Here is a 52,788-nt window from a genome sequence, read left to right as displayed (position 1 = left end):
TCCGCACGCCCCGCCCCACCCCGCGCAGAACCCCCCCGCCCCCCCCCCCGCGCCGCCCCCCCGGGCCGGGGGGGCGGGCCCCCCCGGGGGGGCGCCGGCCCTCCGGCACGGGTACGTCGGAGCGGTCAGCGGTGGTGCTGCGAGTCCGCGACCGTGACCTCGACCCGCTGGAACTCCTTGAGCTCGCTGTAGCCGGTGGTGGCCATCGAGCGGCGCAGCGCGCCGAAGATGTTCATCGAGCCGTCCGGGGAGTGCGACGGGCCGGTGAGGATCTCCTCGGTGGTGCCGACCGTGCCCAGGTCGACCTTCTTGCCGCGCGGCACGTCCTCGTGGACGGCCTCCATGCCCCAGTGGTTGCCCTTGCCGGGCGCGTCGGTGGCACGGGCCAGCGGGGAGCCCATCATCACGGCGTCCGCGCCACAGGCGACGGCCTTCGGGATGTCGCCGGACCAGCCCACGCCGCCGTCGGCGATGACGTGCACGTAGCGGCCGCCGGACTCGTCCATGTAGTCGCGGCGGGCCGCGGCCACGTCCGCGACGGCGGTCGCCATCGGGACCTGGATGCCGAGCACGTTGCGCGTGGTGTGCGCGGCGCCGCCGCCGAAGCCGACCAGGACACCGGCGGCGCCGGTGCGCATCAGGTGCAGGGCCGCGGTGTACGTGGCGCAGCCGCCCACGATGACCGGGACGTCGAGCTCGTAGATGAACTGCTTGAGGTTGAGCGGCTCGGCGGCGCCGGATACGTGCTCGGCCGACACCGTGGTGCCGCGGATCACGAAGATGTCCACACCCGCGTCGACGACGGCCTTGGAGAACTCGGCCGTGCGCTGCGGGGAGAGCGCGGCGGCGGTGACGACGCCGGAGTCGCGCACCTCCTTGATCCGCTGGCGGATGAGGTCCGCCTGGATCGGGGCCGCGTAGATCTCCTGGAGCCGGCGGGTCGCGGCGTCCTCGTCGAGCTCGGTGATCTCGTCGAGCAGCGGCTGCGGGTCCTCGTACCGGGTCCACAGGCCTTCGAGGTTCAGCACGCCGAGGCCGCCGAGCTCACCGATGCGGATGGCGGTCTGCGGGGAGACGACCGAGTCCATGGGAGCGGCCAGGAACGGGAGCTCGAAGCGGTAGGCGTCGATCTGCCAGGCGATCGAGACCTCCTTCGGGTCCCGGGTGCGACGGCTGGGGACGATGGCGATGTCGTCGAACGCGTACGCCCTGCGGCCGCGCTTGCCGCGCCCGATCTCGATCTCAGTCACGTGTGGTGGCCTTTCCTCTGGGTCTGCCCGTCCAGTATCCCCGAAGGGCGGGGAGCTGCGTCCCGGTGACCGCTGTACGGACGCGCGCGCCGGACCGGACGACCGCCCGGCGGACACGGCGAAGGGGCGGACCCGGATGGGTCCGCCCCTCGGTGCACCGCGCTGATCAGCCCTTGCGGGAGTAGTTCGGCGCCTCGACCGTCATCTGGATGTCGTGCGGGTGGCTCTCCTTGAGCCCCGCCGACGTGATGCGGACGAAGCGGCCGCGGTCCTGGAGCTCGGGAACGGTGCGGCCGCCGACGTAGAACATCGACTGCCGCAGACCGCCGACGAGCTGGTGCACGACCGCGGAGAGCGGGCCGCGGTACGGGACCTGGCCCTCGATGCCCTCGGGGATGAGCTTGTCGTCGCCGCCCACGCCCTCCTGGAAGTAGCGGTCCTTGGAGAAGGACTTGCGGTCGCCGCGGGACTGCATCGCGCCGAGCGAGCCCATGCCGCGGTACGACTTGAACTGCTTGCCGTTGATGAAGAGCAGCTCGCCCGGGGACTCCTCGCAGCCCGCGAGCAGCGAGCCGAGCATCACCGTGTCGGCGCCCGCGACCAGGGCCTTCGCGATGTCGCCGGAGTACTGCAGGCCGCCGTCGCCGATGACCGGGACGCCCGCCGCCTTGGCCGCGAGCGAGGCCTCGTAGATGGCGGTGACCTGCGGGACGCCGATGCCGGCGACGACGCGGGTGGTACAGATGGAGCCGGGGCCGACGCCGACCTTGATGCCGTCGCAGCCGGCGTCGATGAGCGCCTGGGCGCCGTCACGCGTCGCGATGTTGCCGCCGATGACGTCGACCGTCGAGTTCGACTTGATCTTGGAGACCATGTCGCCGACGAGGCGGGAGTGACCGTGGGCCGTGTCGACGACGATGAAGTCGGCGCCGGCCTCGATCAGGGCCTGGGCGCGGTCGTACGCGTCGCCCGCGACGCCGACGGCCGCGCCGACGAGCAGCCGGCCGTCCTTGTCCTTGGCGGCGTTCGGGTACTTCTCGGCCTTGACGAAGTCCTTGACCGTGATGAGGCCCTTGAGGATGCCGGACTCGTCGACGAGCGGCAGCTTCTCGATCTTGTGGCGGCGCAGCAGCTCCATGGCGTCCACGCCGGTGATGCCGACCTTGCCCGTGACCAGCGGCATCGGGGTCATGACCTCGCGCACCTGGCGGCTGCGGTCCGACTCGAAGGCCATGTCGCGGTTGGTGACGATGCCGAGCAGCTTGCCGGCGGGGTCGGTGACCGGGACGCCGGAGATGCGGAACTTCGCGCAGAGCTCGTCGGCCTCGCGCAGGGTCGCGTCCGGGTGCACCGTGATCGGGTCGGTGACCATGCCGGACTCGGAGCGCTTGACCAGGTCCACCTGGTTGGCCTGGTCGACGATGGAGAGGTTGCGGTGCAGGACGCCGACGCCGCCCTGGCGGGCCATCGCGATGGCCATGCGGGCCTCGGTGACCTTGTCCATGGCGGCGGAGAGCAGCGGGACGTTCACGCGCACGTTGCGGGAGATCAGGGAGGAGGTGTCGATCGCGTCCGGGGACATGTCCGACACGCCGGGCAGCAGTAGCACGTCGTCGTACGTGAGGCCGAGTGTGGCGAATTTGTCGGGCACTCCAGTCTCACTACTGCCGTTCACAGTCATGACACCTTCCCAAATGGTCTTGCTCAGCGCGGATGTCCATGCTAACGGGATCCCGACGCGTCTCATTCCACGACCAAGGTCAAGCCCAAGATTTGTCGCTTCCTACGACGGCCGGCCCGGCGAACCGGGACGGACCGCCGCGAAGGTCCTCCGGCTCGCCGCCGGGTCTACTGCTCGGCGAGTGCGCGGAGCCGGCTGAGCGCCCGGTGCTGTGCCACGCGCACCGCCCCGGGGGACATGCCGAGCATCTGCCCGGTCTCCTCGGCGGTCAGCCCGACGGCGACGCGCAGGACGAGGAGCTCGCGCTGGTTCTCCGGCAGGTTGGCCAGCAGCTTCTTGGCCCAGGCCGCGTCGCTGCTGAGGAGCGCGCGCTCCTCCGGCCCCAGGGAGTCGTCGGGCCGCTCCGGCATCTCGTCGGAGGGCACGGCCGTGCTGCCCGGGTGGCGCATGGCGGCCCGCTGCAGGTCGGCGACCTTGTGCGCGGCGATGGCGAAGACGAAGGCCTCGAAGGGGCGCCCGGTGTCGCGGTAGCGCGGCAGGGCCATGAGGACGGCGACGCAGACCTCCTGCGCCAGGTCCTCCACGAAGTGGCGGGCATCACCGGGGAGCCGCGAGAGCCGGGTGCGGCAGTAGCGGATCGCGAGGGGGTGCACGAAGGCCAGCAGATCGTGCGTGGCCTGCTCGTCGCCCTCGACCGCGCGGCGTACGAGCGCGCCGACGGTCCCGTCACCGCCGCCGCTCCTGGCGGCGGCCGCCCGGCCGGTGGGTCCTGTGGCCCCGGGGGGCCCCTGGGCCTCGTCGTCGCGCATCAATCCATGGTGCCTTGGCGCCGGAGTATTCGCGGCACTGCGGTCCGTGTTGTGCGTCGAAGCGTTATGAGCCGAGGCGTTACGAGGGGTGGGTGCACCGGAACTCATGCTCTGGCCCTCCCCTCCCGCTCGGCCGAATCGTTGCCGCGGCGACATCTCCAAGGATGCGCCACACCCTCAAGCATGCGGCATCGCGCACGAAGCGACACGTCCCCCGGATTGTGCCCCGCCAATCCCCGGCTTCGCACCGAGGTTCGACGAAGCGGCCGACGCGATGTCGGCGGCCCGGCCGCGGCGCCGCCGGCCGGTGAGGGCCGGCGGTCGTGCGGTCAGCGGACCAGGCCCCAGCGGAAGCCGAGCGCAACGGCGTGCGCCCGGTCCGAGGCTCCCAGCTTCTTGAACAGACGGCGGGCGTGCGTCTTGACCGTGTCCTCGGAGAGGAAGAGCTCGCGCCCGATCTCCGCGTTGGACCGGCCGTGGCTCATGCCCTCCAGCACCTGGATCTCGCGCGCGGTGAGCGTGGGCGCGGCGCCCATCTCGGCCGAGCGGAGGCGGCGCGGGGCCAGCCTCCAGGTCGGGTCGGCGAGGGCCTGGGTCACCGTGGCCCGCAGTTCGGCGCGCGAGGCGTCCTTGTGCAGATAGCCCCGGGCCCCGGCGGCGACCGCGAGGGCCACCCCGTCCAGGTCCTCGGCGACCGTCAGCATGATGATGCGGGCGCCGGGATCGGCCGAGAGCAGCCGGCGAACCGTCTCCACACCGCCGAGGCCGGGCATCCGCACGTCCATCAGAATCAGATCGGAACGGTCGGCACCCCAGCGGCGGAGGACTTCCTCGCCGTTGGCAGCCGTCGTCACACGCTCGACGCCGGGCACGGTGGCAACCGCGCGACGGAGCGCCTCTCGGGCAAGCGGGGAGTCGTCGCAGACGAGGACGGATGTCATGACCGCCCTCCGCAGCTGCTGATGCGCGTCACCTTGAGCCTCCAGGCTGGTACGTATCGTCACCTGTGCGGTCGATGTCCCCAGACACCTGTCCGAGAACTTATTGGTTCAACCGCCTTCGCACTCTCAACGATGGTCACTCGAAAGAGTTACGGGTCGGACGGACACCTTCGGCACTCTACGTGAGGAAGCGAACACGAGGCGGGCACCACTCCCGGCGTGTCCTCCAATTGGCGTTATGCCCTATTTGGCGGCTTTCCTTCCGTTTGGCGCATGTCTGAGGCTAGATTCCCAATGAGTCATATTTACATCTACTAGGACAGTAGGTGTGGAGACATGGACCGTATCCGCCTCAGTACCGGCACCAAGAGGGACTACCCATGGCAGATTTCTCCCGCCTCCCCGGACCGAACGCCGACCTCTGGGACTGGCAGCTGCTGGCTGCCTGCCGCGGGGTCGACAGCTCCCTCTTCTTCCACCCGGAAGGCGAGCGGGGCGCGGCCAGGAGCGCGCGTGAGGCCTCGGCTAAAGAGGTCTGCATGCGCTGCCCGGTGCGCTCGGAATGCGCCGCGCACGCCCTCGCCGTCCGCGAGCCCTACGGGGTGTGGGGCGGCCTCACCGAAGACGAACGCGAGGAACTGATGGGCCGCGCCCGGCACCGCCTGATCCCCGCGGCGACCTCGATCGGACCGATCGCCCCGCACTGAGCCAGGGCCGGGGGAAACGTCCGAAGGAACGTTTCTCTCCGCCACCGCCGCACGCACGGGCGGCCCGTCACCGGACGGGCCGCCACCCGGTCGGCCGTACCGCCGTACGGTCTTTCACCCGGCGGCCCGCTCCGGCCGCCCGGCTCAACGCCGCGCCGCCCGCTCCAGCTCCCCCAGGGTCGCGGCCACCGCGGGCACCCGGGCCAGGTCGGGCAGGGTCAGCGCCACGACCTCGCGCTCGACGGCCGGTTCCACGACGAGGGTGCTCACGCCCTTGGCCCGTACGGACTCCACCGCCAGCTCCGGCAGGACCGCCACGCCGAGACCGGCCCCGACCAGCCCGACCACGGCCGGGTAGTCGTCGGTGGCGAAGTCGATGCGCGGGGTGAAGCCGACGCCCTCGCACACCTCCACCAGATGGCGGCGGCAGCGCGGGCAGCCCGCGATCCAGGGCTCCTCGGCCAGCTCCGCCATGCCCACCCGCCCCGCGCCCGCCAGCCGGTGGCCGTCGGGGACCAGGCCCACGAGCCGGTCGGTCAGCAGCGGCCGGACCACGAGGTCCTCCCACTCGGCCGCCGACCCCGGGGCTCCGCCGTAGCGGAAGGCCAGCGCGACGTCGCAGTCGCCCTCGCGCAGCATCTCCACCGAACGCGGCGGCTCGGCCTCGACCAGCGAGATGCGGGTTCCCGGGTGCGCGGCGCGCATCGCCGCCAGCGCGGTGGGCACCAGGGTGGAGCTGCCGCTCGGGAAGGAGACGAGCCGGACCCGGCCCGCGCGCAGCCCGGCGATGGCCGCGACCTCCTCCTCGGCGGCGGTCAGCCCCGCGAGGATCCCGGCGGCGTGCCGGACCAGCGCCCCGCCCGCCTGGGTGAGCCGCATCTCGCGGCCGGCGCGGATCAGCAGCGGGGTGCCGGCGGACTGCTCCAGCGCCTTCATCTGCTGGGAGACGGCCGGCTGGGTGCAGCCGAGTTCGCGGGCGGCCGCGGAGAAGGAGCCGGTTCCGGCGACAGCGCGCAGAACGCGGAGATGACGTGCCTCGATCACCCCTCGAGTATAAGGGCCGCTTTGATGACCGCGCGAATAGTCCCGTGCCGCCTTTGGGGCCATTCGGCTAGCGTGTCCCCATGCATCTGATCTCCGTGAACCTCGGTCGTGCCACGGCCGTCGATTACACCGACGCGGAGGGCGGGCTGACCGGTCACGGCAAACGCCCCGTCCCCGGCCCCGTACGGATCTTCGCGCCGGACCCCGACGGGGCCGCGGCCAGCGGGGTCGAGGGTGACGACGTCTGCGACCGGCGCCATCACGGCGGCCCGCACAAGGCCGTGTACGCGTACGCCCGCGAGGACCTGGACTGGTGGGGCCGCGAGCTGGACCGCGCCCTGCCCGGCGGGATCTTCGGCGAGAACCTCACCACCTCCGGCCTCGACGTGAACGGCGCGCTGCTCGGCGAACGCTGGCGGGTCGGCGCCGGCCTGGTCCTGGAGGTGGCCTCGGCCCGCATTCCGTGCCGGACCTTCCAGGGCGCGCTCGGCGAGAGGTCCTGGGTCAAGCGGTTCACCCGGGAGGCCCGGACGGGTGCGTACCTGCGGGTGGTCCAGGAGGGGACGGTCTCCCCCGGCGACCCCATCGAGGTGGTGCACCGCCCGGACCACGAGGTGACCGTGGGGTTCTGGTTCCGCGCCGTCACCACCGAGCGGGAGCTGCTGCCGCGCATCCTGGCGGCGGGCGCCGCGCTGGAGCCGAGCGCGCGGAACAAGGCGCTGGCCCATGTGGAGCAGCAGCGGACGCGCGGGGAACGGGAACGGGCACGGGTCCCGGCCCCGGGCCACGGGCAGGGCCGGGAGCGGGAACTGGAGCAGCCGGCGAAGTAGCGCCGCCCGCAAGGGCACTGACGGGGAGGCCGGTCCGGGGGCCTATCCGGAACCTGGTAGGGGCGGCGGGCGCCGGGGCGGCTAGGTTGCGCGTATGACGACTGCGTTGATTACGGGATCCACGGCGGGCATCGGCGCCGCCTTCGCCCGGCGGCTCGCCGCCCAGGGGCACAACCTCGTCCTGGTGGCCCGGGACACCAAGCGGCTCGGTGAGCAGGCCACCGAACTGCACGACCGGCACGGCATCGAGGCCGAGGTGCTGGCCGCCGACCTCTCCACCGAGGAGGGCATCTCGGCGGTCGAGAAGCGCCTCGGCGACCGCAAGCACCCGGTGGACCTGCTGGTCAACAACGCCGGCTTCGGCAACAAGGGCCGCTACCTCGAGGTCTCCATGGCCGACGAGCTGACCATGATCAAGGTCCACGTGGAGGCCGTGCTGCGGCTGACCTCGGCGGCGACCGGGTCGATGCGCTCGCGCGGGCGGGGCGGCGTGATCAACGTGGCCTCGGTGGCCGCCTTCCTGCCCCGCGGCACCTACGGGGCGAGCAAGGCCTGGGTCGTGCAGTTCACCCAGGGCGCGGCGAAGGACCTGGCCGGTTCGGGCGTACGGCTGATGGCGCTGTGCCCCGGTTTCGTGCGCACCGAGTTCCACGAGCGCGCCGGCATGGGCACGGACAACATCCCCGGCTGGATGTGGCTCGACGCCGACAAGCTGGTGGCCGCGGCCCTCGCCGACCTGGCCCGGGGCAAGACGGTGTCGATCCCGGACCCCCGGTACAAGGCGCTGATGGGCATCGTGAAGCTGACCCCGCGCGGACTGCTGGGCGGGGTTTCCTCGCGTACGGGCCGCAAGTACGGACCGCAGTGACCGATGAGTAAACACGGCAAAAAGGTGAAATCTCCCTAGACTGGACGTGTCCCATCCAGCGCGGGAGGCGACGCGATGACATTCGTACAAGTAATCGATTACGAGACCACGCGGTTCGACGAGATGAACGCGCTCATCGACCGCTGGGCCGAGCAGGCGAGCGGCAGGCGCACGGTCACCCACACCCTGATCGGCAGGGACCGGGACTCCGAGACCCACTACCTCGACCTCGTCGAATTCCCCTCGTACGAGGAGGCGATGAGGAACTCTCAGCTCCCGGAAACCGACCGGATGTTCCAGGAGATGGTGGCTCTCTGCGAGGGCATGCCGAAGTTCATGAACCTCGACGTGGTCCGCGACGAGTACCTCAACAAGCTGGTCGCGACACGGATGATCGAAGAGATCGCGGGCAAGGGGAACTTCGACGTCATCGAAGAGTGCGTCGCGGCCGACTACGTCACCCACGACATCATGCAGAGCGGGGACCGGGGCAACGGCCGGGAGGGCCTGGCCACGACCATCGGCATGTGGCGGGACGCCTTCGACTTCACCTTCGACATGACGCGCCAGATCGCCGAAGGGGACTGCGTCACCACGCTCTGGGACTGGAAGGGCACCCACAAGGGCGAGTTCATGGGGGTCGCACCGACCGGCAAGGAAGTCTCCATGTCGGGCTCGACGACCTGCCGCCTCGAGAACGGCCAGATCGCGGAAGACTGGTGGTACTACGACGCGCCGGGGCTGATGCGGCAGATGGGCATGATGCCCGGATAGCCGTCGGCCGGAAGGCCGTCGAGAAGGCCGTCGGGAAGGCCGCGGAGAAGGCCGCCGAGAACGACAGAGCCCCGGTCACCACCGCTTGGCAGCGGTGACCGGGGCTCTGCCACGACTACTGACGAGGTCAGTGGCTGTGGCCGTGGCCGCCGTGACCGGCGTCGGCCTCTTCCTCGGCCGGCTTCTCGACGACCAGGGTCTCGGTCGTGAGCAGCAGGGACGCGATCGAAGCGGCGTTCTCCAGCGCGGAGCGGGTGACCTTGACCGGGTCGATGACGCCGGCCTTGACCAGGTCGCCGTACTCGCCGGTGGCGGCGTTGAAGCCCTGGCCCTTGTCGAGCTCGGCGACCTTCGCGGTGATGACGTAGCCCTCGAGGCCGGCGTTCTCCGCGATCCAGCGCAGCGGCTCGACGGCGGCGCGGCGCACGACCGCGACACCGGTGGCCTCGTCGCCGGTCAGGCCGAGGTTGCCCTCGAGGACCTTGACGGCGTGGACGAGCGCGGAGCCACCGCCGGAGACGATGCCCTCCTCGACCGCGGCGCGGGTCGCCGAGATGGCGTCCTCGAGACGGTGCTTGCGCTCCTTGAGCTCCACCTCGGTGGCGGCGCCGACCTTGATGACGCAGACGCCGCCGGCGAGCTTCGCCAGGCGCTCCTGCAGCTTCTCGCGGTCCCAGTCCGAGTCGGTGGACTCGATCTCGGCCTTGATCTGGTTGACGCGGCCGAGGACGTCATCGGACTTGCCGCCACCGTCGACGATGGTGGTGCCGTCCTTGGTGATGGTCACGCGGCGCGCGGAACCGAGCACGTCCAGACCGGCCTGGTCGAGCTTGAGGCCGACCTCCTCGGCGATGACGGTGGCACCGGTGAGGGTGGCCATGTCCTGGAGCATCGCCTTGCGGCGGTCACCGAAGCCGGGCGCCTTGACGGCGACGGCGTTGAAGGTGCCACGGATCTTGTTGACGACGAGGGTGGAGAGCGCCTCGCCCTCGACGTCCTCGGCGATGATCAGGAGCGGCTTGGTGCCACCGGCCTGGATGACCTTCTCCAGCAGCGGCAGGAGGTCCTGGATCGAGGAGATCTTGCCCTGGTTGATCAGGATGTACGGGTCGTCGAGGACGGCCTCCATACGCTCCTGGTCGGAGACCATGTACGGCGAGAGGTAGCCCTTGTCGAAGGCCATGCCCTCGGTGAACTCCAGCTCGACGCCGAAGGCGTTGGACTCCTCGACGGTGATGACACCGTCCTTGCCGACCTTGTCCATCGCCTCGGCGATGAGCTCGCCGATCTGGGCGTCCTGCGCGGAGAGCGAGGCCACGGCGGCGATGTCGGACTTGTCCTCGATCGGGCGGGCGGTCGCGAGGAGCTCCTCGGACACGGCCTTGACCGCGAGGTCGATGCCCTTCTTGAGGGCGGCCGGGGAGGCACCCGCGGCGACGTTGCGCAGACCCTCGCGGACCAGCGCCTGGGCCAGCACGGTGGCGGTGGTGGTGCCGTCACCCGCAACATCGTTGGTCTTGGTCGCCACCTCCTTCACGAGCTGCGCGCCCAGGTTCTCGTACGGGTCGTCCAGCTCGACCTCGCGAGCGATGGTGACACCGTCGTTCGTGATGGTGGGAGCACCGAACTTCTTGTCGATGACGACGTTGCGGCCCTTGGGGCCGATCGTCACCTTGACCGTGTCGGCAAGCTTGTTGACGCCGCGCTCGAGGGCGCGACGAGCGTCCTCGTCAAACTTAAGAATCTTCGGCATGGGAGCGGTTCAGCCCTCTCGTTGCGATCCCCGGCCGCTCACCGCGACCGCCTAGAACGAACTACGCCCCTCGCCGCCCGGCATCAGCAGGGGTGACCAGGGGCGTAGCTCAAAACAAAACTGGAGAAGTGACTTACTTCTCGACGATCGCGAGCACGTCGCGGGCCGAGAGGACGAGGTATTCCTCGCCGTTGTACTTCACTTCGGTGCCGCCGTACTTGCTGTACAGCACGACGTCGCCGACGGTGACGTCCAGCGGAAGTCGCTGGCCGTCCTCGAAGCGGCCCGGGCCCACCGCGAGGACGACGCCCTCCTGGGGCTTCTCCTTCGCGGTGTCCGGGATGACCAGGCCAGAGGCCGTGGTCTGCTCGGCGTCGAGCGGCTGGACCACAATGCGGTCCTCGAGCGGCTTGATGGCAACCTTGGAGCTGGTGGTCGTCACGATCCGACCTCCCCCTTCGGAGATCCGGGGTTAACTGTCTGAGGTGGCGACCAGGTCGATCCGTCGTCGCGGGTGCCGGATCTGCCTGTCGCTGTGTTGGCACTCACCAGGGGCGAGTGCCAGACGCGAGACTATTCCGGCGATTAGCACTCGGTCAAGCGGAGTGCCAATACGCGCCGCTGTTTCTGCCCGTCCGGGTCGCCCCGGGCCGCCCCGGAACCCCGTCAGGGGCCCCGCCCGGACCCGCCCGGAACCCCTGCGGGGACCCGCCCCGGCCGGTACCTGGACCCGGCCCGGCGTCCCCCTGAGGCATCGCGGACGCGCCCCGCGCCCACCGGGCACACTGACCGGTTTCGGCCCGTGCCCACCCGGCCCCGCACCGGATCCGGCCCGGAACCACCCCGGGCGGGGACCAGGATCCCGCCCCGTGGCCGGCCCCGCCCCCGCACCGGAACCACCCCCGGCGCCGGCCCCGGATCCGGTCCGGCGGGCGCTCGGGGCGGCCCCGGCGGGCGTCGCCCCCGGGTCCGGCGGGGGCCCGGCCCGGCGCCCCCTGACCGGCTCGCGCGGATCCACCGGCGCTCGAGGTGCGGGGCGGCGCGCGGGGGCGGCGCCCGGGGCCGGGGCCCGGGGAAAGGCGTCCGGTATGTGAGGCTTGGGGCATGCGCCTCCTGGTCGTCGAAGACGAAACGGGCCTCGCCGAATCGCTTCGGCGGGGCCTCTCCGCCGACGGCCACTGGGTCGACCTCGCCCACGAGGGCCACCGCGGCCTGGACCTGGCCCTCACGGGCGGCCCGTACGACGCCGTCGTCCTCGACCTGATGCTCCCGGGCCTCTCGGGCTTCGAGATCTGCCGGCGGATGCGCGCCCACGGCGACCCGACCCCCGTCATCATCCTGACGGCCAAGGACGGCGAGTACGACGAGGCCGAGGGCCTCGACGCCGGCGCCGACGACTACCTCACCAAGCCGTTCTCCTTCGTCGTCCTCGCCGCCCGCCTGCGCGCGGTCACCCGGCGCGCCGCGGGCCCCGCGCAGCCCAGCATCCTCCAGGCCGGCGACCTGACCCTCGACCCGCGCGGCCGGCGCTGCCGGCGCGGCCCGCACGAGATCGAGCTGACGGCCCGCGAGCTCGGCGTGCTCGCCTGCCTGATGGGGCAGCCCGGCCGGGCCGTCGCCAAGCAGGACATCCTGGACGAGGTCTGGGACACCCCGCACGGCATCGACCCGAACATCGTCGAGGTCTACGTCTCCTCGCTCCGCCGGAAGATCGACGTCCCCTTCGGTCGCCGCTCGATCCTCACCGTCCACGGCACCGGCTACCGGATGGCCCCGGACGGTGGCTAGGCCCCGTCCCCCGTCCGGCACCGGGCCCCCGTCCGGCACCGGCCCCCCGTCCGGCACCCCTCACCCGTCCGGCTCCCCTCACCCGTCCGGATCCCGGTCCGGCTCCCGGTCCCCGTCCCGCGCCCGGCGTCTCGGCAGCCTGCGGGCGCGCGCCGCCGCGGCCGCCGCCCTCGCGATGGCCGCCGTGCTCGCCGCCGGCGGCCTGTGGCTGTACACCGTGCTGCGCGCCAACCTCATCGAGAACACCACCGCCCGCACCGAGCTCGCCGCCCGCAAGGTCGCCTCCCAGACCGACACCGGGACCCTCCCGGCCGCCGGCCGGCTGCCCGCGCCGGAGGGCGGGGTCGACCTGGTCCTCGTACGGGACGCGAACGGCCGGACCGTGGCCACCAGCGGGGACCCGGAGGACGCCCCGGAGCTCACCGGGCTGCGCCCCCCGCCGCCCGGCGACGACTCCCGCTCGGCCGTCCTGCCGGCCGCGCACCCCGGCACGGAACGGCGCGTGGTGGTCGCCGTGGCGGCGCCCGGCCCGCCGGGGGCGCGCCACCCGCACACCGTCTACGCCATGACCGTCCTCGGCGACGTCGACGACGCGAACCGGGCGGTCGCCCTCGGCCTGCTGGCCGGGGCTCCCCCGCTGATCGCCTTCGCGGCGGCCCTGGCCTGGTGGGTGACGGGGCAGGCGCTGCGCCCCGTCGGTGCGATCCGCGCCGAGCTCGCGGCGGTCACCGCGAGCGAGCTGGACCGGCGGGTCCCCGATCCGGGCGGGGCCGACGAGATCGCCCAGCTGGCCCGGACCGTCAACGACACCCTCGACCGGCTGGAGCGCGGCGACGCCCGGCAGCGGCAGTTCACGGCCGACGCCTCCCACGAGCTGCGCAACCCCCTCGCGGCCGTCCGCTCGCGGCTGGAGGTGGCTCTGCGGGACCCCGACCGGGAATCGGTGGCGGCCGCGCTGGCCGACACCGAACGGCTCCAGGGCATCGCGGCCGACCTGCTCCTGCTGGCCCGCCTCGACGGCGGGCCCGCGCCGCGCTCCGAGCCGGTGGACCTCGCGCTGCTGGCCGCCGAGGACCTGGCGCGGCGCCCCGGCCCCCGGGTCCGGCTCCGGCTGGACGCGCGGGCCCCCGTACCGGCCTCCGGGGATCCGGAGCGGCTGGAGCGGGCGCTGGCCAACCTCGTGGACAACGCCCTCCGGTACGCCCGCACCGAAGTCACCGTCAGGGCGTCCGCGGACGGCGACGGCTGGGCGCTGCTGGAGGTCACCGACGACGGGCCGGGCATCCCGGAGGCGGACCGGGACCGGGTCTTCGAGCGGTTCGTACGGCTGGACGCGGACCGGGGCCGGGCCAGCGGCGGCACCGGCCTGGGCCTGGCCATCGCCCGGGAGATCGCCCGGGCGCACGGCGGCGACCTCCGCGCGCTCCCCCCGTCCGGCGGCACGGGTGCCCGGCTGGTGCTCCGGATCCGTGCTCCCCGGCCCTGAGGGCCGTTCGGCACGCCGTCCGCCGTGCCGTCCGCCGTGCCGTTCGCCCTGAAAGGCGCTTCAGGATCCTCAGGTTTCCTTCAGCACTCCTGCCTCAGCATCGACAAGCATGAGTGCGCACCGCAGGAAGCCCCAGGAACCGCAGGCTCAGGGCCGTGGCCGGAGCCGGGGCCCGGCCCAGGCCCCCGCGTCCCGGCGCCGCAAGCCCTCGCGCCGGGCCCGCCTCACCCGCACGCTGCTGGCGACCGGCTGCGCGCTGGTGGTCGGCGCGGGTGCCACCGCCTGGTACCTGTACGAGGACCTGGCCTCCAGCATCGGCAGCTCGAAGGCCCTCGACGGGGCCGAGAAGTCGAAGTACGGCGATACGAACATCCTGCTGATGGGGCTGGACAGCCGCCGCGACCAGAACGGCGAGCCGCTGCCGGAGGAAGTCCTCGACAAGCTGCACGCGGGCAGTTCGAACATCGGCGGCTACAACACCAACACCCTGATCCTGCTCCACGTGCCCGGCGACGGGAGCAGGGCGAAGGCCTTCTCGGTGCCGCGCGACGACTTCGTCGAGCTGCACGGCGTGCCCGGATTCACCGGCAAGGCCAAGGTCAAGGAGGCGTACGGCCGGGCGAAGGCCGCCGTCGAGGACCGGCTCTCGGCCCAGGGGGTCAAGGACCGGCGGCAGCTGGAGCTGGAGGGGCGCGAGGCGGGGCGCAAGGCGGAGATCGAGACGGTCCGCACCTTCCTCGGCGTGCCGATCGACCACTTCGCCGAGCTGAACCTGGCCGGCTTCTACCACCTGGCGGACGCGCTGGGCGGCGTACCGGTGTGTCTGAAGAACCCCACGAAGGACGGTTTCTCGGGCGCCGACTTCCCCGCGGGTCCGCAGACCCTCGACGGGCAGCAGTCGCTGGCCTTCGTCCGGCAGCGGCACGGGCTGGCCATGGGCGACCTGGACCGGACGAAGCGGCAGCAGGCCTTCCTGGCGGGTGCGACGCACAAGCTGAACCAGGCGGGCACCTTCACGGACCCGATGAAACTGATCAAGCTGATCGACGCCGCGAAGCAGGACGTCGTGACCGACCGCGGATGGGACCTGCTGTCGTTCGTGAAGCAGGCGAAGAACCTGTCGGGGGGCAACGTCGAGTTTGTGACCCTTCCCATCGAGGGCTTCGGCCGGAACCATGGCACGGAGATAAACGTCGTAGACGATATGAAGATAAAGCGCCTCATTGCCGAGCAGATCGGGCCCAAGGCCTCTGCGAGCCCGAGCGCACCGGGCGCCGCTCCCTCCTCACCGGGTGACTCCGGACCGGCCGCGTCCGCCCCGGGCTCGGCTCCCGCTCCGGGCAGCACCCCCGCACCGTCACAGAAGAGCAGCGGAACCCCCGCCATCGACGGCGGCGGCGTCCCGTGCGTGGACTGAGGCCCCTGACGACGGCGGGAGCGCGTCGCCGCACGGAAGCGCTGCTGCTCGTCCTCGTCGTCGGCATCACCGTGGCCGGGCACGTCAGCGCGAGCCTGGCCATGAACGACGTGCTGCCGCCCAACCTCGCCGGCTTCGTGATCAGCATGTCGCTGCTCGCCCTGGTGGGGCACCTGGCCGTGCGCCGGTTCGCGGCGTACGCGGATCCGCTGGTCTTCCCGCTCGCCCTGCTGCTGACCGGGCTGGGGCTGGTGCTCCTGCACCGCCTCGACCAGGGGTACATCGAGCGGTTCAAGGGCGCGGAGGCGAACGCGCCCGGCCAGCTGATGTGGTCGGTGGTCGGCGTCGCGGCCTGCATCGCGGTGCTGGGCATCCTGCGCGACCACCGGCTGCTGCAGCGCTTCATCTACATCACGATGGTCGTCGCGCTGGTGGCGCTGATCGCCCCCGCCTTCTTCGGCGCGGACACCTACGGGGCGAAGCGCTGGATCATCATCGGCGGCCTCTCGGTGCAGCCCGGCGAGTTCGTGAAGATCATGATCGCGGTCTTCTTCGCGGGCTACCTGGTCATCCACCGGGACGCGCTGGCCCTGTCGGGGCGCAAGTTCATGGGCATGCGGCTGCCGCCGATGAGGCAGCTCGGACCGCTCGTCACGGTGTGGATCATCTCGCTGCTCGTGCTGGTCCTCGAGCGCGACCTCGGCACCTCACTGATCTTCTTCGGCGTCTTCGTGGTGATGCTCTACGTGGCCACGGAGCGCACCAGCTGGATCGTCTGCGGCCTGGTCATGGCCGCGGCGGGCGCGGCCGTCGTGGGCGCGACCGAGCCCCACGTCAAGGGGCGCGTGGCCGCCTGGCTGAACCCGCTGTCGTACTACTGGAAGGACCGGCCGCCCGGCGTCATCTCGGACCAGTCGGCGCAGGCGCTGTTCAGCTTCGGCACGGGCGGCATCTCGGGCACGGGGCTCGGCCTGGGTCACCCGGAACTGATCGGGTTCGCGGGCCGCAGCGACTTCATCCTGACGACGGTGGGCGAGGAGCTCGGCCTGGCCGGCGTCATGGCCGTCCTGATCCTGTACGCGCTCCTCGTGCAGCGGGGGCTGCGGATGTCCCTGGGCGCGCGCGACCCGTTCGGCAAGCTGCTCGCGGTGGGCCTGTCCTCGGCGCTGGCCCTCCAGGTCTTCGTGGTGGCCGGCGGCGTCACCGGCCTCATCCCCCTGACGGGCAAGGCCCTGCCCTTCCTCGCGGCGGGCGGCTCCTCCCTGCTGGCCAACTGGATCATGGTCGCCCTGCTCCTGCGCATCTCCGACAGCGCGGAACGCCAGCGCGAGGCGGACAGTCTGGGCCCGGTGGAGACGACGATCACTCCGGCGGTGGCCGCCCGCCTATAGGTAGTCCTCGAGCCGTCCGATCCGGTAGCCCTGCTCCTGTATCCGCTGGAGCATCCGCGTGGTCATCTCGATCTCCGTCGAGCCCTTGAGCTCGGCGGGGCCGCGGAAGTGGGCCAGGACGATGTCGCCGGGCTTGAGGGCGGAGCCCTCGGCGTACTGGAAGTTGTTGATCTGCATCGACACGCGCCACAGGAGGAGCTGGGTTATCCCGCACTCGTTCGCGGCCCTGAGGGTGTCGTCGTTGTAGTTGCCGAACGGCGGGCGGAAGCGCGTCGGCTTCGCGCCGAATCGTTTCTCCAGGCGTTCCTGCTGCCCGCATATCTCCTTCTTCTGCTCCGCGAAGGGCAGGGTCCGCAGGTTCGGGTGCGTCAGCGTGTGGTTGTTTATCGTGCTCTGGGAGCCGTTGTCGCGGAGCTTCTCGAAGTGCCCGTAGTCCGCCGAGGCGATGTTGTCCGTCAGGAACATGCTGATCGGCAGCTTCAGGTCGGCCGCCATCTTCAGGAACTCGGGGTTCTTCTCCGCGCCGTCGTCGAACGTCAGGAAGACGACCTTGTCGTCCGCCGGGACGGGTATGCGGTCGATGACCTGGACCCTCCCCGGCTTCGCCGGCGGGATCTGGGGTTTGACCGAGGGCTTGGGCGCGTACTGCAGCGGGGCGGTCAGCCCCCACTTGCGGTACGCCTCGTCCCCCGCCGCCCCCGGCCCGGCCCCGGAGGAGCCGGATGCCGGGGAGGAGGCGGAGGCCGGGGCCGACGGGGACGGAGCGGTCTCCGTCGCCTTGCGGCCGAGCCGTTCGGTGGGATCCGCGCCGTCCCCGCACCCCGTCAGGGACAGCGCGAGCGCGCCGGCCGCCAGCGTTCCGGCTACCAACCGGCGCGTGTGCTTCACAGATAGTCCTCCAGGCGGGCCACGGCGTACCCCTTGGCCGTGACGGTCTTCATGACATGACGGATCATGTCAGTCATGTTCCCCTTCCAGTCCTCCTTGCCCCGGAAGTGGGTGAGGATGATGTCGCCGGGGTGGAGGTCCTTGTCCCATTCCCGCCAGTCCATCCGGTTCGGGAAGGCCTCCTCGTTCCACAGCGGAACGGCCTTGATCCCGCAGGACTTGGCCGCGCGCAGCGTGTCCTCGTTGTAGTTCCCGTACGGCGGGCGGAAGAGCGTCGGCCGCTTGCCGAACTGCTTCTCGATCGTGTCCTGCTGACCGCAGATCTCCTGCCGCTGCGTCTCGTACGAGAGCGCCGGCATGTAACGGTGGTTGAGCGTGTGGTTGTTCAGGGTGACGCCCGCGGCCTGCATCTGCTTGAAATACGGGTAGTTGTCCCGCACCAGGTAGTCGCTGAGGAACGCCGTGTACGGGATCTTGAGCTCCTGCATCATCTTCAGGAACTCGGGGTCCTTCTCGGCGCCGTCGTCGATCGTCAGGAAGACGACCTTCTCCTCCGTGGGGACGGTGGTGAAGACCGGCGGGAGGTTCTCCTGGTCCTCGACCTCGAAGCCGTCGCGCGTGGTGATCGTCGGCTTCGTCCCGGGCGCGTCCGGGGCCATGAGCGGCGGTTTGGCCAGGCCCCACTTCTTCGAGGCGACCGCCCGCGCCTGCTGGGCGGCCTTCAGCTTCTCGGCGCGGTTGCCGAGCGCGCCGGCCCCCGCGGCCTCGGCTCCCGCGGCGGCCTTCGCCTTCGAGGCCTTGTCCGGCTTCGCGGGCTCCGCCGATCCGCACCCGGTCGCCAGTCCGGCGACCAGCAGTGCGGCCGTCGCGGCCATCCCCAACCGGCCTCGCGTTGCTGCCGCGATCCGGTGACCCTGTTGCGTCTTATGTTCCTTTTGTCGGACTAGCTGCATAGTTGGGGATCTTTACACCCGTTCCGCACGCGCCCCGGCCGACACCGCGAGGGGAACGCGACCTTCCTCCGAGTGGCCCACCGTGGCCGACAATGGACCGGTGACCCCCGAAGACTTCGCCGCGCTCCTCACCCCCGAGGGCAGCGCCCTCCTCGACTCGCTCCGGGACTACGACCCCGCCCAGGAGCTCGCCGTCGCCACCCGGCTGCGCCGCGAGCACCCCGCCCCGCTGGTGTCCGCCACCCTCGGGCAGGCCCGGCTGCGGCAGCGCGCGGTGGCGAAGTTCGGGGCCGGGGACGCCCGCCGGATGTACTTCACCCCCGGCGGCGGAGAGATGGCCACGCGTGCGTCGGTGGCCTCCTACCGCGCCGAGCGGCTCGCCGCCCTGGGCGTCCGCAGCGTCGCCGACCTGTGCTGCGGCATCGGCGGGGACGCCCTGGCCCTGGCCCGGATCGGCATCCGCGTGCTGGCGGTGGACCACGACCCGCTGACCGTCGCCGTCGCGCGCGCCAACGCCGCGGCACTGGGGCTCGCGGATCTGATCGAGGTCCGGGAGGCGGACGTCACGGAGGTCGACACCGCGGGCTACGACGCCGTCTTCATCGACCCGGCGCGCCGGGGCGGGCGCGGCCGGATCTTCGACCCGGAGTCCTACTCCCCGCCGCTGTCGTGGGCCGTGGCCACCGCCCGCGCCGCACGGTTCGCCGCCATCAAGATCGCGCCCGGGATCCCGCACGAGGCGGTCCCCGCCGAGGCCGAGGCCGAGTGGATCTCGGACCAGGGGGACGTGAAGGAGGCCGTCCTGTGGTTCGGGACCGCCCCGGGCGAGATCCGCGCGACCCTGCTGCCCGGGCCGCGCGCGCTGGCGACCGCCGACCCGCTGCCCGACCCTCAGGCCGGTCCCGTCGGCCGCTACCTCTACGAGCCCGACGGCGCCGTGATCCGGGCCCATCTCGTCGCCGAGGTCGCGGAGCAGCTGGACGGCCGGCTGATCGACCCGACCATCGCGTACATCACCGCCGACGAGCTGCGCGAGACCCCGTACGCGACCTCGTACGAGATCACCGACGTGCTGCCCTTCGGCCTGAAGAAGCTCAAGGCGCTGCTGCGCGAGCGCGGGGTGGGGATCCTGACGGTGAAGAAGCGCGGCTCCGCGATCGAGCCCGAGGAGCTGCGCAGGAAGGTGAAGCCGCAGGGCCCGAACTCCGCGACCGTGTTCCTGACCCGGGTCGCGGGCGCTCCCTCGATGCTGATCGGCTCGCCGACGACCGGGTCCTGACGCCCGGCCCTCGCGACGCGGACTCGTGACACGGGTTCGTGACACGGACTCAGGACCGGCGCTCGGGCCCGGCGCCCGGGCCCGCGCTCAGGAGGACGTGCGCCCGCCGCGGAAGGCGCGTACCGCCCACCGGTAGTGCGCGCCCGCCTTGCCGGCCCCCAGCAGCCCGGTGATCCACAGGATCATGCCGAGGCCCATCGTGTACGTGACCTCGCCGTAGGTGTCGGCTCCGGGCCGGGCCGACACCGCCGTCCCGAAGGTCACCCAGAGCCCGGTCCCGGCCAGGACGAAGGAGGACAGCAGCCAGGTCAGGCTGAGGCCCGGCGCGCGCGCCGAGGAGTCGGTGTCCGGGTCCCCGTCCAGCTCGGCCCACGCGCACAGCAGCCGGCGCATCTGCCGGTCCCGCTTGGCGCCCCAGGCGAACCAGAACCCGGCCGGGATCAGCACGCCCACGCCGAGCACCGAGAAGATGAGGCCGAAGAGGTACGAAAGCGGGTCGTGCGCCTCGAAGGCCATCAGGGCCATGCCGACGAACGACCAGCCGAGGGCGAAGACCGCCGCGACGGCCCAGAGGAGCAGCAGCCGTCCGACGCCCAGGCTGCGCCGCCCGAGCTCGTTCAGGAAGCGGGCGCGGTCGGCCCGTACGGTGCTCTCGTCGAGCCAGGCGCGCAGGTGCGCGGGAGGGGGCGGCGGGGGCAGGTCACGACGGGGCATGGGCATGACCATATCCGCCCCGCCGTGCCTGTTCCGCAGGTCCCGCCCGCGCCCCCGGCGCGGAGGATCAGCTTCCGTCGGCTCCGGACGTCTCCACCGATTCGAACCGCCAGCGGTGGACCGCCCGCGTGATCAAATCGTCGGCGGGTTCGGGCAGTTCGGGCAGCTCGGCCGCGATCCCCTCGGGGGTCTCCCACCAGGTGATCACGAGGACCCGGTCCTGCGGGGCCCGGAACACCTCGCGCCGCACCGGGTCTTGGGCGAGCACCTGCGAACGGGCCCACTCCAGGAGCTCGTTGCCCCGCCCCGGGACGGAGCGGGCCTCCCACATCAGCGCGACGGTGCTCACGAGTACAGGTTGTCCTTGCTCAGCTCGTGCACGTGGTCGTGGTCGTGGCCGTGACCATGACTGTGGCCATGACCGTGACCGTGACCGTGGTCGTGGCCGTCGTCCCCGGCGGGGCCCTCGTCCCCGGGCCGGCCCGGAACGTGCGGGTCCGTCACCGGCAGCGAGGAGTCCGCCGACAGGTCCCAGTCCGAGGGCGCCCTGTTGCGCTTGACCATCTCCGCGCCCAGCGCCGCCACCATCGCGCCGTTGTCCGTGCACAGCCCCGGCCGCGGCACCCGCAGGACGATCCCCGCGGCGTCGCAGCGCTCCTGCGCGAGCGAGCGCAGCCGGGAGTTGGCCGCGACACCGCCGCCGATCATCAGGTGGTCGACGCCCTCGTCCTTGCACGCCCGGATCGCCTTGCGCGTCAGCACGTCCACCACGGCCTCCTGGAAGGACGCGGCCACATCGCGCACCGGCACCTCCTCGCCGGCCTTGCGCTTCGCCTCGATCCAGCGGGCGACGGACGTCTTGAGCCCGGAGAAGGAGAAGTCGTACGCCGCGTCGCGCGGCCCCGTCAGCCCGCGCGGGAAGCTGATCGCCTTCGGGTCGCCCTCGCGCGCGAGGCGGTCGATGACCGGGCCGCCGGGGAAGCCCAGCTGCAGCACGCGCGCGATCTTGTCGAAGGCCTCGCCGGCCGCGTCGTCGATGGTCGCGCCGAGCGGCCGCACGTCGGAGGTGATGTCGGGGGCCAGCAGCAGCGAGGAGTGCCCGCCGGAGACCAGCAGCGCCATCGTCGGTTCGGGCAGCGGCCCGTGCTCCAGCTGGTCGACGCAGATGTGCGAGGCCAGGTGGTTCACCCCGTACAGCGGCTTGCCCAGCGCGTACGCGTACGCCTTCGCCGCCGAGACGCCCACCAGCAGCGCCCCCGCGAGGCCGGGGCCGGCGGTGACGGCGATCCCGTCGAGGTCGCGGGCGCTGACCCCGGCCTCCTTCAGGGCGCGCTCGATGGTGGGGACCATCGCCTCCAGGTGCGCCCGGGAGGCCACCTCGGGCACGACGCCGCCGAAGCGGGCGTGCTCGTCGACGCTGGAGGCGATGGCGTCGGCGAGGAGGGTGGTGCCCCGGACGACGCCGACGCCGGTCTCGTCGCAGGAGGTCTCGATGCCGAGGACGAGCGGTTCGTCAGCCATGGGTCGTCTCACCTTGCACGGGTTCGTCTACGGGTACGGAGGTTGCGGGGTCGCTGAGGCGCATCACGAGCGCGTCGACGTTGCCCGGCTGGTAGTAGCCGCGGCGGAAGCCGATCGGCTCGAAGCCGAAGCGCGCGTAGAGCTTCTGGGCCCGGGTGTTGTCGACCCGGACCTCCAGCAGCACCTCGGCGCACTCGAAGTCGGTGGCGGCGCGCAGCAGGTCGCTCAGCAGCCGGGCGCCGAGTCCGGTGCCCCACTGGTCGCGGGCGGCGGCGATGGTCTGTACGTCGCCCAGGTCGCCGGCGGCGGCCAGCCCGGCGTAGCCGACCAGGCGGCCCTCCTGGCCGGCGGAGCCGCTGTCCGGCACCGTCTGCGCCACGACGTAGTGGCGGGTGGCGCGGGGGCCGCGGGCGTGCGCGAGCTCGGACCAGAACATCCCGGCGGACCAGGCGTCCTCGGGGAACAGCTCGTGTTCCAGCTCCAGCACGGGTTCGATGTCCCACCAGCGCATCTCGCGCAGGACGACGTCCGGAGCCGACGGTCGGGCGGTCACTGCGGGGTGACCACCTTGTAGTTCTTGGGCACCTGCGCGTCGGGCCGGCGCAGGTAGAGCGGGCTCGGGGGGACGCCCGGGGCGTTCTCGAAGGCGGCCCCGGCCGCGAGCCGCTCCGCCGCCAGGGCGGCCAGCGCGCCGGCGCTCTGGTGCTCGGGGTCCCGCGCGTCGGTGAAGACCTCCGGGTAGAGCCGCGCGCCCTGGCCGACGGCCGGGAGGCCGGCGACCCGCTCGGCGATGTCGGCCGGCCGGTCCACCGCGGGCTCGCCGACCCGGGTGCGCGGGTCCGCGTACCGGGCCCAGTAGACCTCCTTGCGCCGCGCGTCGGTGGCGACGGTGAAGGGGCCCTCGATCCCGGCGGCGCCGGCCGCGTGGGCCAGGCCGTCGAGGGTGCACAGCCCGTACACGGGCACACCGAGGACGGAGGCGAAGGTGGAGGCGGTGACGAGACCGACCCGCAGCCCCGTGTAGGGGCCGGGGCCCACACCGACGACGATGCCGGTGACGGCTTCGAGCGTGACCCCCGCCTCGGCGAGGACCTTGTCCACGGAGGGCAGCAGGAGCTCCCCGTGGCGGCGGGCGTCGACCTGGTTCGACTCGGCGAGGACGGACTCGCCGTCGTGCAGGGCGACGGTGACGGCGGGCGTGGCGGTATCTACAGCGAGCAAGAGCACGCGAACAGCCTACGACTCCGGGGGCCCGGGCCCTTGCGGCCGGTCTGCGGGCACCCCGGCTGCTACCTTCGACCCAGGTGTCGGTGATCACGGCACCCCCGCGTCGGCAACCCGGCGCCGGAACGGCGTCGAGACGGCGCCGAGGCCCCCGAAGACCATGCGGAGAGGTGGAGCAAGGTGGCACGCAGCAGCTCGGGAATCGTGGCCGGGCTCACCGCCGCGGCCCTGGCGGTCATCGGCTTCCTCGGCTACCAGGCCTCCGCCAGCGCCCCCGCGCACCCGCCGAAGGCCGCCGCCCAGGTCCCGCAGGCGCCCGCCCCGGCCGACCCCGGCACCGCCAAGACGGACCCGGCCAAGCCGGTGGCCGTACCGGCCGGTTCCGGCACCGGGGTGCGCGTCGTGTACTCGGTCGGCGCGAAGCGCGTGTGGCTGGTGGGCCCGGCCGGCCAGGAGCCGAAGTCGTTCGCGGTGATGCCGAGCACGGTCCACCCGGCGCCCGGCAGCTACGCGGTCGGCTCCCGTTCGGGAACGGTGACCGGTTCGGACGGGGTGCCGATCGAGCACGTGGTCCGGTTCGCCACCACGGAGGGGATCGCGATCGGATTCAGCGCCCGCGTGGACAACACGGTGCCGGCGCCCGACGCGGCCAAGAAGACCGGCGGCATCCGCATGACGCGCGCCGACGGCGACGCGATGTGGGCCTTCGCCACCATCAGCTCGAAGGTCGTCGTCGTTCCCTGACGCTCCGGGGACCGTCCGGGACCGGCCCGCTCCGCGTCCGTTCCGGCTCGGCGTCCGCTCCGGCCCGGCGTCCGTTCCGGTCCAGGATCCGACACGCCGAATTCACCCGTACGAGGGACCGGGGACGGCCGTCGTCCCGGTCTCCGCGCTCGGGGTGAGCTCCCTCGGGGCTCGGGTGAGCTCCCTCAGGGCTCGGGGTGATCTCCCTCAGGCCGCCGCGCACTCCGGAGCGGCCCCTTCGCCCTCCTCGGGCGCTCCCCCGGCTGCCGCGGCTCCTTCAGGAGCCTGCGCCACGGCATCCGTCACCGGGTCCGGACCCTCCGCGCGGGCGCGCGAGGGCGGCGTGGACACCGCGCTGGCCGCCGCGCCCGCGGCGAGCAGCGCCCGCATGGACACGGCGGACGGACCGGGGGCCCGCGCTCCCGGTGCCACTGCTCCTGCTGCCGACATGGCTGCCTCCTGGCCGGGGCCAGCCCGTACTTAGGTACGCCTAACCAGCCCTCGGTACCATGTGACCACGCGCCCTGCCGCTCGCGCAATATCTTGCCGACGAGTTGTCGGCACGTTCACTCCGCGAGGACTCCCGCGAGGGCCCGCAGACCCGCGCCGCCGCCGTCCCGGTCGGACCAGCGCGCGCCGACCCCGAGGACCACGACCTCCCGTACGTCGTCCAGGACCTCCTCGTGCCCGACCGCCCGCCGGATCACCACGTGGAGCCGGTCGTCGGACAGCTCCTCGACCTTGCCGTCGCCCCACTCCACGACGACCACGGACTCGGGGAGCGAGACGTCGAGGTCCAGGTCCTCCATCTCGTCCAGCCCGCCGCCCAGGCGGTACGCGTCCACGTGCACGAGCGCCGGACCGCCCGTCAGCGACGGGTGGACCCGGGCGATCACGAAGGTCGGCGAGGTCACGGCCCCGCGGACGCCGAGGCCCTCGCCGAGGCCGCGGGTCAGGGTGGTCTTGCCCGCGCCGAGCTCGCCGGTCAGCAGGACGAGGTCGCCGGGGCGCAGCAGTGCGGCGATCCTGCGGCCGAGGTCCTGCATGGCATCGGGCGAGCCGATGGTGACGTGTGCCTCGGTCCCCGCTTCAGGAGCCGGTGCCTGATCCTGTGCCTGATCCTGTGCCTGGCTGCGCGATGCTTCCCGCGCTACTTCTTCCATGCTCGCCAACGTTAGCCGGTACGGACACCACGCCCGTGCGCGCCAGCAGTTCCGTGAGCAGCCGGGTCACGGTGTCCGGGTGCTCCAGCATCATCAGGTGCCCGGCGGACTCCAGGACGACCAGCTCGGCGGAGGGCAGCGCGTCCTTGATGGCCTGGCTGTGACCGGGCGGGGTGACCATGTCGTGGTCCCCGGCGATGACGGTGACGGGAATGTCCGCGAACCGCTGGAGCGCGGCCGTCTTGTCGTGCGTCTGGAAGGCCGGGTAGAACTCGGCGACCACGTCGATGGGGGTGCCCTCGATGAGCCGTTCGGCGAAGCGGGCCACGCCCGGGTCCACGTCGGGCGAGGCGAAGGAGTACATCTTGACCATGCCCGCGAACAGGTCCGCGGTGGCCCGGCGGCCCTTCTCCACCAGTTCCACCTGGGAGCCGAGCGCCTTGAGCACGCCGGGCAGCAGCCGGCGCACCGCCCCGAAGCCGACGGAGGGCAGTCCGTACGTCACGTCGCGCAGTCCGCCGCTGGAGGTGCCGACCAGGACCACCCCGGCCACGCGCTCCCGGACGAGCTCGGGGAACTGGTCCGCCAGTCCCATGACGGTCATGCCGCCCATCGAGTGACCGACCAGGATCAGCGGCCCCTCGGGGGCCGCCGCGTCGATGACGGCCCGCAGATCGCGGCCGAGCTGTTCGAAGGTCACCGGTTCGCCCTCGGCCTGGGCGAGGCCGCGCCCGCTGCGGCCGTGGCTGCGCTGGTCCCAGTACACGGCGCGGACCAGGCCCCGCAGGGCGGCGCGCTGGAAGTGCCAGGAGTCCTGCGCGAGGCAGTAGCCGTGGCAGAACACCACGGTCGCCGGGGCGGGGGCCTTGCGGCGCAGGCGGCGCCGCTTGCCCTCCTCGGGCAGCTCGTCGACCTCGTAGTAGAGCGAGGTGCCGTCATCGGCCCGCGCGGTGCCCGAAGTGCCGCGCAGGGAGCCGTAGTCCCCGGTCGCGTCGAGGGCGAGGCGCGCCCGCATGCGCATGCCGCGTCCGACGGTGATCCGTTCGACCGCGACACCGGCCGCGGCGCCCGCGGCTATCACGCCGATGGCCGCTCCGGCCCAGCCGGCCTTGCTGCGCCAGTTCTCGCTCACGCCGCCGTCCTCACTCAGCCGTTGCCGCTGCGCGCGTTGCGGTACACCCGGGGGACCCGGGCCCCGATACGGGTGACGATCTCATACGCGATGGTCTGCGCCGCTCGAGCCCAGTCCTCGGCGGAGGGCTCGCCGCGTTCGGCGTCCCCGAAGATGACGGCCTCGTCGCCGGGGAGGACCCGGTCCTCGGGGCCGATGTCCAGGACGAACTGGTCCATGGCGACGCGTCCGGCGACGTACCGGGTCCGGCCGGCGAGGAGCACCGGGCCGCTGCCGGAGGCGTGCCGCGGGACCCCGTCGGCGTAGCCGGCCGGGATCAGCGCGAGTCGGGTCTCCCGCTCGGTCACGTAGTGGTGCCCGTAGCTGACGCCGTGCCCGGCGGGTACGTCCTTGACCAGGGCCACGGAGGCCTTCAGGGCCATGGCGGGGCGCAGCCCGAGCTGGGCGGGGGTGCCGAGCTCGGGGGCGGGTGACACGCCGTAGACCGCGAGTCCGCAGCGGACGAGGTCGAAGTGGCTCTCCGGGAGGGTGAGGGTCGCGGGCGAGTTGGCGATGTGCCGTACCTCGGGCTCGAGGCCCTCCTTCTCGGCGTACGCGAGCATGTCGCGGAAGGAGGCCAGTTGCGGCTCGATCGAGGGGTGGCCGGGTTCGTCGGCGCAGGCGAAGTGCGACCAGAGCCCGGTGACGTGGACGGTCCCCTCGGCCTGGGCGGCGACGGCCGCGCCGACGAGCTCCGCCCAGTCGGCGGGCTGGCAGCCGCCCCGGCCCAGCCCGGTGTCGGCCTTGAGCTGGATGCGGGCGGTCCGCCCGGCGGCGCGCGCCGCCTCGCGTACCTCGTCCAGGGCCCACAGCGCGCTGACGGACACGTCCACGTCGGCCTCGACGGCCTCCCGCCACGGCCCGCCGGGGGTCCACAGCCAGCACAGGATCCGGCCGCCGATCCCGGCGGCGCGCAGCGCGAGCGCCTCGTCGGGCGTGGCGGTCCCGAGCCAGGTGGCACCGGCTTCCCGGGCGGCTTCGGCGCAGGCCACGGCTCCGTGCCCGTAGGCATTCGCCTTGACGACGGCCATCAGCTCCGACCGGGGCGCCCGCTCGCGCAGTGCGCGCACGTTCTCCCGTACGGCGTCAAGATCGATCTCGGCGTACACGCGCGTGGCTGTCTCGTTCATCCCCCCCAGTCTCGCAGAACCCCCACCCGCCGCTGGTGAGACCACTCCCGGACCCGCGCCACCGCTTCGGGGCTCCGCCCGTCGCCGCCGGGCCGCCGGGCCACACCGGGCCGCCACCGCCGGGCCGCCGAGCCGCCACGCCGCCGCGCCGCGAGCCGCCCCGGCGCCGCGCCCCCGGCGCCGCGCGCCTCAGCCGCGCGGCGAGCCGCCGACGTCCCGCCAGACCGCGGGCAGCGCCTGCGCCACCCCGTGCGCCAAGGCCGGCGCCCCCGCGGACGCCCGCCGCCCCGCCAGGCCGTGCAGGTACGCGGCCACCGCCGCCGCGTCCCACGCGGACAGCCCCGACGCCAGCAGCGAGCCGCCCAGCCCCGACAGCACGTCCCCGCTCCCGGCGGTCGCCAGCCACGCCGTGCCCGTCGGGTTGACCCGCACCGTCCCGCCCGACGGCGGGGACACCACCGTCGTCGAACCCTTCAGCAGCACCGTCGCCCCGTACCGCGCCGCCAGCCGCCGCGCCGCCTGGAGCCGTCCCGCCTCCACGGCCTCGCGCGCGACCCCCAGCAGCGCCGCCGCCTCCCCCGCGTGCGGGGTCAGCAGGGTCTGCGCCGTCCGCGCGCGCAGGACCTCGGGGTCCAGCCCGCGCAGCCCGTCCGCGTCCACCAGCACCGGTACCGGCTGGGAGAGCGGCTTCGACAGGACCTCCGGACCGCCCTCGTCCCCCAGCCCCGGACCGAGCACCCACGCCTGGACCCGGCCGGGCCCGATCAGCGTCTCCGGGTAGCGGGCCAGCACCGCTTCCGCGACGGCCTCCGGTCCCACGTACCGCACCGCTCCCGCGCCGCCCCGCAGGGCGCCCGCCACCGCGAGCACCGCCGCACCCGGGTAGCGCGCCGACCCGGCGACGATCCCGACCACGCCCCGCCGGTACTTGTCGCTGGCCTCCGTCGGCTCCGGCAGCAGCCGCGCCACGTCCGCGTGCTGCAAGGCCTCCGCGTCCGGCGGCCCGGGGAACTCCAGCCCGATGTCCACCAGGTGCACCACGCCGGCCCGCGAGGCCCCCGGGGCGATGAGCAGTCCCGGCTTGTACGCCCCGAAGGTGACGGTGACGTCGGCCCGTACGGCCGCTCCCGCCACCTCCCCGGTGTCCGCGTCCACCCCGCTCGGCAGGTCCACCGCGACCACCGCCGCGCCCGCCGGGATCCCCTGCGCGAGCGCCGCCGCGGCCGGCCGCAGCCCGCCCCGGCCGCCGATCCCGACGAGCCCGTCCACGACGAGGTCCGCCCGCGGGGGCACCTGCGGGTCGAGGCGTCCGCCGGCGGCCAGCAGCGCGGCCAGCCCGCCCGGGTGCACCCGGGCGGGATCCACGGCCACCGCCGTCACACCGGCCCCGCGCCGGGCCAGGCGCGCGCCCGCGTACAGCGCGTCGCCGCCGTTGTCCCCGGAGCCGACCAGCAGCACGACCCGCGCCCCGTAGACCCGGGGCAGCAACCGGGCGCAGACGGCGGCCAGTCCGGCCGCCGCCCGCTGCATCAGGGCGCCTTCGGGCAGCCTCGCCATCAGCTCCCGCTCGGCGGCCCGTACGGTCTCCACGCTGTAAGCAGTTCGCATGGAACCACCCTGCCCGCTATCCCTCGGCGATCACCACCGCGGAGGCGACACCGGCGTCGTGGCTGAGCGAGAGGTGCCAGGAGCGGACGCCGAGTTCCGCCGCCCGCGCCTGGACCGTCCCGGACACCCGCAGCCGCGGCTGCCCGCTCTCCTCCACGTACACCTCGGCGTCGGTCCACAGCAGTCCGCCGGGCGCACCGAGCGCCTTGGCGAGTGCCTCCTTGGCGGCGAAGCGGGCCGCGAGCGAGGCGGTACCGCGCCGCTCGCCGCTCGGCAGGGTCAGCTCGGCCTCGACGAAGAGCCGCTTCGCCAGTCCGGGCGTACGCTCCAGCGCGCCGCCGAACCGCTCGATCTCGGCGACGTCGATCCCCACACCAACAATCACAACGACCGGTCCTCTTCGCTCACTCCACGGTCACCGACTTGGCGAGATTACGCGGCTGGTCCACCTCGTTGCCCCGGGCCGTCGCCAGCTCGCACGCGAAGACCTGCAGCGGCACGGTCGCCACCAGCGGCTGGAGCAGCGTCGGGGTGGCCGGGATGCGGATCAGGTGGTCGGCGTAGGGGACCACCGCCTCGTCCCCCTCCTCGGCGATCACGATGGTCCGGGCCCCGCGCGCCCTGATCTCCTGGATGTTCGAAACGATCTTGTCGTGCAGCACCGAGCGCCCGCGCGGCGACGGGACGACGACGACCACCGGCAGGTCCTTCTCGATCAGCGCGATCGGCCCGTGCTTGAGCTCGCCCGCCGCGAAGCCCTCGGCGTGCATGTACGCCAGCTCCTTGAGCTTGAGCGCGCCCTCCAGCGCCACCGGGTAGCCGACGTGCCGCCCCAGGAACAGCACGGTGTCCTTGTCGGCCAGGGAGCGCGCGAGCGCCCGTACCGGCTCCATCGTGCCCAGTACGGTGTCCACCGCCGCGGCGATGTCCGACAGCTCCCGGATGACCGCGCGGATCTCGTCGCCCCACTTCGTGCCCCGGACCTGGCCGAGGTACAGGGCGACCAGGTAGCAGGCCACCAGCTGCGTCAGGAACGCCTTGGTCGAGGCGACGGCCACTTCCGGGCCGGCATGGGTGTAGAGCACGGCGTCCGATTCGCGCGGGATCGTCGACCCGTTCGTGTTGCAGACGGCCAGCACCTTGGCCCCCTGCTCGCGCGCGTGCCGCAGCGCCATGAGGGTGTCCATGGTCTCGCCGGACTGCGAGATCGCGATCACCAGCGTCCGCTGGTCCAGGATCGGGTCGCGGTAGCGGAACTCGCTGGCCAGCTCCGTCTCGCACGGGATGCGGGTCCAGTGCTCGATGGCCAGCTTCGCGATCATGCCCGCGTGGTACGCCGTGCCGCAGGCCACGATCACGACCTTGTCGACCTCGCGCAGCACCGAGTCGGGAATGCGCACCTCGTCGAGGGTCAGCCGGCCGCTCGCGTCGATCCGGCCCAGGAGGGTGTCGGCGACGGCCTTCGGCTGCTCGGCGATCTCCTTGAGCATGAAGTAGTCGTAGCCCCCCTTCTCGGCCGCCGAGGCGTCCCAGTCCACGTGGTAGGCCCGCACGGTCGCGGCCGAACCGTCGAAGTTGGTCACCGAGACGCCGTCGCGGCGGAGCTCGACCACCTGGTCCTGCCCCAGTTCGATCGCGGCCCGCGTGTGGGCGATGAACGCGGCCACGTCGGAGGCGAGGAAGTTCTCGCCTTCTCCGACGCCCACCACCAGCGGCGAGTTGCGGCGCGCGCCGACCACCACGTCCGGGTCGTCGGCGTGGATCGCGACCAGCGTGAAGGCGCCCTCCAGCAGCCGGCACACCTGCCGCATCGCCTCCGCGAGGTCACCGGTGGAGGAGAACCGCTCCGCCAGCAGGTGCGCCACGACCTCGGTGTCCGTCTCGGACTCCAGCCGGTGCCCGCGCTCGGTGAGCTCGGCGCGCAGCGCGGCGAAGTTCTCGATGATCCCGTTGTGGACGACGGCCACGCGCCCCGTGTTGTCGAGGTGCGGGTGGGCGTTGACGTCGGTGGGCCCGCCATGGGTGGCCCACCGGGTGTGTCCGAGTCCCGTGGACCCGGCCGGCATCGGGTGCCCGACCAGTTCCTTCTCCAGGTTGACCAGCTTGCCGGCCTTCTTGACGGCGGCGAGTTCTCCGTCGGCGAGCACGGCGACACCCGCCGAGTCGTAGCCGCGGTACTCCAGCCGCTTGAGTCCGGCAATGACCACATCGAGCGCCGACTGCGCTCCCACGTAACCCACGATTCCGCACATAAGCCGCAGGGTACGCCGTAGTTGGCTCCCTGCCCGGTACCTGAACAAGACGAAAACCCCGCCCCGGCGAAATCGCCGGGGCGGGGTCGACGCGTGTGCGAAGGGCCGTCGGGCAGCCCGTCGGGCACGCCGTCAGACAAGCCGTCAGCCGAGCTTCTTCACCTGCGCCGTGACGACGGCCGTCGGCTGTTCGGCGGTACCGGTCAGGCTCAGGGCCGAGAAGGTGGCGAGGGTGTTGCCCTTGCGCACGACCACGAGCTGCGTCGTGAAGGACTCGCCGTCCGCGTCGCCCTCGACGGTGTAGGCCAGCGCCTCGTCACCGGCGGTGACGGCGGCGGCCGGACCGACCTTGGTGACCTTGCCGGCCTCGCCCGCCTGGGTGACCGCGTAGCCCGTGGCACACGCCGTACCGGCGGCCTTGAGCGAGGCGAAGGCGTCCTCCGCGCCCTTGGCCTCGTACGACTCCAGGGTGACGGCGGTGGCGGTCGCTCCGAGGGCGTCCAGACCGGCCTTCAGCTTCTCCTCCGGGCTGGCGTCCGCGGCCGGCTCCTTGCCCTTCGCGACGGCCTTGACGCGCGCGGTGCCGGTGGCGGTGCCCTGCGCGGTCATGGACTGCGCCTTGACCAGCGGAAGGCACGCGGGCTTGTCGCTGGTGGCCCCGGCGGCGGCCTTCACCTCGTCCGCGGTGGCGGTCTTCAGGACGTGGTCGGGCAGGTCCGCCTGGACCAGGAGCACGCCGCCGAGCTCGGCGTCCGTCCGGCCCTTCGCGGCGGGGGCGGCCGGAGCCGAGGAAGAGGTGTCGGGCTTCGCGTCGTCCTTCTTCGCGTCGGCCTTGTCCGAGCTGCCGCACGCGGTGGCGAGCAGCGCCAGGGACAGGGCGGAAGCGGTCAGGACGGTACGACGGACAAGTGCGCTGCGCACGATGGTTCCCCCCACGGGACAGGTCGGAAAGCACGAGACGGTGGCGTGCGGGGGCGCCCCGGACAGCGCGTGAGCGCGCGGGAACGGCCTCGACGGCCACGTGATCACCACGGTACGCGGTGGTACCGACACCCGCGGCGATTTGATTGCAGCTCCCACGCATCGTGACGGCGCCGAGACCACAGAGCTCTCCGATCGAGACCGGCCCCGGCACAACCCGCCCTTCCCCGGCCATAAGGCCCCCCGCCACGTGACCGACCACACCACCCACAACGGCCCGCTAGCCCCGACAATGGCCCTGTGATCACTTCGCCGCCACGAAGGACGCCGCCGGACAGCGCGACGGAGCGCCCCGACGGACCGGAGCGCCCCGCGCACCCCGGACACGCCGCGCACCCCACGCGCCGCCGGGGCCACGAGGCCTCCCCCTACCTGGACCTCACCCGCGCCGAGTGGAGCGCCCTGCGCGAGCGGACCCCCCTCCCGCTCACCGCCGACGAGGTCGAGCGGCTGCGCGGGCTCGGCGACGTCATCGACCTCGACGAGGTCCGGGACGTCTACCTGCCGCTCTCCCGGCTGCTGAACCTGTACGTCGGGGCCACCAGCAACCTCCGCGGCACCCTGAACACCTTCCTCGGCGACGCCGGCAACGGCCACGGCGCCCAGCAGGGCACCCCCTTCGTCATAGGGGTCGCCGGCTCGGTGGCCGTCGGGAAGTCCACCGTGGCCCGCCTCCTCCAGGCCCTCCTCGCCCGCTGGCCCGAGCACCCGCGCGTGGAGCTGGTCACCACCGACGGCTTCCTCTACCCGATGAAGGAGCTCCAGCGGCGCGGGCTGACCGCCCGCAAGGGCTTCCCGGAGTCGTACGACCGCCGCGCGCTGACCCGCTTCGTCGCCGACATCAAGGCGGGCAAGGACGAGGTCACGGCCCCGGTCTACTCCCACCTGATCTACGACATCGTCCCCGGCGAGCAGCTCGTCGTGCGCCGCCCGGACATCCTGATCGTCGAGGGGCTCAACGTCCTCCAGCCGGCCATGCCCGGCAAGGACGGCCGCACCCGGGTGGGCCTCGCCGACTACTTCGACTTCAGCGTGTACGTGGACGCGCGCCCCGAGGACATCGAGCGCTGGTACCTCAACCGGTTCCGCAAACTGCGCGAGACGGCGTTCCAGAACCCCTTCTCCTACTTCCGCAAGTACACCCAGGTCTCCGAGGAGGAGGCGCTGGAGTACGCGCAGACGATGTGGCGGACGATCAACAAGCCCAACCTGCTGGAGAACGTGGCCCCCACCCGCGGCCGCGCCACCCTGGTCGTCCGCAAGGGCCCCGACCACAAGGTGCAGAAGCTGAGTCTGCGCAAGCTCTAGGGGAAGCTAGTGTGCGGCCATGCTGCACCTACGGATGATCACCCCGGCGGACCGGACGGATGCCGTGGTCCGCATCGTCGAGTCGACGGTCGGCACCACCCATCTGGTGGTACTGCCCGGAGCCGCCCGCATACCCCCGGGCGACATCGTCCTGTGCGACGTGGCGCGCGAGGCGGGCGACGAGCTCCTGCACGAGCTCCGGGAGCTCGGCATCGACCGGGACGGCTCGATCGCGCTCGAGAACATCGACCTCTCGTTGTCAGCGCGCGCCGAGCGGGCCGAGGAGGAGGCCCCGGGCGAGGGCGCCGACGCCGTCCTGTGGGAGCAGCTGAGCGGGGCCACCCACGAGGAGTCCACGCTCACCATCACCTACTGCGCCTTCATGATCATCGCGACGATGATCGCGGCCTGCGGCGTGGTCCTCGACAACGCCGTCCTGATCGTGGGCGCGATGGCCGTCGGCCCGGAGTTCGGCCCGCTCGCGGGCGTGTGCACCGGCCTGGTGCAGCGGGCCCCCCGGCTGGCCGCGCGCTCCCTGCTCGCCCTGCTGGTCGGCTTCGCGGCCGCGATGGCCGCCACCACCGTCTTCAGCCTGGCGATGGACGCCCTCGACCTGTTCGACCGGCACATGGTGGTCGACCCGCGCCCCAACACGGGCTTCATCTGGCAGCCGGACCTGTTCTCCTTCGTCGTGGCGCTGCTCGCCGGCGCGGCCGGGGTGCTCTCCCTGACCTCCGCGAAATCCGGCGCGCTGGTCGGCGTCGCGATCTCGGTGACCACCGTCCCGGCCGCCGCCAACGCCGCCGTGGCCCTGAGCTACGGAGACCTGGCCCAGACGTGGGGTTCGGCGGAGCAACTGCTCCTGAACCTGTTCGGGATCATCCTGGCCGGCGTACTGACCCTGCTGGGCCAGAAACTGCTGTGGCGCACGCAGCGCGGCCGCTGGACCCGCCGGCCGGTGCCGCAGGGGACGGTCCCGCCCGGAGCGGTCCCGCCCGGGGCGTGAGCCGGGGCGGGTCCGGCGTACGCGAACGGCCCCGCCGTACGAGGCTTCGTACGACGGGGCCGGTGCGAGAGGTCCGCGGGCTCTAGCCGAGCGCGGCCTTCACCACGTCCGCCAGCCGCCCCGCGACGGCGCGGGCCTGCTCGATGTCGGCGGCTTCCACCATCACCCGGACGAGCGGCTCCGTGCCCGAGGAGCGCAGCAGCACCCGCCCGGTCGTGCCCAGTTCCCGCTCCGCGTCGGCGACGGCGGCGGCCAGCTCGGCCGAGGTCGTGACCCGGGACTTGTCCACGTCGGGGACGTTGACCAGCACCTGCGGCAGCCGGTCCATGACGCCGGCCAGCTCCGCCAGCGGCTTGCCGGTGGCGACGAGGCGCGCGCCCAGCATCAGGCCGGTCAGCGTGCCGTCGCCGGTGGTGGCGTGGTCGAGGATGATCACGTGGCCGGACTGCTCGCCGCCCAGCGCGTACCCGTGCTCCTTCATCGACTCCAGGACGTACCGGTCGCCGACCCCGGTCTGCACGACGTGGATGCCCTCGGACTCCATGGCCAGCTTGAAGCCCAGGTTGGACATCACGGTGGCGACCACGGTGTTCTCGCGCAGGTGCCCGGACTCGCGCATGGCCAGGGCCAGCACCGCGAGGATCTGGTCGCCGTCGATCTCCGCGCCGTTCGCGTCCACCGCGAGGCAGCGGTCGGCGTCCCCGTCGTGCGCGATGCCGAGGTCGGCCCCGTGTTCGACGACGGCCTGCTTCAGCAGGCCGAGGTGGGTGGATCCGCAGCCGTCGTTGATGTTCAGGCCGTCGGGCTCGGCGCCGATGGTGACGATCTCCGCGCCGGCCCGGGCGAAGGCCTCGGGCGAGACGAAGGCCGCCGCGCCGTGCGCCTCGTCCAGGACGACCTTCAGGCCGTCGAGGCGGTTGGGCAGGACGCCCATGAGGTGGGCGACGTACTTGTCGAAGCCCTGGTCGTAGTCGGAGACGCGGCCGACGCCGGAACCCGTCGGCCGCTCCCAGGGAGCGCCCGTGCGGTGGTCCTCGTAGACGGACTCGATCCGGTCCTCCAGCTCGTCGGCGAGCTTGTGGCCGCCGCGCGCGAAGAACTTGATGCCGTTGTCCGGCATGGCGTTGTGACTGGCCGAGAGCATGACGCCGAGGTCGGCGCCCAGCGCACCGGTGAGATACGCCACCGCCGGGGTGGGCAGCACACCGACGCGCAGGACGTCCACGCCCGCGCTCGCGAGTCCCGCGACGACTGCGGCTTCCAGGAACTCACCGGAGGCGCGGGGGTCCCGGCCCACGACGGCGGTGGCCCGGTGGCCTTCGAAGGTTCCGGCCTCGGCCAGTACGTGTGCGGCCGCCACGGACAGGCCGAGCGCGAGCTCGGCCGTCAGATCCGCGTTGGCGACGCCCCGTACACCGTCCGTCCCGAAGAGTCGTCCCACTGTTGTCCTCCCGAGTTCGCACTTCGCTGTGAGCAGTTGTGCCAATTATTTGCCGCTTTTGGCGGTAAACGAACCGCCCCGGCAGCACACAGAGTGCTGCCGGGGCGGTTTCGGTGCAGAACAGCAGGCGCTGATTAACGCTTGCTGTACTGCGGAGCCTTACGGGCCTTCTTGAGACCGGCCTTCTTGCGCTCGACCGCACGGTCGTCGCGGGAAAGGAAGCCGGCCTTCTTGAGCGCGGCGCGATTGTTGTCCACGTCCGCCTCGTTCAGCGCACGGGCCACGCCGAGGCGCAGGGCGCCGGCCTGACCGGAAACGCCGCCACCCGAGATGCGGGCGATGACGTCGTAGCGGTTGTCCAGCTCGAGGAGCTTGAACGGCTCGTTGACTTCCTGCTGGTGCACCTTGTTGGGGAAGTAGTCCTCAAGGGTGCGACCGTTGATCTTCCACTTGCCGGTGCCCGGAACGATCCGGACGCGGGCGATGGCGTTCTTGCGACGGCCCAGGCCGGCGGCCGGCTGGGGGTCGCCGAAGCGGCCGGCAAGGGACTCCGAGGTGTAGTCGCCCTCGACTACGTCCGCGGACTCGGTGGTGTATTCCTCGACGTTGCCCTCGAACTCTTCTTCGACGACAGGGGTCTCGGCGGTGGTCTCGGCCACGATGCTCCTCAGAATTTTCTACGTCTTAGGGGGTGGCCGGAACTACTGCGCGACCTGGGTGATCTCGAACGGCACCGGCTGCTGGGCAGCGTGGGGGTGCACATCGCCCGAGTAGACCTTCAGCTTCGAGAGCATCTGACGGCCCAGGGTGTTCTTGGGGAGCATGCCCTTGATGGCCTTCTCGACGGCCTTCTCCGGGTTGTTCGCCAGGAGGTCGTCGTAGCGCACCGAGCGGAGACCACCCGGGAAACCGGAGTGGCGGTACGCCATCTTCTGGGTCGCCTTGTTGCCGGACAGGTGAACCTTGTCGGCGTTGACGATGATGACGAAGTCGCCCATGTCCATGTGGGGGGCGTAAGTCGGCTTGTGCTTGCCCCGAAGGAGGGCAGCGGCCTGGGTCGCCAGACGGCCGAGGACAACGTCCTGGGCGTCGATGACGAGCCACTGGCGCGAGATGTCGCCGGGCTTGGGGCTGAACGTACGCACGCGTATGCCTTCGCTTCTTCAGTGGTGGGTCATCCCCGGGGGGTGAGCCCGAAGGGACGGGTCCTGACATGGGTCACCACGGACGATCACGACAGCCCTGGTACACATCGGGGACGCAACCCGTGGGTACCGCTGGTCATCGGCCCGGTGGACCGGCGTAAGGCCAATTCACGTGAGAATGAGCAAGCCAATACGCATAACGAACCAGCAGGATACCCGTGAAGACCTGGAAGGGTCAAAACGCGGTCCGCGACCCCGCATCAACGGGGGCCGCGGTGCACTCCGGATCGGTCCTGGGTGGGGACCCCGCAGTTCGTACGACTTCCAGGATAACCCGGCCCGGCCGCACCGAACGCCACACGAGCAGTCCGGCGAGGGAGCACAGGGTCACCATGTCCCGAAATGCCCGCCTCTTGTGCTCGAGCTCCGAAGGCCACGGAATGCCCGCCGTCTGCGGCACCAGGGCCACCCAGAACCAGGGCGAGCGCGGCATCGAACCCGACCGCACCCCCGACGCCAGCAGCAGCGGGAGCACCACGAGCATGTAGTGGTCGAAGGACGGGCGCGACACCAGGAACGCGGAGAGCATCACCATGCAGGCCGTCTCCACCAGCCGCAGCTCTCCCCCGTCGCCGTCCAGGGCCACCGGACGGTGCCAGCGCCGCCAGACCGCCCAGAGTCCGCACCCGGCGCCGGCGAAGGAGAGCAGCACCGCCAGCGGCTCCGGCACGCCCAGCCTCGGCAGCGCCGCGATCGGCGAGGCGTCCCACGGCAGCGCGTAGGAGTCCTGGCCCTGCAGCAGGAACGGCAGCGTCTTGGTGAAGAACAGCATCGGGTGGGGCATCATCAGCGCCCCCGCCAGCGACAGCCCGACCGGCACGCCCACCGCCACGGCGAGGCCGCGCCACTGCCGGGCCAGGACGAAGAGCAGCGCGATCGGCACCAGCATCGGCTTGCACGCGATGGCCAGACCCACCACCAGCCCGGCGGCCCCCCAGGACCGCCGGTGCGCCAGCAGCAGCGCCACCGGCAGCGCCGCGACCGAGATCGCCGTCCAGTTCCCGATCAGCACGAGATTGGCGTACGGCTTGTAGGCCAGCGCGAACAGCCCGAAGCCGCCCACCGCGAGCCGCGAGCGCACCGGCACCGAGAACAGCCGCAGCGCCGCCCACCAGCCCAGCCCCACCAGCCCGGTCATCCCCAGCGGCAGCACGCAGCGCAGCAGGGGCGTCGGCAGCAGCGCCTCGGGGATCGCCATGATCACGGCGCTGGGCAGGTAGAGGAACCGCTTGTCCTCGTACGGGGACACCCCCGCGAGCAGGGCGTCCGCCGCCTTCACGACGAAGGCGTTGTCGGAGCCCCAGTTCACCCGCAGGCTCGCCGAGACCGCCACCGACAGCAGGATCACCAGGCCCACGGCCCGCCAGGACCGGGGCGCGGGCCGGAGCAGCCACTCCACCCGCCGGTCCCAGGAGGACGGGCTGTCCCACTTCATGACCCAGACACTAGGCCGCAGCCCCACAACCAGTCCCCTCGACCAAGCCGGGGGGAGGTCTCCCCCTAGCGCTTCCGCTCGACCCTACGTTCGTCCCAGACAGGCTCCGTAGTCTCCCTCACAACACCGTCCGAACCGAAGACCAGATAACGGTCAAAAGTGCGGGCGAACCACCGGTCGTGGGTGACGCACAACACAGTGCCGTCGTACGCCTCCAGCCCGTCCTGCAGTGCTTCCGCCGACTCCAGGTCCAGGTTGTCCGTCGGCTCGTCGAGCAGCAGCGCCGTCGTTCCCGCCAGCTCGAGCAGCAGGATCTGGAAGCGCGCCTGCTGGCCGCCCGAGAGCTTCTCGAAGGGCTGGTCACCCTGCCGCTCCAGCTCGTAGCGGCGCAGGGCGCCCATCGCCCCGCCGAGCGGCAGCGCCGCCTCCGTCCACAGGATGTCGACGAGCGTGCGGCCGAACAGCTCCGGGTGGGCATGGGTCTGCGCGAAGTGGCCGGGGACCACCCGGGCGCCGAGCTTCCACGTACCCGTGTGCTTGACGTCCTCGCCCGCCATCAGGCGCAGGAAGTGAGATTTCCCGGAGCCGTTCGAGCCGAGGACCGCGACCCGCTCCCCGTAGAAGACCTCCAGGGAGAACGGCTTCATCAGCCCGGTCAGCTCGAGGTTCTCCACGGTGAGGGCGCGCACGCCCGTACGTCCGCCCTTGAGGCGCATCCGGATGTCCTGCTCGCGCGGCGGCTCCGGCGGCGGGCCGGCCTCCTCGAACTTCTGGAAGCGGGTCTGCATCGCCCGGTAGCGGGAGGCCATGTCCGGGCTGCTCGCGGCCTGGTTGCGCAGCCGCAGCACCAGGGCCCGCAGCCGGGCGTGCTCCTCGTCCCAGCGCCGCTTGAGCTCCTCGAAGCGCGCGAAGCGCTCCTTGCGGGCGTCGTGGAACGTGGCGAAGCCCGAGCCGTGCACCCACACGTCCGAGCCGTTCGGGCTCGCCTCCAGGCTGATGATCTTCTCGGCGGCCTGGGTGAGCAGTTCGCGGTCGTGCGAGACGAAGAGCACCGTCTTGCGGGTGGCCTCCAGCTGCTCCTCCAGCCACCGCTTGCCGGGGACGTCGAGGTAGTTGTCCGGCTCGTCGAGCAGCAGCACCTCGTCCGGCCCGCGCAGCAGCGCCTCCAGGACGAGCCGCTTCTGCTCACCGCCCGACAGCGTGCGCACCTCGCGGAACTGCGCGGTGTCGTACGGGATCGCCAGCGCGGCCATCGTGCAGACGTCCCACAGCGTCTCCGCCTCGTACCCCTGCACGTCGGCCCAGTCGCTGAGCGCCTGCGCGTACGCCATCTGCGCGGCCTCGTCGTCCACCGTCAGGATCAGCTGCTCGGCGCGGTCCACGGCCTTCGCCGCCTCCCGGATCCGCGGCTGGGCCACCGAGACCAGCAGGTCCCGGACGGTCGTCTCGTCGCGGACCGAGCCCACGAACTGCGACATCACGCCCAGCCCACCGCTCACGGTGACCGCGCCGCCGTGCGGCTGGAGCTCGCCGGAGATCATCTTCAGGAGCGTGGTCTTGCCGGCCCCGTTCGCCCCCACCAGGGCGACGACCGACCCCTCCCCCACGCGGAAGGAGACGTCGGGGAGCAGGACCCGCCCGTCGGGAAGGTAGTACTCCAGGTGGCTGGCTTCGAGATGTCCCATGCCCGGCATTGTCCAGGTCCGGCGCCGATCCGCCCAAACGGATTAGCCGCCGCTCAGCAGCAGCCGGCCCCGGGCAGGGTGCGCAGGTTGCGCGCCTCCTTGCTGCGCGCGGCGAGCAGCTCGTCGGCCGGGTAGCCGACCTCCTCGAGCGTCAGCCCGTGCGGCTTGACCACGTGCACCGAGGAATCCCGCACGGCGGCCCCGAGCACCTTCCCCGGCCAGTCGGTCGGCCGGTGGCCGTCGCCGACGTGCAGCAGGGCGCCCACGAGCGAGCGGACCATGTTGTGGCAGAAGGCGTCGGCCCGGACGGTGGCGGTGACGATCCCGTCCTCGCCCCGCTCCCAGGAGAGCTGCTGGAGGGTACGGATCGTCGTGGCCCCCTCGCGCTTCTTGCAGTACGCGGCGAAGTCGTGCTCCCCCAGCAGCGCGGCGGCGGCCTCGTTCATGGCGTCCACGTCCAGGGGCCACTGGTGCCACAGCACGTGGCCGCGGCGCAGCGGGTCCACGCCGGCCTGGTGGTCGCCGACGCGGTAGGCGTAGCGGCGCCAGATCGCGGAGAACCGCGCGTTGAAGCCGGCCGGGGCCTGTGCGGCCTTCCACACCCGTACGTCGTGCGGCAGCCGGCCCGCGAGGCGGCGCAGCAGCTTGTCCTGGTGCTCGGCCCACACCTCGTCGCGCACGTCGAACTGCGCGACCTGCCCCCGGGCGTGCACGCCCGCGTCCGTACGCCCGGCCACGGTCAGCTCGACCGGGTCCGGCAGCCGCATCACGGTCTGCAGGGCCGACTCCAGCTCGCCCTGGACGGTCCGCAGCACCCGCTGCTTCGCCCAGCCGGAGAAGTCCTTGCCGTCATAGCTCAGGTCCAGCCTGACCCGGACGTGTCCGGGCTCCACCTCGTCACTCACGTGACCGATCCTCTCAGAAGCTCAAAGAAGCGCCGGAGCGCCTGGAACGCCGGGGAAACGCAGAACGGGCCCGCCCCCGGAAGGGGGCGGGCCCGTTCAGAGCCGATCAAGAAAGCTCGATCCCGGAGGATCAGGCCTCCTTGGTCTCCTCGGCGGCGGGAGCCTCGGCCACGGCCTCGGCGTCCTTCGCGGCGCGCTTGGTGGCGGCCTCGGCCTCACCAGTGGCCTGCTGGGCGACCGTAAGGGCCTCGACCAGCTCGATCACGGCCATCGGGGCGTTGTCGCCACGACGGTTGCCGATCTTGGTGATGCGCGTGTAACCACCGGGGCGGTTCTCGTAGCGCGGGGCGATCTCGGTGAAGAGCGTGTGCACGATGCTCTTGTCCGTGATCGTCTGCAGCACCAGGCGACGGTTGTGGATGTCGCCCTTCTTGGCCTTGGTCACCAGACGCTCGGCGTAGGGACGCAGGCGACGGGCCTTGGCCTCGGTGGTGGTGATGCGGCCGTGCTCGAAGAGCGCCTTCGCGAGGTTCGCGAGGAGGTGCTTCTCGTGCGCGGCGCTGCCGCCCAGACGGGCACCCTTTGCGGGACGCGGCATGGTCATACTCCTTCATATCTGCACCGGCCGTGTCAGGTACCGGTGTCAGTTCCCCCGAAGCGGACGCCCCGGGAAAGTTTCAGTCGCGCTGGTGGCGCTTAGTACTGCTCGGTCTCGACGAAACCGGCGTCCGCGTCATCGTCGGCGCCGAAGGCGTCGGCGGCGGCGGTCGGGTCGAATCCGGGCGGGCTGTCCTTGAGGGCCAGGCCCATGCCGGCCAGCTTCGCCTTGACCTCGTCGATCGACTTCGCACCGAAGTTGCGGATGTCGAGCAGGTCCGCCTCGGAGCGGGCGACGAGCTCACCCACGGAGTGGATGCCCTCGCGCTTGAGGCAGTTGTACGAACGGACCGTGAGCTCGAGCTCCTCGATCGGCAGCGCCAGATCGGCGGCCAGGGCCGCGTCGGTCGGGGACGGGCCCATGTCGATGCCCTCGGCGTCGATGTTGAGCTCACGCGCCAGGCCGAACAGCTCGACCAGGGTCTTGCCGGCGGACGCCATGGCGTCGCGCGGGCGCATGGCCTGCTTGGTCTCGACGTCGACGATCAGCTTGTCGAAGTCGGTGCGCTGCTCGACTCGGGTCGCCTCGACCTTGTAGGTGACCTTGAGGACGGGGCTGTAGATGGAGTCGATCGGGATGCGACCGATCTCCTGGCCGACCTGCTTGTTCTGGACGGCGGAGACGTAGCCGCGACCGCGCTCGACGGTCAGCTCCATCTCCAGCTTGCCCTTGCCGTTGAGCGTGGCGAGGACCAGGTCCGGGTTGTGCACCTCGACACCGGCCGGGGGCGCGATGTCGGCAGCGGTGACCAGGCCGGGACCCTGCTTGCGCAGGTACATCACGACCGGCTCGTCGTGCTCCGAGGAGACGACCAGCTGCTTGATGTTGAGGATGATGTCGGTGACGTCTTCCTTGACGCCCGGCACGGTGGTGAACTCGTGCAGGACGCCGTCCACGCGGATGCTGGTGACAGCGGCACCCGGGATCGAGGACAGGAGCGTGCGGCGGAGCGAGTTGCCGAGGGTGTAGCCGAAGCCCGGCTCCAGCGGCTCGATCACGAAGCGCGAGCGGTATTCGTCGACGACCTCTTCGGTCAGCGACGGACGCTGAGCGATAAGCATGTGTGTTCCTTCATTCGTGGACGCCCACTATTTGACGCCCGACGGACGCGGCACGGGGCCGCGGACTACAAGGGTACGGGCGGTACGTCCCCAGCGAGGGGTTCGTACCGCCCGGACACTCAAAAACGCACAGGTGCGGAACCTGAGCGCGCTGCGTCAGACGCGGCGGCGCTTCGGCGGACGGCAGCCGTTGTGCGGGGTGGGGGTGACGTCCTGGATCGAGCCGACCTCGAGGCCGGTGGCCTGGAGGGAGCGGATCGCGGTCTCACGGCCGGAGCCGGGACCCTTGACGAAGACGTCGACCTTGCGCATGCCGTGCTCCTGCGCGCGACGGGCGGCCGACTCGGCGGCCATCTGCGCGGCGAAGGGGGTGGACTTGCGCGAGCCCTTGAAGCCGACGTGGCCGGCGGAGGCCCAGGAGATCACGTTGCCCGCGGGGTCCGTGATCGAGACGATGGTGTTGTTGAACGTGCTCTTGATGTGGGCGTGCCCATGAGCGACGTTCTTCTTTTCCTTGCGGCGCACCTTCTTGGCAGCGCCCTGACGACCCTTGGGGGGCATCTAAATCTCCTACGGGAGGTGGTCGGTCCTACAGCGCAAGACCGCTGAACAGGACTACTTCTTGCCCGGCTTCTTCTTACCGGCGATCGCGCGACGCGGGCCCTTACGGGTACGCGCGTTCGTGCTGGTGCGCTGGCCGTGCACCGGGAGGCCGCGACGGTGGCGGATACCCTGGTAGCACTGGATCTCGACCTTGCGGCGGATGTCGGCCTGGATCTCGCGGCGGAGGTCACCCTCGGTGCGGAGGTTGGCGTCCACGTACTCGCGGATCTTGACCAGGTCCTCTTCGGCCAGGTCACGAACGCGGGTGTCGGGGTTCACACCGGTGGCCGCAAGGATTTCCTTGGACCGGGTGCGACCGACACCGAAGACGTAGGTAAGTGCGATCTCCACACGCTTTTCGCGCGGGATGTCAACACCGGAAACGCGTGCCATTCAATGGCTCCTGTGTGTTCGGGGGTCTTCCGCAGAACCAACCCCGACCGCCGACCACACCTGCTGGGTGGTGGTACGTCCGGGTCCCCGGCCCCCGCCGGAGGTGCCGCCGGTCCTGGTCAGGACTGGGCGGGTTCTGCGTATGTACGTTTTCTTACGTCGCGCGAAGAACTGCGGAGTGCAGGTCGGTCGGCGTGCGTCAGCCCTGGCGCTGCTTGTGGCGCAGGTTGTCGCAGATGACCATGACCCGACCGTGACGGCGGATCACCTTGCACTTGTCGCAGATCTTCTTGACGCTCGGCTTGACCTTCATGTGGGTGAGGTTCTCCGGGTCAGTGCCACCACCCGCGCCAGGACAAGCCGTCCGGACGGGAGTGAAGACAAGATCTACTTGTATCGGTAGACGATCCGGCCACGCGTCAGGTCGTACGGAGAGAGCTCCACGACGACCCGGTCATCAGGGAGGATGCGGATGTAGTGCATGCGCATCTTGCCGCTGATGTGCGCGAGGACCTTGTGACCGTTCTGGAGTTCCACCTTGAACATCGCGTTCGGGAGGGACTCGATCACGGTGCCCTCGATTTCGATGGCACCTTGCTTCTTGGCCACGCTTCGCCTTTCGAATCGGCTACCTTGATCAGCTCCCCGCCTTCGCATGCGGACATGCGGGTGCAAAGGAGCCGACGAGTCAGTCTACGTCAGGGCCCTCCGGAAAACTAATCCGGAAAGTGTGCCCTACAGGGTAGATCACCAACCCTTGCCCCGCGCGCGCCGCCGCGGGCGCCCCGGGCGGGCAGGGCCGCGCTCAGCCCAGCGGGTCCGGCGCGGTCGTGATGCCGTACTCCGCCAGCTTCGCCTTGCCGCAGTCCGGGGAGGTCAGCACGATCGGGCCCGCCTCGGTCAGGGCGATGGAGTGCTCCCAGTGCGAGGACCAGGTGCCGTCCGTGGTGATGACCGTCCAGTCGTCGGCCAGGACCTCCGTCTGGGCCGTGCCCAGGGAGACCATCGGCTCGATCGCCAGGCAGAGGCCCGGGACCAGCTTGATCCCCTTGCCCCGCTTGCGGGAGACGTAGTTCAGCAGGTGGGGGTCCATGTGCATCTCGGAGCCGATGCCGTGGCCGCCGTAGTCCTCGATGATCCCGAACTTGCCGAGGCTGTGCTCACCCGTGGTCGGACGCGGCTGGCGCTTGATGTACGTCTCGATCGCCTTGGAGATGTCCACGAGGCGGTTGCCGAGCTTCATGGCGGCGATGCCGGCCCACATGGACTCCTCGGTCACCCGGGAGAGCTCCAGGAGCTCAGGGGCGTGCCCGGTGCCCACGAAGGCGGTGTACGCGGCGTCGCCGTGCCAGCCGTCGATGATGGCGCCGGCGTCGATCGACATGATGTCGCCGTCCTTGAGGACCGTCTTGTCGTCCGGGATGCCGTGGACGACGACCTCGTTGACCGAGGTGCAGATGGTCGCGGGGAAGCCCCCGTAGCCGAGGAAGTTCGACTTGGCGCCGGCGTCGGCGATGACCTTGCGGGCCACCATGTCCAGATCCCGCGTCGTGGCGCCGGGCACGGCCGCCTCACGGGTCGCCGCGTGGATCGCGGCGACGACCAGTCCCGCCTCGCGCATCTTCACGATCTGCTCGGGGGTCTTGATCTGGACCATGGGAATTGCCTTCCACCTTCGGTTCGGGGTCGCGTCAACAGTACGGCCGCGGCGTCCTGGGGACACCGCGGCCGTGGCTGCACTGCAGGGAAACTACTTCTTGAGGGCGTCCATCGCGCGCTGCGTGACGTCCTTGACCTCACCCAGGGCCGGGATCGTCGACACGAGGCCCTGGGCCTTGTAGTAGTCGATGATCGGCTCGGTCTGGGTGTGGTAGACCTCCAGCCGGTTGCGGACCGCGTCCTCGGACTGGTCCTCGCGCACGTACAGCTCGCCGCCGCAGATGTCACAGACACCCTCGATCTTCGGCGGGGCGTACGCGACGTGGAAGACGTGCCCGCCGTCGTTGCGGCACGTGCGCCGGCCGGCGAGACGCTTCACGACCTCGTCCTCCTCGACCTCCAGGTCGAGGACGGCGTCGAGGTTCATGCCCTCGGTCTTCAGCATCACGTCGAGGGCCTCGGCCTGGGAGACGTTGCGCGGGAAGCCGTCGAGCAGGAAGCCGCCCGCGGCGTCCGCCTGCTCCATGCGGTCCTTGGCCATGCTGATGGTGACCTCGTCCGGGACGAGGTCGCCGGCGTCCATGAACGCCTTCGCGCGCCGGCCGAGCTCGGTGCCCTGGCTGATGTTGGCCCGGAACAGGTCGCCCGTGGAGATGTGCGGGATGGACAGGGTCTTGGCGAGCACGGCCGCCTGCGTTCCCTTGCCCGCACCGGGCGGTCCGACGAGGACGATTCGCATCAGCGGAGGAACCCTTCGTAATTACGCTGCTGGAGCTGGCTCTCGATCTGCTTCACGGTCTCCAGACCCACACCCACGATGATCAGGATGCTCGTCCCGCCGAACGGGAAGTTCTGGTTCGCGCCGAAGCCCGCCAACGCCATCGTCGGCACAAGAGCGATGAGACCCAGGTACAGCGACCCCGGCCAGGTGATCCGGTTGAGTACGTAGCTGAGGTACTCGGCGGTGGGCCGACCGGCGCGGATGCCCGGGATGAACCCACCATACTTCTTCATGTTGTCCGCAACTTCCTCGGGGTTGAACGAGATCGCCACGTAGAAGAACGCGAAGAAAACGATCAGGAGGAAGTAGGCGGCGATGTAGTACGGGTGATCGCCCTTGACGAAGTGCTTCTGGATCCACGTCGCCCAGCCGGCGGTCGAACCGCTGAACTGGACGATCAGTGCCGGGATGTACAGCAGCGACGAGGCGAAGATGACCGGGATGACACCGGCCTGGTTCACCTTGAGCGGGATGTACGTCGAGGTGCCGCCGTAAGCACGGCGGCCGATCATGCGCTTCGCGTACTGGACGGGGATCCGTCGCTGCGCCTGCTCGACGAAGACCACCAGGGCCACCATCGCGAGGCCGACCAGGATGACCACGCCGAACTCGACCCAGCCGTCCGCGATCTTGCCCTGGAGCTTGATCTGCCAGAGGGCGCCGACGAAGCCCGCGGCGATCGAGATGAACATCAGGATCGACATACCGTTGCCGATGCCGCGGTCGGTGATGAGCTCACCGAGCCACATGACCAGGCAGGTGCCCGCGGTCATGGTGAGCACCATGACGACGGTGGTGAAGATCGACCGGTCCGGAACGATCAGGTCTTTGACCGCGCAGCCCTGGAAGAGGGCGCCGCTGCGGGCGGTGGCGACGAGGCCGGTGCCCTGCAGGATCGCGAGCGCGACCGTCAGATAGCGCGTGTACTGAGTGATCTTCGAAGTACCGGCTTGACCCTCTTTTTTGAGGTTCTCCAGCTTCGGGATGACCACGGTCAGCAGCTGCAGAATGATGCTCGCCGTGATGTAGGGCATGATGCCGAGCGCGAAGATCGTGATCTGCAGCAGCGCACCGCCGCTGAACATGTTGACGAGACCGAAGAGGCTGTTGCTGCTCCCGGCCGAGTCGACACAGATCTGAACGTTCTTGTAGCTCACGCCGGGTACCGGTACATGGGACCCGAGCCGATACAGCACGATGATGCCGAGCGTGAAGAGCAGCTTCTTGCGCAGGTCGGGCGTCTTGAACGCCCGGGCGAACGCGGTGAGCACGGTGCCTCCTGCGACCCCCGCGCTACTGCGTCAGAGGTGACGGTCTGAGGGATCGACGAATACGTACAAGCAAAGGTGCAGGCCACCATACCGGCGACTGAGCCCCCCGTGGAACGACCAACCGGGGATGCCCCATATGTGAGGCACCCCCGGTCGGGTTTCTAGCTATTTGTCACTGAGTTCGTCTTAGACGAGCTCGGTCACGGTGCCACCAGCGGCGGCGATCTTCTCCTTGGCGGAGCCGGAAACGGCGTCAACCGAAACCTGCAGCGCCACGGAGATCTCGCCCTGGCCCAGGACCTTGACGAGGCTGTTCTTGCGAACCGCGCCCTTGGCGACCAGGTCGGCCACCGTGACTTCTCCACCCTCGGGGTAGAGAGCGCCGAGCTTGTCCAGGTTCACGACCTGGAACTCGGTGCGGAACGGGTTCTTGAAGCCCTTGAGCTTCGGCAGGCGCATGTGGAGGGGCATCTGCCCACCCTCGAAGCGCACCGGGATCTGGTAACGGGCCTTCTGGCCCTTGGTACCACGACCTGCCGTCTTACCCTTCGACGCCTCACCACGACCGACACGGGTCTTCGCGGTCTTGGCGCCGGGGGCGGGACGGAGGTTGTGGGCCTTCAGCGGGCTGTTTTCAGCCATGTTAGTCAACCTCCTCAACCGTCACGAGGTGGCGGACGGTGTGAACCATTCCGCGGAACTCGGGGCGGTCCTCCTTGACGACGACGTCGTTCAGGCGCTTGAGCCCGAGCGAACGCAGCGTGTCACGGTGGTTCTGCTTGCTGCCGATGTACGACTTGATCTGCGTGACCTTGAGGCGAGCCATTACGCACCCGCCCCGGCACGTGCGCGCAGCAGAGCCGCGGGAGCGACGTCCTCGAGGGGCAGACCACGGCGAGCCGCGATCTCCTCGGGACGCTGCAGGCCCTTGAGGGCCGCCACGGTCGCGTGCACGATGTTGATCGCGTTCGAAGAGCCGAGCGACTTCGACAGGATGTCGTGAACGCCGGCGCACTCGAGAACGGCGCGCACCGGGCCACCGGCGATAACGCCGGTACCGGGGGAAGCCGGCTTCAGGAGCACGACGCCGGCCGCACGCTCGCCCGTGATCGGGTGAGGGATCGTGCCCTGGATGCGCGGAACCTTGAAGAAGGACTTCTTGGCTTCCTCGACACCCTTGGCGATGGCCGCGGGAACTTCCTTGGCCTTGCCGTAACCGACACCTACGGTGCCGTCACCGTCGCCCACCACGACCAGCGCGGTGAAGCTGAAGCGGCGACCACCCTTGACAACCTTGGCGACGCGGTTGATCGCGACAACGCGCTCAACGTAAGCGGTCTTCTCGGCGGCAGGGCCACCGTCGCGACCCTTCCGGTCCCGCCGCTCGCCGCCACCGGCACCGCTTCCGCGGCGCTGGGGTCCAGCCATTGGATTACCTCTCTCTGTTACGTCCGTGAGTCCCGGAACCGGGGCTTAGAACTTCAGCCCGGCTTCGCGGGCGGCGTCAGCCAGAGCGGCAATGCGCCCGGCGTATCGGTTGCCACCGCGGTCGAACACGACGGTCTCGACACCCGCGGCCTTGGCACGCTCGGCGACGAGTGCGCCGACGGCCTGGGCCTGGGCGCTCTTGTCGCCTTCGCCACCGCGGATCGAGGTGTCCAGGGTCGACGCGGACGCCAGGGTGTGACCCTGGAGGTCGTCGATGACCTGAGCAACGATGTTGCGGTTGGAACGCGTCACGACGAGGCGCGGACGCTCCGCCGTACCCGACACGTTCTTGCGAATGCGGATGTGGCGGCGAGCCTTGGCAGCGCGCTTGTACGCGTCGCCCTTGGCGATCTTCACACCGTATGCCATGGCTACTTACCAGCCTTTCCGACCTTGCGGCGGATGACTTCGCCGGCGTACTTGACACCCTTGGCCTTGTACGGGTCGGGCTTCCGCAGCTTGCGGATGTTGGCGGCGACCTCGCCGACCTTCTGCTTGTCGATGCCCTCGACCGAGAACTTGGTGGGCGACTCGACCTTGAAGGAGATGCCCTCGGGCGCCTCGATCAGGATCGGGTGGCTGTAACCAAGCTGGAACTCCAGGTTGGAGCCCTTCGCGGCGACGCGGTAACCGACACCGCTGATCTCGAGCGCCTTGACGTAACCCGCGGTCACGCCGGTGATCATGTTCGCCACCAGCGTGCGGGACAGGCCGTGCAGGGCCTTGTTCTGACGCTCGTCGTTCGGGCGGATGACGTTCAGAACGCCGTCCTCACCCTTGACGATCTCGATGGGCGCAGCGACGGTGTGCGAGAGGGAACCCTTGGGGCCCTTCACCGCGACCGTGCGGCCATCGATGGTGACGTCCACACCGGCGGGAACCTGGATGGGGAGCTTGCCGATTCGCGACATTGCTTTTCCTCCGTTCCCGACTACCAGACGTAGGCGAGGACTTCCCCACCTACGCCCTTCTTGCCTGCCTGCTGGCCGGTCAGGAGACCGTGGGACGTGGAGATGATCGCCACGCCCAGGCCGCCGAGCACCTTCGGCAGGTTGGTGGACTTTGCGTACACGCGCAGACCGGGCTTCGAGATCCGCTTGATGCCCGCGATGGAGCGCTCACGGTTCGGCCCGAACTTCAGCTCGAGGACGAGGTTCTTGCCGACCTCGGCGTCCTCGACCTTCCAGCCGGTGATGAAACCCTCTTGCTTGAGGATCTCCGCGATGTGCGACTTGATCTTGCTGTGCGGCATCACCACGGTGTCGTGGTACGCCGAGTTAGCGTTACGCAGACGGGTCAGCATGTCTGCGATCGGGTCAGTCATGGTCATGAAGTGGCCTTCGGCCTCTCTCGCCGGGGTTTCCTGTATGCGCCATCCCTCTCCCCACTCAGTGGCGGGACGGGTGCGGTGCGGGGACCTACGGCGTAGTAAGTCGTTATGGGCGGCGGACGCCCAACCACACAAGCCTAAGGCATGCGCGGCCGGGCATCCGACGTCCAGATGCTTACCGAGAGTGCCTGGTACCGCTCAAGTCCTTGCGGACGAGAGGGATTACCAGGAGCTCTTGGTCACGCCCGGCAGCTCGCCACGGTGAGCCATCTCACGAAGGCAGACGCGGCACAGGCCGAACTTGCGGTACACGGAGTGGGGGCGACCGCAGCGCTGGCAGCGGGTGTACGCACGCACACCGAACTTGGGCTTGCGGGCAGCCTTCGCGATGAGAGCCTTCTTCGCCATCTCGCTTACGCCTCCTTGAAGGGGAAGCCGAGGTGACGAAGGAGGGCGCGGCCCTCATCGTCGTTGGTCGCCGTGGTGACCACGGTGATGTCCATACCCCGGGTACGGTCGATCTTGTCCTGGTCGATCTCGTGGAACATGACCTGCTCCGTGAGACCGAAGGTGTAGTTGCCACGGCCGTCGAACTGCTTCGGCGACAGACCACGGAAGTCACGGATACGCGGCAGCGCGAGCGACAGCGTACGGTCCAGGAACTCCCACATGCGGTCACCGCGGAGGGTGACGTGGCAGCCGATCGGCTGACCCTCACGCAGCTTGAACTGCGCGATGGACTTGCGGGCCTTCGTGACGGCCGGCTTCTGACCGGTGATCGTCGTCAGGTCCTTGATGGCGCCGTCGATCAGCTTGGAGTCGCGGGCGGCGTCGCCCACACCCATGTTGACCACGATCTTCACGAGGCCGGGGATCTGCATGACGTTCTCGTAGGAGAACTCCTCACGCAGCTTGCCCGCGATGTCCTCGCGGTACTTCGTCTTGAGTCGCGGAGTGGTAGCCATCAGATGTCCTCACCCGTCCGCTTGGCAACGCGGATCTTGTTGCCCTCGTCATCGAAGCGGAAACCGACGCGGGTAACGACCTTCTGGCCGTCCTTCTCCACAACCAGCTGAACGTTGCTGACGTGGATCGGCGCCTCGGTGATCACGATGCCACCGGTCTGCGAACCACCAGCGGTCTGACCGGCCTTGGTGTGCTTCTTGACCCGGTTGACACCCTCGACGAGGACGCGGTTCTCAGTAGGGATGGCCATGATGACCTTGCCCTGCTTGCCCTTGTCCTTACCGGTGATGACCTGAACCAGGTCGCCCTTCTTGATCTTCATGCTTACAGCACCTCCGGCGCGAGCGAGATGATCTTCATGAACTTCTTCTCGCGCAGCTCACGGCCCACCGGGCCGAAGATACGGGTGCCGCGAGGGTCGCCGTCGTTCTTCAGAATGACGGCGGCGTTCTCGTCGAAGCGGATGTACGAGCCGTCCTGGCGGCGGCGTTCCTTCACGGTGCGAACGATGACCGCCTTGACGACGTCACCCTTCTTCACGTTGCCACCGGGGATCGCGTCCTTGACGGTGGCAACGATGACGTCACCGATGCCCGCGTAGCGGCGACCGGAGCCACCGAGAACACGGATGCAAAGGATTTCCTTGGCACCAGTGTTGTCGGCGACACGCAGTCGCGACTCCTGCTGGATCACGTCTATCTCCTGTTTGTCTGCCGGTTCCCGGCGGGGGCATCACTCCGAAGAGCTACCGCCCCCACCGAGCCTGGCGGAACGAACCTGAGGGGCCCCTGGGCTGGTGCCCAGGGCCTCAGATGGTTACTTGGCCTTCTCGAGGATCTCGACGATGCGCCAGCGCTTGCTCGCCGACAGCGGACGCGTCTCCATGATGAGGACGCGGTCGCCGACGCCGGCAGCGTTCTGCTCGTCGTGAGCCTTGAGCTTGTTCGTACGGCGGATGACCTTGCCGTACAGCGCGTGCTTCACGCGGTCTTCGACAGCGACGACGACGGTCTTGTCCATCTTGTCGCTGACGACGAGACCCTCACGGGTCTTGCGGAAGCCGCGGTCAGTCGTCTCAGTCACGTTCTTCTCGCTCATCAGGCGCTCTCCACCGTCTCGATACCGAGCTCACGCTCGTGCATCAGGGTGTAGATGCGAGCGATGTCCTTACGGACGGACCTGAGCCGGCCGTTGTTCTCCAGCTGGCCCGTGGCCGCCTGGAAACG

At 70.9% G+C, this 52,788-nt stretch carries 61 protein-coding genes (1 of these 61 cut by a window edge); 12 read left to right on the top strand and 49 right to left on the bottom strand.

The annotated features are described in order from the left end of the window. Window positions 1-125: 125 nt before the first annotated feature. From ACWF9Z_RS12135 to ACWF9Z_RS12120, 4 genes are all read right to left on the bottom strand, one after another. Window positions 126-1,250 (bottom strand): GuaB3 family IMP dehydrogenase-related protein, encoded by a 1,125-nt coding sequence (locus ACWF9Z_RS12135; protein WP_453600649.1) that lies wholly within the window; start codon window positions 1,248-1,250, stop codon window positions 126-128. A 166-nt stretch (window positions 1,251-1,416) separates the two neighbouring features. Beyond that, on the bottom strand, window positions 1,417-2,931 hold the full coding sequence (guaB, locus tag ACWF9Z_RS12130) for an IMP dehydrogenase (RefSeq protein WP_356649578.1): 1,515 nt from the start codon (window positions 2,929-2,931) through the stop codon (window positions 1,417-1,419). Window positions 2,932-3,098: 167 nt separating this feature from the next. Continuing rightward, window positions 3,099-3,740 (bottom strand): sigma-70 family RNA polymerase sigma factor, encoded by a 642-nt coding sequence (locus tag ACWF9Z_RS12125; RefSeq protein WP_453600645.1) that lies wholly within the window; start codon window positions 3,738-3,740, stop codon window positions 3,099-3,101. 329 nt (window positions 3,741-4,069) lie between these two features. Continuing rightward, window positions 4,070-4,681: a response regulator transcription factor gene (locus tag ACWF9Z_RS12120; RefSeq protein WP_003948568.1), complete on the bottom strand. Its 612-nt coding sequence runs from the start codon at window positions 4,679-4,681 to the stop codon at window positions 4,070-4,072. A gap of 380 nt (window positions 4,682-5,061) precedes the next feature. On the opposite strand from ACWF9Z_RS12120, the gene ACWF9Z_RS12115 reads away from it, so the two are divergent. Continuing rightward, entirely contained in the window at window positions 5,062-5,388 is a 327-nt protein-coding gene (locus tag ACWF9Z_RS12115) for a WhiB family transcriptional regulator (RefSeq protein WP_356649576.1), read from the top strand. A gap of 144 nt (window positions 5,389-5,532) precedes the next feature. On the opposite strand, the gene ACWF9Z_RS12110 is transcribed toward ACWF9Z_RS12115, so the two are convergent. Beyond that, window positions 5,533-6,432, bottom strand: a complete 900-nt coding sequence (locus tag ACWF9Z_RS12110; protein WP_453600642.1) for a LysR family transcriptional regulator — start codon at window positions 6,430-6,432, stop codon at window positions 5,533-5,535. Between the two features lie 80 nt (window positions 6,433-6,512). Between ACWF9Z_RS12110 and ACWF9Z_RS12105 the strand changes: the two genes are divergently transcribed. The 3 genes from ACWF9Z_RS12105 (at window position 6,513) to ACWF9Z_RS12095 (ending at window position 8,904) form a co-directional block, all read left to right on the top strand. Further along, window positions 6,513-7,262 carry an MOSC domain-containing protein gene (locus tag ACWF9Z_RS12105; RefSeq protein ID WP_453600639.1) on the top strand — a complete coding sequence of 250 codons (750 nt, stop codon included), beginning with the start codon at window positions 6,513-6,515 and terminating at the stop codon, window positions 7,260-7,262. Between the two features lie 94 nt (window positions 7,263-7,356). Beyond that, the gene (locus tag ACWF9Z_RS12100) at window positions 7,357-8,130 is read left to right on the top strand and encodes an SDR family NAD(P)-dependent oxidoreductase (RefSeq protein WP_453600636.1); all 774 of its coding nucleotides are present in this window, start codon (window positions 7,357-7,359) and stop codon (window positions 8,128-8,130) included. Window positions 8,131-8,205: 75 nt separating this feature from the next. After that, entirely contained in the window at window positions 8,206-8,904 is a 699-nt protein-coding gene (locus ACWF9Z_RS12095; protein WP_453600633.1) for an ester cyclase, read from the top strand. A 127-nt stretch (window positions 8,905-9,031) separates the two neighbouring features. On the opposite strand, the gene groL is transcribed toward ACWF9Z_RS12095, so the two are convergent. Next, the gene (gene groL / locus ACWF9Z_RS12090) at window positions 9,032-10,657 is read right to left on the bottom strand and encodes a chaperonin GroEL (RefSeq protein ID WP_356649571.1); all 1,626 of its coding nucleotides are present in this window, start codon (window positions 10,655-10,657) and stop codon (window positions 9,032-9,034) included. Window positions 10,658-10,790: 133 nt separating this feature from the next. Continuing rightward, complete coding sequence (gene groES, locus ACWF9Z_RS12085) at window positions 10,791-11,099, bottom strand: co-chaperone GroES (protein WP_008739621.1); 309 nt, start codon at window positions 11,097-11,099, stop codon at window positions 10,791-10,793. 662 nt (window positions 11,100-11,761) lie between these two features. Between groES and ACWF9Z_RS12080 the strand changes: the two genes are divergently transcribed. The 4 genes from ACWF9Z_RS12080 (at window position 11,762) to ACWF9Z_RS12065 (ending at window position 16,739) form a co-directional block, all read left to right on the top strand. Then, the gene (locus ACWF9Z_RS12080; RefSeq protein WP_453600630.1) at window positions 11,762-12,445 is read left to right on the top strand and encodes a response regulator transcription factor; all 684 of its coding nucleotides are present in this window, start codon (window positions 11,762-11,764) and stop codon (window positions 12,443-12,445) included. A 175-nt stretch (window positions 12,446-12,620) separates the two neighbouring features. After that, window positions 12,621-13,931, top strand: a complete 1,311-nt coding sequence (locus tag ACWF9Z_RS12075; protein ID WP_453600627.1) for a sensor histidine kinase — start codon at window positions 12,621-12,623, stop codon at window positions 13,929-13,931. 109 nt (window positions 13,932-14,040) lie between these two features. Beyond that, on the top strand, window positions 14,041-15,348 hold the full coding sequence (locus ACWF9Z_RS12070) for an LCP family protein (protein WP_453600624.1): 1,308 nt from the start codon (window positions 14,041-14,043) through the stop codon (window positions 15,346-15,348). Further along, window positions 15,336-16,739, top strand: a complete 1,404-nt coding sequence (locus ACWF9Z_RS12065; protein WP_453600621.1) for an FtsW/RodA/SpoVE family cell cycle protein — start codon at window positions 15,336-15,338, stop codon at window positions 16,737-16,739. The genes ACWF9Z_RS12070 and ACWF9Z_RS12065 overlap by 13 nt, the downstream gene beginning before the upstream one ends. Here the strand turns inward: ACWF9Z_RS12065 and ACWF9Z_RS12060 are convergent. Together ACWF9Z_RS12060 and ACWF9Z_RS12055 are read right to left on the bottom strand one after the other, a co-directional pair. Then, entirely contained in the window at window positions 16,734-17,627 is an 894-nt protein-coding gene (locus ACWF9Z_RS12060) for a polysaccharide deacetylase family protein (protein WP_453600619.1), read from the bottom strand. The two genes, ACWF9Z_RS12065 and ACWF9Z_RS12060, sit on opposite strands and share 6 nt — an antisense overlap. Next, window positions 17,624-18,580, bottom strand: a complete 957-nt coding sequence (locus tag ACWF9Z_RS12055) for a polysaccharide deacetylase family protein (RefSeq protein WP_453600617.1) — start codon at window positions 18,578-18,580, stop codon at window positions 17,624-17,626. Before ACWF9Z_RS12055 ends, ACWF9Z_RS12060 begins: the two co-directional genes overlap by 4 nt. Before the next feature lie 100 nt (window positions 18,581-18,680). Here ACWF9Z_RS12055 and ACWF9Z_RS12050 point away from each other — a divergent pair, with 100 nt between their 5' ends. Beyond that, complete coding sequence (locus ACWF9Z_RS12050; protein WP_453600615.1) at window positions 18,681-19,859, top strand: class I SAM-dependent methyltransferase; 1,179 nt, start codon at window positions 18,681-18,683, stop codon at window positions 19,857-19,859. Window positions 19,860-19,946: 87 nt separating this feature from the next. Here the strand turns inward: ACWF9Z_RS12050 and ACWF9Z_RS12045 are convergent, their stop codons facing one another. The 5 genes from ACWF9Z_RS12045 to tsaB all read right to left on the bottom strand — a co-directional run bounded on the left by ACWF9Z_RS12045 (window position 19,947) and on the right by tsaB (window position 23,321). Next, complete coding sequence (locus ACWF9Z_RS12045) at window positions 19,947-20,573, bottom strand: hypothetical protein (protein WP_453600612.1); 627 nt, start codon at window positions 20,571-20,573, stop codon at window positions 19,947-19,949. Between the two features lie 67 nt (window positions 20,574-20,640). Next, complete coding sequence (locus ACWF9Z_RS12040) at window positions 20,641-20,922, bottom strand: hypothetical protein (RefSeq protein WP_453600609.1); 282 nt, start codon at window positions 20,920-20,922, stop codon at window positions 20,641-20,643. Further along, window positions 20,919-22,094 (bottom strand): tRNA (adenosine(37)-N6)-threonylcarbamoyltransferase complex transferase subunit TsaD, encoded by a 1,176-nt coding sequence (gene tsaD / locus ACWF9Z_RS12035; RefSeq protein ID WP_453600607.1) that lies wholly within the window; start codon window positions 22,092-22,094, stop codon window positions 20,919-20,921. Before tsaD ends, ACWF9Z_RS12040 begins: the two co-directional genes overlap by 4 nt. Then, entirely contained in the window at window positions 22,087-22,605 is a 519-nt protein-coding gene (gene rimI / locus ACWF9Z_RS12030; protein WP_453600746.1) for a ribosomal protein S18-alanine N-acetyltransferase, read from the bottom strand. The genes tsaD and rimI overlap by 8 nt, the downstream gene beginning before the upstream one ends. 38 nt (window positions 22,606-22,643) lie before the next feature. Further along, a complete protein-coding gene (tsaB, locus tag ACWF9Z_RS12025; RefSeq protein ID WP_453600604.1) occupies window positions 22,644-23,321 on the bottom strand; it encodes a tRNA (adenosine(37)-N6)-threonylcarbamoyltransferase complex dimerization subunit type 1 TsaB in 678 nt (225 codons plus the stop codon). A gap of 177 nt (window positions 23,322-23,498) precedes the next feature. On the opposite strand from tsaB, the gene ACWF9Z_RS12020 reads away from it, so the two are divergent. Next, on the top strand, window positions 23,499-24,062 hold the full coding sequence (locus tag ACWF9Z_RS12020) for a hypothetical protein (protein WP_453600602.1): 564 nt from the start codon (window positions 23,499-23,501) through the stop codon (window positions 24,060-24,062). A gap of 207 nt (window positions 24,063-24,269) precedes the next feature. On the opposite strand, the gene ACWF9Z_RS12015 is transcribed toward ACWF9Z_RS12020, so the two are convergent. The 8 genes from ACWF9Z_RS12015 to ACWF9Z_RS11980 all read right to left on the bottom strand — a co-directional run bounded on the left by ACWF9Z_RS12015 (window position 24,270) and on the right by ACWF9Z_RS11980 (window position 32,307). Further along, a complete protein-coding gene (locus ACWF9Z_RS12015; protein WP_453600599.1) occupies window positions 24,270-24,512 on the bottom strand; it encodes a hypothetical protein in 243 nt (80 codons plus the stop codon). Between the two features lie 116 nt (window positions 24,513-24,628). Further along, entirely contained in the window at window positions 24,629-25,108 is a 480-nt protein-coding gene (gene tsaE / locus ACWF9Z_RS12010; protein ID WP_453600596.1) for a tRNA (adenosine(37)-N6)-threonylcarbamoyltransferase complex ATPase subunit type 1 TsaE, read from the bottom strand. A 43-nt stretch (window positions 25,109-25,151) separates the two neighbouring features. Beyond that, entirely contained in the window at window positions 25,152-26,357 is a 1,206-nt protein-coding gene (locus tag ACWF9Z_RS12005) for an alpha/beta fold hydrolase (protein ID WP_453600594.1), read from the bottom strand. 14 nt (window positions 26,358-26,371) lie between these two features. After that, the gene (gene alr, locus ACWF9Z_RS12000; RefSeq protein WP_453600592.1) at window positions 26,372-27,526 is read right to left on the bottom strand and encodes an alanine racemase; all 1,155 of its coding nucleotides are present in this window, start codon (window positions 27,524-27,526) and stop codon (window positions 26,372-26,374) included. Between the two features lie 189 nt (window positions 27,527-27,715). Next, window positions 27,716-29,134 carry an NAD(P)H-hydrate dehydratase gene (locus tag ACWF9Z_RS11995; RefSeq protein WP_453600589.1) on the bottom strand — a complete coding sequence of 473 codons (1,419 nt, stop codon included), beginning with the start codon at window positions 29,132-29,134 and terminating at the stop codon, window positions 27,716-27,718. 16 nt (window positions 29,135-29,150) lie between these two features. Continuing rightward, window positions 29,151-29,519, bottom strand: a complete 369-nt coding sequence (locus tag ACWF9Z_RS11990; RefSeq protein ID WP_453600586.1) for a holo-ACP synthase — start codon at window positions 29,517-29,519, stop codon at window positions 29,151-29,153. A 19-nt stretch (window positions 29,520-29,538) separates the two neighbouring features. Continuing rightward, entirely contained in the window at window positions 29,539-31,386 is a 1,848-nt protein-coding gene (glmS, locus tag ACWF9Z_RS11985) for a glutamine--fructose-6-phosphate transaminase (isomerizing) (protein WP_453600583.1), read from the bottom strand. Window positions 31,387-31,530: 144 nt separating this feature from the next. Next, window positions 31,531-32,307 (bottom strand): hypothetical protein, encoded by a 777-nt coding sequence (locus ACWF9Z_RS11980; RefSeq protein ID WP_453600580.1) that lies wholly within the window; start codon window positions 32,305-32,307, stop codon window positions 31,531-31,533. A gap of 432 nt (window positions 32,308-32,739) precedes the next feature. On the opposite strand from ACWF9Z_RS11980, the gene coaA reads away from it, so the two are divergent. Both coaA and ACWF9Z_RS11970 read left to right on the top strand, forming a co-directional pair. Continuing rightward, window positions 32,740-33,675, top strand: a complete 936-nt coding sequence (gene coaA, locus ACWF9Z_RS11975) for a type I pantothenate kinase (RefSeq protein WP_453600743.1) — start codon at window positions 32,740-32,742, stop codon at window positions 33,673-33,675. Between the two features lie 19 nt (window positions 33,676-33,694). Beyond that, a complete protein-coding gene (locus ACWF9Z_RS11970; RefSeq protein WP_453600577.1) occupies window positions 33,695-34,681 on the top strand; it encodes a DUF389 domain-containing protein in 987 nt (328 codons plus the stop codon). Window positions 34,682-34,763: 82 nt separating this feature from the next. Here ACWF9Z_RS11970 and glmM read toward each other — a convergent pair whose 3' ends face one another. From glmM to rpmC, 27 genes are all read right to left on the bottom strand, one after another. Next, window positions 34,764-36,122 carry a phosphoglucosamine mutase gene (glmM, locus tag ACWF9Z_RS11965; protein WP_453600574.1) on the bottom strand — a complete coding sequence of 453 codons (1,359 nt, stop codon included), beginning with the start codon at window positions 36,120-36,122 and terminating at the stop codon, window positions 34,764-34,766. Between the two features lie 134 nt (window positions 36,123-36,256). Beyond that, a complete protein-coding gene (rpsI, locus tag ACWF9Z_RS11960) occupies window positions 36,257-36,781 on the bottom strand; it encodes a 30S ribosomal protein S9 (RefSeq protein WP_356649550.1) in 525 nt (174 codons plus the stop codon). Window positions 36,782-36,823: 42 nt separating this feature from the next. Next, window positions 36,824-37,267 (bottom strand): 50S ribosomal protein L13, encoded by a 444-nt coding sequence (rplM, locus tag ACWF9Z_RS11955; protein ID WP_453600571.1) that lies wholly within the window; start codon window positions 37,265-37,267, stop codon window positions 36,824-36,826. A 235-nt stretch (window positions 37,268-37,502) separates the two neighbouring features. Further along, the gene (locus tag ACWF9Z_RS11950; protein WP_453600568.1) at window positions 37,503-38,762 is read right to left on the bottom strand and encodes a glycosyltransferase family 87 protein; all 1,260 of its coding nucleotides are present in this window, start codon (window positions 38,760-38,762) and stop codon (window positions 37,503-37,505) included. Between the two features lie 65 nt (window positions 38,763-38,827). Beyond that, window positions 38,828-40,456 (bottom strand): ATP-binding cassette domain-containing protein, encoded by a 1,629-nt coding sequence (locus ACWF9Z_RS11945; protein ID WP_453600566.1) that lies wholly within the window; start codon window positions 40,454-40,456, stop codon window positions 38,828-38,830. Between the two features lie 44 nt (window positions 40,457-40,500). After that, entirely contained in the window at window positions 40,501-41,352 is an 852-nt protein-coding gene (gene truA, locus ACWF9Z_RS11940) for a tRNA pseudouridine(38-40) synthase TruA (RefSeq protein WP_453600564.1), read from the bottom strand. A gap of 130 nt (window positions 41,353-41,482) precedes the next feature. After that, entirely contained in the window at window positions 41,483-41,950 is a 468-nt protein-coding gene (gene rplQ, locus ACWF9Z_RS11935; protein WP_030298228.1) for a 50S ribosomal protein L17, read from the bottom strand. A gap of 98 nt (window positions 41,951-42,048) precedes the next feature. Further along, on the bottom strand, window positions 42,049-43,071 hold the full coding sequence (locus ACWF9Z_RS11930) for a DNA-directed RNA polymerase subunit alpha (protein WP_215023456.1): 1,023 nt from the start codon (window positions 43,069-43,071) through the stop codon (window positions 42,049-42,051). Between the two features lie 156 nt (window positions 43,072-43,227). Continuing rightward, complete coding sequence (rpsK, locus tag ACWF9Z_RS11925) at window positions 43,228-43,632, bottom strand: 30S ribosomal protein S11 (RefSeq protein ID WP_006376016.1); 405 nt, start codon at window positions 43,630-43,632, stop codon at window positions 43,228-43,230. Window positions 43,633-43,686: 54 nt separating this feature from the next. Next, on the bottom strand, window positions 43,687-44,067 hold the full coding sequence (gene rpsM, locus ACWF9Z_RS11920; protein ID WP_008739674.1) for a 30S ribosomal protein S13: 381 nt from the start codon (window positions 44,065-44,067) through the stop codon (window positions 43,687-43,689). Window positions 44,068-44,266: 199 nt separating this feature from the next. Then, a complete protein-coding gene (gene rpmJ / locus ACWF9Z_RS11915) occupies window positions 44,267-44,380 on the bottom strand; it encodes a 50S ribosomal protein L36 (RefSeq protein ID WP_003956441.1) in 114 nt (37 codons plus the stop codon). A gap of 74 nt (window positions 44,381-44,454) precedes the next feature. After that, a complete protein-coding gene (infA, locus tag ACWF9Z_RS11910; RefSeq protein WP_003956442.1) occupies window positions 44,455-44,676 on the bottom strand; it encodes a translation initiation factor IF-1 in 222 nt (73 codons plus the stop codon). 196 nt (window positions 44,677-44,872) lie between these two features. Then, entirely contained in the window at window positions 44,873-45,724 is an 852-nt protein-coding gene (map, locus tag ACWF9Z_RS11905) for a type I methionyl aminopeptidase (RefSeq protein ID WP_453600560.1), read from the bottom strand. A gap of 93 nt (window positions 45,725-45,817) precedes the next feature. After that, window positions 45,818-46,465, bottom strand: coding sequence for an adenylate kinase (locus ACWF9Z_RS11900; RefSeq protein WP_453600557.1), 648 nt, complete (start codon window positions 46,463-46,465; stop codon window positions 45,818-45,820). Further along, window positions 46,465-47,778, bottom strand: a complete 1,314-nt coding sequence (gene secY / locus ACWF9Z_RS11895; RefSeq protein WP_453600554.1) for a preprotein translocase subunit SecY — start codon at window positions 47,776-47,778, stop codon at window positions 46,465-46,467. Before secY ends, ACWF9Z_RS11900 begins: the two co-directional genes overlap by 1 nt. Before the next feature lie 186 nt (window positions 47,779-47,964). Beyond that, on the bottom strand, window positions 47,965-48,420 hold the full coding sequence (gene rplO, locus ACWF9Z_RS11890; protein WP_214946842.1) for a 50S ribosomal protein L15: 456 nt from the start codon (window positions 48,418-48,420) through the stop codon (window positions 47,965-47,967). Between the two features lies 1 nt (window position 48,421). Beyond that, window positions 48,422-48,604, bottom strand: coding sequence for a 50S ribosomal protein L30 (gene rpmD / locus ACWF9Z_RS11885; RefSeq protein WP_112447741.1), 183 nt, complete (start codon window positions 48,602-48,604; stop codon window positions 48,422-48,424). Then, window positions 48,604-49,206, bottom strand: a complete 603-nt coding sequence (gene rpsE / locus ACWF9Z_RS11880) for a 30S ribosomal protein S5 (protein ID WP_073912880.1) — start codon at window positions 49,204-49,206, stop codon at window positions 48,604-48,606. The genes rpmD and rpsE overlap by 1 nt, the downstream gene beginning before the upstream one ends. Window positions 49,207-49,251: 45 nt before the next feature. Continuing rightward, window positions 49,252-49,635, bottom strand: coding sequence for a 50S ribosomal protein L18 (rplR, locus tag ACWF9Z_RS11875; protein WP_008739696.1), 384 nt, complete (start codon window positions 49,633-49,635; stop codon window positions 49,252-49,254). Between the two features lie 2 nt (window positions 49,636-49,637). Next, the gene (gene rplF, locus ACWF9Z_RS11870; RefSeq protein ID WP_453600548.1) at window positions 49,638-50,177 is read right to left on the bottom strand and encodes a 50S ribosomal protein L6; all 540 of its coding nucleotides are present in this window, start codon (window positions 50,175-50,177) and stop codon (window positions 49,638-49,640) included. Between the two features lie 20 nt (window positions 50,178-50,197). Next, window positions 50,198-50,596 (bottom strand): 30S ribosomal protein S8, encoded by a 399-nt coding sequence (gene rpsH / locus ACWF9Z_RS11865; RefSeq protein WP_007265911.1) that lies wholly within the window; start codon window positions 50,594-50,596, stop codon window positions 50,198-50,200. Window positions 50,597-50,818: 222 nt separating this feature from the next. Then, on the bottom strand, window positions 50,819-51,004 hold the full coding sequence (locus ACWF9Z_RS11860) for a type Z 30S ribosomal protein S14 (protein WP_003956452.1): 186 nt from the start codon (window positions 51,002-51,004) through the stop codon (window positions 50,819-50,821). A gap of 5 nt (window positions 51,005-51,009) precedes the next feature. Beyond that, window positions 51,010-51,561 carry a 50S ribosomal protein L5 gene (gene rplE, locus ACWF9Z_RS11855; RefSeq protein WP_030388859.1) on the bottom strand — a complete coding sequence of 184 codons (552 nt, stop codon included), beginning with the start codon at window positions 51,559-51,561 and terminating at the stop codon, window positions 51,010-51,012. Further along, window positions 51,561-51,884 carry a 50S ribosomal protein L24 gene (gene rplX, locus ACWF9Z_RS11850; RefSeq protein ID WP_356649542.1) on the bottom strand — a complete coding sequence of 108 codons (324 nt, stop codon included), beginning with the start codon at window positions 51,882-51,884 and terminating at the stop codon, window positions 51,561-51,563. Before rplX ends, rplE begins: the two co-directional genes overlap by 1 nt. 2 nt (window positions 51,885-51,886) lie before the next feature. Beyond that, a complete protein-coding gene (rplN, locus tag ACWF9Z_RS11845; RefSeq protein ID WP_003956455.1) occupies window positions 51,887-52,255 on the bottom strand; it encodes a 50S ribosomal protein L14 in 369 nt (122 codons plus the stop codon). Window positions 52,256-52,378: 123 nt separating this feature from the next. Then, window positions 52,379-52,660 (bottom strand): 30S ribosomal protein S17, encoded by a 282-nt coding sequence (gene rpsQ, locus ACWF9Z_RS11840; RefSeq protein ID WP_243333368.1) that lies wholly within the window; start codon window positions 52,658-52,660, stop codon window positions 52,379-52,381. Then, window positions 52,660-52,788, bottom strand: partial view of a 50S ribosomal protein L29 gene (gene rpmC / locus ACWF9Z_RS11835; RefSeq protein ID WP_073912892.1) — the 3' portion only. The gene runs 96 nt beyond the window's last position; only the last 129 of its 225 coding nucleotides appear in the window; its start codon lies beyond the right edge, outside the window; the stop codon is at window positions 52,660-52,662. The genes rpsQ and rpmC overlap by 1 nt, the downstream gene beginning before the upstream one ends.

Source organism: Streptomyces sp. NPDC054961, assembly GCF_053609145.1.
Note: the sequence above shows the minus strand (reverse complement) of the source record. Positions and strands in the feature narration are given on the sequence as shown.

What these genes read in the sequence shown, in the direction of transcription:
- guaB (WP_356649578.1), bottom strand. Translation starts at nt 2,931, where the DNA reads ATGACTGTGAACGGCAGTAGTGAGACTGGAGTGCCCGACAAATTCGCC.
- ACWF9Z_RS12125 (WP_453600645.1), bottom strand. Translation starts at nt 3,740, where the DNA reads ATGCGCGACGACGAGGCCCAGGGGCCCCCCGGGGCCACAGGACCCACC.
- ACWF9Z_RS12120 (WP_003948568.1), bottom strand. Translation starts at nt 4,681, where the DNA reads ATGACATCCGTCCTCGTCTGCGACGACTCCCCGCTTGCCCGAGAGGCG.
- ACWF9Z_RS12115 (WP_356649576.1), top strand. Translation starts at nt 5,062, where the DNA reads ATGGCAGATTTCTCCCGCCTCCCCGGACCGAACGCCGACCTCTGGGAC.
- ACWF9Z_RS12105 (WP_453600639.1), top strand. Translation starts at nt 6,513, where the DNA reads ATGCATCTGATCTCCGTGAACCTCGGTCGTGCCACGGCCGTCGATTAC.
- ACWF9Z_RS12100 (WP_453600636.1), top strand. Translation starts at nt 7,357, where the DNA reads ATGACGACTGCGTTGATTACGGGATCCACGGCGGGCATCGGCGCCGCC.
- ACWF9Z_RS12095 (WP_453600633.1), top strand. Translation starts at nt 8,206, where the DNA reads ATGACATTCGTACAAGTAATCGATTACGAGACCACGCGGTTCGACGAG.
- groL (WP_356649571.1), bottom strand. Translation starts at nt 10,657, where the DNA reads ATGCCGAAGATTCTTAAGTTTGACGAGGACGCTCGTCGCGCCCTCGAG.
- ACWF9Z_RS12080 (WP_453600630.1), top strand. Translation starts at nt 11,762, where the DNA reads ATGCGCCTCCTGGTCGTCGAAGACGAAACGGGCCTCGCCGAATCGCTT.
- ACWF9Z_RS12075 (WP_453600627.1), top strand. Translation starts at nt 12,621, where the DNA reads ATGGCCGCCGTGCTCGCCGCCGGCGGCCTGTGGCTGTACACCGTGCTG.
- ACWF9Z_RS12070 (WP_453600624.1), top strand. Translation starts at nt 14,041, where the DNA reads ATGAGTGCGCACCGCAGGAAGCCCCAGGAACCGCAGGCTCAGGGCCGT.
- ACWF9Z_RS12055 (WP_453600617.1), bottom strand. Translation starts at nt 18,580, where the DNA reads ATGCAGCTAGTCCGACAAAAGGAACATAAGACGCAACAGGGTCACCGG.
- ACWF9Z_RS12045 (WP_453600612.1), bottom strand. Translation starts at nt 20,573, where the DNA reads ATGCCCCGTCGTGACCTGCCCCCGCCGCCCCCTCCCGCGCACCTGCGC.
- tsaD (WP_453600607.1), bottom strand. Translation starts at nt 22,094, where the DNA reads ATGGCTGACGAACCGCTCGTCCTCGGCATCGAGACCTCCTGCGACGAG.
- rimI (WP_453600746.1), bottom strand. Translation starts at nt 22,605, where the DNA reads ATGCGCTGGTGGGACATCGAACCCGTGCTGGAGCTGGAACACGAGCTG.
- ACWF9Z_RS12015 (WP_453600599.1), bottom strand. Translation starts at nt 24,512, where the DNA reads ATGTCGGCAGCAGGAGCAGTGGCACCGGGAGCGCGGGCCCCCGGTCCG.
- tsaE (WP_453600596.1), bottom strand. Translation starts at nt 25,108, where the DNA reads ATGCAGGACCTCGGCCGCAGGATCGCCGCACTGCTGCGCCCCGGCGAC.
- alr (WP_453600592.1), bottom strand. Translation starts at nt 27,526, where the DNA reads ATGAACGAGACAGCCACGCGCGTGTACGCCGAGATCGATCTTGACGCC.
- ACWF9Z_RS11995 (WP_453600589.1), bottom strand. Translation starts at nt 29,134, where the DNA reads ATGCGAACTGCTTACAGCGTGGAGACCGTACGGGCCGCCGAGCGGGAG.
- glmS (WP_453600583.1), bottom strand. Translation starts at nt 31,386, where the DNA reads ATGTGCGGAATCGTGGGTTACGTGGGAGCGCAGTCGGCGCTCGATGTG.
- ACWF9Z_RS11970 (WP_453600577.1), top strand. Translation starts at nt 33,695, where the DNA reads ATGCTGCACCTACGGATGATCACCCCGGCGGACCGGACGGATGCCGTG.
- ACWF9Z_RS11950 (WP_453600568.1), bottom strand. Translation starts at nt 38,762, where the DNA reads ATGAAGTGGGACAGCCCGTCCTCCTGGGACCGGCGGGTGGAGTGGCTG.
- ACWF9Z_RS11945 (WP_453600566.1), bottom strand. Translation starts at nt 40,456, where the DNA reads ATGCCGGGCATGGGACATCTCGAAGCCAGCCACCTGGAGTACTACCTT.
- rplQ (WP_030298228.1), bottom strand. Translation starts at nt 41,950, where the DNA reads ATGCCGCGTCCCGCAAAGGGTGCCCGTCTGGGCGGCAGCGCCGCGCAC.
- ACWF9Z_RS11930 (WP_215023456.1), bottom strand. Translation starts at nt 43,071, where the DNA reads ATGCTTATCGCTCAGCGTCCGTCGCTGACCGAAGAGGTCGTCGACGAA.
- rpsK (WP_006376016.1), bottom strand. Translation starts at nt 43,632, where the DNA reads ATGCCCCCCAAGGGTCGTCAGGGCGCTGCCAAGAAGGTGCGCCGCAAG.
- rpsM (WP_008739674.1), bottom strand. Translation starts at nt 44,067, where the DNA reads ATGGCACGCGTTTCCGGTGTTGACATCCCGCGCGAAAAGCGTGTGGAG.
- rpmJ (WP_003956441.1), bottom strand. Translation starts at nt 44,380, where the DNA reads ATGAAGGTCAAGCCGAGCGTCAAGAAGATCTGCGACAAGTGCAAGGTG.
- map (WP_453600560.1), bottom strand. Translation starts at nt 45,724, where the DNA reads ATGGTCCAGATCAAGACCCCCGAGCAGATCGTGAAGATGCGCGAGGCG.
- ACWF9Z_RS11900 (WP_453600557.1), bottom strand. Translation starts at nt 46,465, where the DNA reads ATGCGAATCGTCCTCGTCGGACCGCCCGGTGCGGGCAAGGGAACGCAG.
- rplO (WP_214946842.1), bottom strand. Translation starts at nt 48,420, where the DNA reads ATGGCTGAAAACAGCCCGCTGAAGGCCCACAACCTCCGTCCCGCCCCC.
- rpmD (WP_112447741.1), bottom strand. Translation starts at nt 48,604, where the DNA reads ATGGCTCGCCTCAAGGTCACGCAGATCAAGTCGTACATCGGCAGCAAG.
- rpsE (WP_073912880.1), bottom strand. Translation starts at nt 49,206, where the DNA reads ATGGCTGGACCCCAGCGCCGCGGAAGCGGTGCCGGTGGCGGCGAGCGG.
- rplR (WP_008739696.1), bottom strand. Translation starts at nt 49,635, where the DNA reads ATGGCATACGGTGTGAAGATCGCCAAGGGCGACGCGTACAAGCGCGCT.
- rplF (WP_453600548.1), bottom strand. Translation starts at nt 50,177, where the DNA reads ATGTCGCGAATCGGCAAGCTCCCCATCCAGGTTCCCGCCGGTGTGGAC.
- rpsH (WP_007265911.1), bottom strand. Translation starts at nt 50,596, where the DNA reads ATGACCATGACTGACCCGATCGCAGACATGCTGACCCGTCTGCGTAAC.
- ACWF9Z_RS11860 (WP_003956452.1), bottom strand. Translation starts at nt 51,004, where the DNA reads ATGGCGAAGAAGGCTCTCATCGCGAAGGCTGCCCGCAAGCCCAAGTTC.
- rplE (WP_030388859.1), bottom strand. Translation starts at nt 51,561, where the DNA reads ATGGCTACCACTCCGCGACTCAAGACGAAGTACCGCGAGGACATCGCG.
- rplX (WP_356649542.1), bottom strand. Translation starts at nt 51,884, where the DNA reads ATGAAGATCAAGAAGGGCGACCTGGTTCAGGTCATCACCGGTAAGGAC.
- rpsQ (WP_243333368.1), bottom strand. Translation starts at nt 52,660, where the DNA reads ATGAGCGAGAAGAACGTGACTGAGACGACTGACCGCGGCTTCCGCAAG.